We start from the raw sequence: 55,639 nt of genomic DNA on the forward strand, positions 1-55,639 counted from the left end.
AGCAAAAGCGTGACGGCATGTTCGTGCGCCAGACCTTCTGTCTTGGGCGCGAAGAGGCACGCGCCAAGGCGCGCGAATGGTTCGACAGCTTTCCCAAGGCCGCCTATTGGACGGAAGTGGAAAGCTGGCGGCAGCTGGAAGGCGACCGCATCGAATTCACCATGCGGCGTTTGCCTTCGGCCGATTGAATTTTAGAAATGCTCAGGCACGTGGTTCGGCGTAACGCAGGCGGCTTTCGATCAGCACGCCGCTTTCATCGAGAATGGGATGCGCCACCGTCACGATATGGGCGTTGATGCGTTTCAGGTCGCGCAGCATGTCGAGATGCAGCGAGCTGGTCTGCATGCTTTCCGTCAGCCCGTCACGCAGCCGCTCCAGATGGCGGTTGGACGATTGTTTTTCGAGGCGGCGTATATCCACCTTGCTTTCCATCAGCCGGCGGGCGAGCTCAAAATCGCCGGTGACGAGAATGCTCTGGGCAGCGCGCAGGTTCTCGATGGTCATGTCGAACAGGGTCTTCAGCTCCTCATAACCGTCATCGGAAAATTTGAAGCTGTTCAGCACCTTCTTGCGGATCTGCTCGCAGATGCCCTTTTCGATGATGTCGCCGATATGTTCGAGATTGATGGCATAATCGATGATGGCGATCGAACGGCGCGCTTCCTCGTCAGTCAACCCTCTGCGGCCCAGTTGGGAAAGATAGACCTTCACCTCCTGCTGGCGGCGATCGACCTTGCTTTCGAGCAGGGACACTTCCTGAAGCGGCGCCAGATCATTGTGCTTGAAGGCGTTTTCGGCGCGGATCAGCATCCGCTCGATGCTGTCGCCGACGCTCAGGACTTCGCGGGTGGCGTTGGCGAGTGCCACGACGGGCGTATCCAGCGCCTGCTGGTCGAGAAAATTCGGACCGTCTTCGGCTTTCGGATCGCCGGGTACCAGCTTCGCCATCAAATCGGATATCAGGCCGGAGAAGGGCCAGGCGAGTGTCGCCAGAATGACGTTGAAGATGAGGTGCGCATCTACAGGCAATTTGGCGGGTGAGAGCGGCAATTGCTGCAAATACGTTGCGCCATAGGAGGCGAGCGGCATCGCAATCAGGCAGCCGATGGTGCGCACGACAAGATTGCCAATGGTAATGCGACGTGCGGAGGCGGGGCCGGAGAGAGTGGCGACGACGGGCGGAATGGCGCCGCCTAAATTGGCGCCGAGGATGAGAACGATGATGAGGCCGGTGGATAGCGTGCCGGTGGCGGCCAATGATAGAATGAGCACCACGACGGCTAGGCTGGACGACGAGACGAAGGCCAGCACCGCGGAAAAGATCAGCGCAACGGGCCATGCGCCGTCGAGCAGGCCTATGAAAACGCCAAGCGCCGGCGAAGCGCGCATCGGTTCGGTCGCGCCGCTCAGAAGATGCAACGACAGAAGCATGAGGCCGATGCCGATCAGCGCCGTCCCGCCACCCTGTCTGGCGTTGGAACTGCCTTTTTTCAGCACGATGCCGGCAAGGATCAACAACGGCGACAGCCATTCGACGCCGGCGGCCACGATCCATGCGGTAACTGCGGTGCCGACATTGGCGCCGAGCAAAACCACCTGCGCCATGCGTGGCTTGATGAGGTCACGCTCTGCAAAGGAGGCCACGGTGAGTGCGGTCGCCGTCGAGCTTTGCAGCGCGACTGTGGCGAAGAAGCCGGAAAAGAAGGAGCGGGGACCACTCTGGGTACCGGTGGCCAGCACGCTTCGGAGTTTCATGCCGAAAGCACGGGTTACGCCGTCCTTCACCTGGGCAAGGCCGAAGAGCAGCAGCGCGACGGCGCCGAGAAGGTTGACGATGACAATGGTGGATTGCATGCGACGTCTCCTCACACCCGCCGGCGGATGGTTCCGGCGAGCACGATTTTTGTTGTCCGGCTAATCAGTATAGGAGAGTGAACGGCTTCGGTACAGGCCGGGTTGCGACAGTTTTGACGCGGAAATGGTCAAATGTTGTATTTGCACCAAAATATGGCGTTAAAAATGACGCTCACGCCCATACGGTTTGCCGCAAAGCCTCGCCGGTGACCATGGCCGCCGACATGGCGACGTTGATGGAGCGCTGGCCTTCGACCATCGGGATGATGATTCGCTCGTCCGCCCTCTCATGCACCTGGTCGGGTACGCCGGCGCTTTCACGGCCAAACAGCAGAATGTCATCCGCGCGATAGGTGATTTTCGTATACGGCACCGCAGCTTTGGTGGAGGCGAGAACCAGACGGCGGCCGGTTGTTGCTCGCCATTCCTCGAAGCGGTCCCAGCTGACATGGCGGGTCAAGGAGGCAGCCGCAATATAGTCCATGCCGGCCCGTTTCAGATTCCGATCCGAAATATCGAAACCTGCGGGCTCGATAATGTCGACGCCGAGACCGAGGCAGGCGGCGAGCCGCAGCATGGTTCCGGTATTGCCGGCAATATCGGGCTGGTAGAGGGCGATCCTGATTGTCTGCATGGTCTCCTGATCCATGTTTCGTGGGCGAACCCAGATGGCGCTGCTGCCCGTAAACCGGATGGGGAAATCCGTGCCTGTATGCGGTTGCACTTTTTTAAGGCAGGCGGCTGGCGTTTCGTCTTCTTTTGCGATAAAAGAGCGGCGTCTTCAACACCAGCCAAAGGAGGTTCCCATGCCAAATGACATTCGCATTCGCCTCCCGGCCCCAGTGGTTCGCCTGCTGGCTTAGGTGGTATTCCGCGGCGCTGCCGCGTCTCCCGTTTTTAAATTCACCATGTGGCTGTTGTGGCCATGTTAAAAGACTTTTCCGTTTCGTCGTGAGCCCTATTTGTGTCCGCTCACCATGCCACGATGGAGCGATTGATTGCCGGAGCTTGGCCTATGTTTGGCTGGTTTGAAAAACGCCTCGATCCTTTTCCTGCTTCGGCGCCATCAGTGGCGCCACAGAAGCTTTTGCCGTTCCTGTGGCACTATGTGAAGCCCGCCTGGCCGTGGCTGCTGCTGCTTGGCCTGATGTCCATGGGCATCGCCATTGCCGAAGCCATGCTTTACAAATTCCTCGGCAATATCGTCGACTGGCTGTCCACGGCCAATCGCGAGACGTTTTTTGCCGATGAGGGGTGGCATCTGATCGGCATGGCCGGGTTGGTGCTTATCGTGCTGCCGCTGATGGGCGCGGTCCACACCATGACGATGCACCAGACGTTGGCCGGCAATTTCGGCATGATCGCACGCTGGAAAATGCATCGTTTCCTGCTGCGCCATTCCATGAACTTCTTCGCCAACGAGTTTGCCGGCCGTGTTTCCACCAAGGTGATGCAGACGGCGCTGGCGATCCGCGAAGTGGCGCTGAAGGTGATCGACGTCTTCGTCTACGCGATCAGCTTCGTCATCTCGATGCTGTTCATGGTCGCGGCGGCGGACTGGCGGCTGGTCATTCCGCTGCTGGTCTGGCTCGGTATCTATATGACCATCCTTGCTTATTTCGTGCCGAAGCTCGGCCGGCTGGCGCAGGAACAGGCCGATGCCCGCTCGATGATGACGGGGCGGATCGTCGACAGCTACACCAATATCTCGACGATCAAGCTGTTTTCCCATGCGGGCCGCGAGGAAAGATATGCGCGCGAGGGCATGAACGTGTTTCTTGGCACGGTTCATCGCCAGATGCGCAAGATTTCCGGCTTCAACATTCTGATCGACCTCAACAATGCCGTGGTGCTGTTTTCCACGGCCGCCCTTGGTCTCTATTTCTGGATGCAGGGTTCGGTCACCGCCGGTTCGGTCGCTATTGCCATCAGCCTTGCCATGCGCGTCAACGGCATGTCGCAGTGGATCATGTGGGAAGTCACTTCGCTCTTCGAAAATATCGGCACGGTCTATGACGGCATGTCGATGATGACGAAGCCGCATGACATCGTAGACGTTCCAAAGGCGCCTGAGCTTGCCGCCCCGCAGGGCGCCATCCGTTATGACAACGTCCGCTTCCACTATGGCAAGAACAAGGGCGTGATCGACGGGCTGACGCTGGATATCAAGCCGGGCGAGAAGGTTGGTCTTGTCGGTCGTTCCGGTGCGGGCAAGACGACGCTGATGAACCTGCTTCTGCGCTTTTATGATCTGGAAGGCGGCCGGATCACCATTGACGGGCAGGACATTTCCAAGGTGTCCCAGGACAGCCTGCGCGAGTTGATCGGCGTGGTGACGCAGGATACGTCGCTGCTGCATCGCTCGATCCGCGACAACATCGCTTATGGCCATCCCGAAGCGACCGACGAGCAGGTGGTTGCGGCGGCGAAGCGGGCAAACGCCTGGGACTTCATTGAGACGCTTGTCGACATGCATGGTCGCCAGGGTCTCGATGCGCAGGTGGGTGAGCGGGGCGTCAAGCTCTCCGGTGGTCAGCGCCAGCGTATCGCGATCGCCCGGGTTTTCCTCAAGAACGCACCGATCCTGGTGCTTGACGAGGCAACCTCGGCGCTCGATTCGGAAGTGGAGGCCGCGATCCAGGAGAACCTGTTCGCGCTGATGGAGGGCAAGACGGTGATCGCAATCGCCCATCGCCTTTCGACTCTGACTGAAATGGACCGGCTCATCATTCTCGACAAGGGCCGGATCGTGGAAGCGGGCAGCCATGCGGAACTAGCGGCAATGGGCGGCATCTATGCCGACCTCTGGCGACGCCAGTCCGGCGGCTTCATTGCCGATCACGAGGCGGAAGTGGCCGCGGAGTAAGGAAAAGACGGAGGGCGGGGAACAGGTTTCCCGCCCTCAGGTTGACAACAAAGGCTGAAAACCTCACCTCCGTCATGCTCGGGCCTGTCCCTAGCATCTGCCACCGTTGAATATTGGACAGGTGGTTAGATCCTCGGGACAGGCCCGAGGATGACGCCCGGCGTGAAGGAAGGTTGTCATCAGTCTCAAGCCGGTGGAACATTCCCCGCCCTTTTTCATTTCCCGAACGTTACCGAAATATAATCTCTTCCCGAAGCCGCTGCGGCTGTTCCCGCCCCGGGAATCCGCCTATATCCGGATCATGGTCATTACCCGCATCTTCGAGTATTTCGAGAACTGGATAAAGCCCTTCGCCCGCAAGGACGATTTGCGGCCGCCTGAAAGCACGTTTGCCTTCATCTGGTTTTATATCTCGCAGGCGAAGGCGCCGTTTTTCGCCATGCTGGTGCTCGGCGGGCTGACGGCGGCAATCGAAGCGGCGCTGTTCTGGTTCGTCGGGCGGCTGGTGGATATTCTCTCGACGGTGAAACCGGAAGAGGGCTGGGCGGGGCTGCTTGCGGCCCATGGCGGTGAGCTCGTCGGCATGCTGGTGCTGATCGGCATTGTGCGTTTTATCGTCACCATGATCACGGCGCTGGTGGATCAGCAAATCATTACGCCGGGTTTCTACAATCTGGTACGCTGGCAATCCTATATGCATGTGGCGCGGCAATCGCTGACCTTCTTCCAGAACGATTTTTCCGGCCGCATCGTTACCAAGGTCTGGTCCGGTGGTCAGGCCGCTGGCGATCTTGTGACCTCGTTGATGGAAAGCGTCTGGTTCGTCGGCATCTATTCCGTCTCGATGCTGTTCCTGATCGGCGGGCTGGATTGGCGGCTGGCTGTCGTCGTCCTTGTCTGGGTGCTGATCTTTTCGGCGCTGGCGCGTTATTTCGTGCCGCGCATCCGTTACCATTCACGGGAGACGGCGGAGGCCGCTTCCATGCTCTCCGGCCGCATGGTGGATGCCTACAGCAATATCCAGACGCTCAGGTTGTTCGGGCGCGATGATGCCAATGACCGCTACATGCGGCAGGGCTTCGATATCTTCCAGAAGGCGACCATGACCTTCACCCGGTTCATCACCGGCGTTCGCGCCTCCATGGCGTTGCTATCAGGCGTGATGATCACCTCCATGGCGGCGCTCTGCATCGATCTGTGGCTGTCCGGCAGGATCAGTTCCGGTGCTGTGGCTTTCACGCTGGCGCTGGTGCTGCGGCTCAACTTTCTGCTTGGGCGGCTGATGACGCAGTTCAACGGCATCATGCGCAATTTCGGCACGGTGCAGAATGCCGCCGAATTGATCTCACAGCCGATCGGCCTCGTCGATGCGCCCGACGCGGCAGTGCTCGAGGTGAGAAAGCCAAGCATCCGCTTTGAGAATGTCAGCTTCCATTACGGTCGGGCGAATGGCGTCATCGACAATCTCAATCTCGAAATCAAGGCCGGGGAAAAGGTCGGAATCGTCGGGCGTTCCGGCGCCGGCAAATCCACGCTCGTCAACCTGCTCCTGCGGTTTTACGATGTCGAGAAAGGCCGCATCCTGATCGACGATCAGGATATAGCCAAAGTCACGCAGGAATCGCTGCGTGCCCATATCGGCATGGTCACGCAGGATACCTCGCTGCTGCATCGTTCTATCAGAGATAACATCATGTTTGGCCGCACGGACGCCACCGAAGCGCAATTGCAGGAGGCGACACGCCGGGCCAAGGCTGATGATTTCATCACAAGGCTGGAAGACCAGCGTGGCCGCACCGGTTTCGACGCGCATGTGGGCGAACGCGGCGTGAAGCTGTCGGGCGGCCAGCGCCAGCGCATCGCAATTGCCCGTGTAATGTTGAAGGACGCGCCGATACTCGTGCTCGATGAGGCGACGTCGGCGCTCGATTCGGAAGTGGAGGCGGCGATCCAGAGCAATTTGGATGAGCTGATGCAGGGCAAGACAGTTCTGGCCATCGCCCACCGCCTATCGACGATTGCCGCTCTTGACCGGCTGATCGTGATGGATCGGGGCCGTATCGTGGAACAGGGCACCCATACCGAGCTTGTCTCGCAGGGCGGGCTTTATGCGGAGCTGTGGGCGCGCCAATCGGGTGGCTTTCTCGCGGCAGATGATGTCGCGGCGCAGCTTTCCTCGAGTTGAGTGCCGTTTCGGAAGTTGTAATTGAAAGTTGTCAATTACCACGGATAAATTGTTAAAGACAATTATAATGCAATTGTTGATTTTATAATAAGCGGGTAATTTCTTGTTTAGCACCCTATGAGAGAAAAAACTATCAGCGGCAACCGCTGTGGGGTTTTTTGGGGTTGAGTCATGAATTTTCTAAGGATCCGCGTTTTGTTGCCGGCATTGTTCGGCATCACGGTGGTTTTTTCGCTCATCCAGGGCGTAGCCAGCATCTTATCGGTCGATGAGATGGAAAAGCAGGCCGACAATATTGTGCTTCGCATGGAGAGGTCTCTTGCGATTGCAGATCTCGGAGACAGGCTTGGCGATATCCGTCGCAATTATCTGACTGTCATGACGGCTACGACGCCGGAAGCACGCAACGCACTTTTTCAGCGTACACTCCAGGCACAAGAAGAGCGGGCCAAAGCCTTTGAGGCCTATGCAGCTGGGTTGAAGATTCCGCATATTCGGGAAAAATTCGAGCGGCTGAGCGCTGCCGTTACAAACTATGAATCGATGGGCGCCGAACTCAAGAAAATGATTGTTGCCGGTGATACGGATGGCGCCACCGCTCTCATCGGCCGGATGACTCCGGTTGGTAACAGCGCCGGCGCCCTGCTGAAGGACATGATTGAGGCTAACCGCCAACTCGGTCTGGATGACAAGCGGGCAGCGGAGGAGACGGGGCGGTTTGCCTTTACCCTGTCGCTTGCCGCGATGATTATCGCGTCTGCCGTTGCCGCTGCCGCCGCTGTCTTCAGTTTCATACATATTTCGCGACCAATCACCGATATCACCTTCGCCATGAACGGACTTGCCGCGGGTGATAAAGACAGCGCTATTCCGCACTCAGGCCGCAAGGACGAAATCGGCGAAATGGCTGCCGCCGTTGCCGTTTTTCGCGACAACGCCATTGAACGCGAGCGTCTGGAACAGGAGACCGAGGCCAATCGCAGCCTCAGCGAGCGCGAGCGACTGGAGCATGAAGCACAGAAGGCAAAGGAAGCGGACGAAATCCGCTTCGCCGTGGAAAGTCTAGGCGCCGGGCTGAAGCAGCTCTCCCAGGGTAATATGACCTGCCGTCTGAACGTTGCCTTTGCCGAGCGGCTTGACGGTCTGCGTGGCGATTTCAACGAATCCGTCGCCACGCTGCAGGCGGCGCTGCGTTCGGTCGGGGAAAACGCCCGGGTCATCGATGCCGGCGCCAGCGAGATTCTCGCAGCGGCCGGCGATCTGTCGCGGCGTACGGAACAGCAGGCCTCGTCCGTGGAAGAAACTGCGGCGGCGCTGGAGGAGGTAACCACGGCGGTGAAGGATTCGGCCCATCGTGCCGGGGAAGCCGGACGTCTGGTCGAGCGCGCGCGGGAAAGTGCCGAAATGTCCGGCCAGATCGTTACACGCACAGTGCTCGCTGTGCAGGACATTGAAAAATCTGCAAACGAGATCAGCAACATCATCAGCGTTATCGATGAAATTGCGTTTCAGACCAATCTTTTGGCACTGAATGCCGGCGTGGAGGCTGCGCGTGCGGGCGATGCCGGCAAGGGGTTTGCCGTGGTGGCGCAGGAGGTGCGTGAGTTGGCGCAGCGCTCGGCCACTGCCGCCAAGGAAATCAAGGTTCTGATCAACCGTTCCGGTGAACAGGTGCGCGAAGGCGTGACGCTGGTGGGCAAGACAGGGGAGGCGCTCGCGGGGATCGTGGACGAGGTGCGGGAGATCAACCGCCATGTCTCATCCATCGCCGTTTCCACGCGGGAGCAGTCGACCGGGCTTTCCGAAATCAACGCCGCGGTCAACCTGATGGACCAGGGCACCCAGAAAAATGCTGCCATGGTGGAGCAGACGACGGCGGCAAGCGACAGCCTTGCCTCGCAGGCAACCGCCCTCAACCGGTTGCTGACGCAGTTCACCCTTCAGGAGAAGGCCGAGAGCGTCGTTGCAGCAGGCCCTGCCTCGGTGCCGCAACCCTCACCGGCGCGCGCGATGGGTCAGAGAATCGCCGCTGCCTTTGGCGGGCGTCAGGCTGCTGTGGGTGACTGGACGGAGTTCTGAGTGACGTTTCCGTCTAGGGAGCAATAATCAGCGGCGGCCTACGGGCCGCCGTTTCGTATGGCGACGTATTGGCTGTCACGCATTACCGGCCGATCATGAAATCCGCCATCAGTCCATAATGATTGGAGCCGAGGCTATCCGGCAGCCGTGTGGTTTCCATCAGAGTTGCCGGCTCGCGGGCGAAGATGTGGTCGATGGCTATGCCGAAGCGGCCGGCTTCCGTTGGCCAAGTCGGGGGTTCGAAAGTCGCTTTCTTCAGGTCGTTGGCGGAAAGGAAGGCGCGCATATCGGGCGCTATGCTGGATGAGTTGAAATCTCCGGCCAGAATGAGCGGGCCGGTGACGCGGAACAGAATTTCGCTGACTTCGTCCAGCTCATCGCGGTGATAATCGTCGAAATAGGGCTTGGTGAGATGCCCGGCTGCGAGCGTCAGCTCCGTACCGTCGAGATCGACATGCGCAATGGCAAACCGGTCCCGTCTAAGATCGCTGAGACTGTGGAACCGGCCTTCCAGCAATGGTCTCTTGGACAGCATGACCAGATCGCAGCCCGGTGTACCCTCATAACAACCGAGCCTGTGCGGATAGGTTTGCTGCAAACGCGGCAGAACCGATTGCAAGGCTGCCGCTTCGAAGAGGTAGACGGCATCCGCCCCCGATTCGAGAATTTTGTCGGCGATCGCATCCGCATTGGCGGCATTGTCCATCAAGACGTTGAAGGTCAGCAGCCGAAACGGCTTTGCGCCGGGCGCTGCGGTGGCCGTGGTGGAAAATTCCATCAGCATCGCGACCGCATGGATCGCAAGCGCCAGTGACCACACCAGGAGCACGGCCGAAACGGCATCACGCGTCAGCCAGAAAATGAGGCCTGTCAACAGGATGCAGGCGATGGCGATATGAAGCTGGAAGCTGGTGACGAAGGCTAGAAGCCAGAAATCGGTGATGTATCGCAGGCTGGCGATGACAAGAACGGCAGCAACCGCCGTGGAGACCATGCACGAGAGCTTCGCCGTCATCCGAATCCCTGCTTTCAAAGCTCTCCCTTGAAGTCTCCTAACATGGCGCCATTGGGTGCACAATGTTGCCCGACTGCCAGAGGCGGCGAAAAAATGAGAAGCAAATCGGGCGCTTCGGGCAGAATTACGGCAGCTTTGTGTGCTTTGCTCTTGCCAAGTCGGTCAATATTTTGCGATCACACAGAGTGACGCGGTTTCTGAATGCCGCAGTTGTGTCCAGGACGGTGGGACGGAGATTGTCCTGGATCAAATCATAGCGGGAGGACTCATGCGATTTACGGCAAAAACAGCGCAGAGGATGGTGTAGCGGTGAGCGAGCACGTAACCAATCACGACGCTTCGGGTGAACCGACCCGTCGCGATTTTCTTTATCTAGTGACGGGAATGGCGGGCGCCGTCGGTGCCGCCGCAGTTGCATGGCCTTTCATTGACCAGATGCGTCCCGATGCATCGACGCTGGCGCTCGCCTCCATCGAGGTGGATGTCGCGGCCGTCGAGCCGGGCATGTCACTTACCGTCAAGTGGCGCGGCAAGCCGATTTTCATCCGCAACCGTACGGAAAAGGAAATCGAGGAAGCCAAGGCGGTCGCTCTCGGTGATCTCAAGGATCCGGTGGCGCGCAACGCCAACATCGCCGTTGATGCGCAGGCGACGGATATCGACCGCTCGGCCGGTCAGGGCAAGGAAAACTGGATCGTCATGATCGGCTCCTGCACCCATCTCGGTTGCGTTCCGCTCGGCCAGGCCGGCGATTTCGGCGGGTGGTTCTGTCCCTGCCATGGCTCGCACTACGATACGGCGGGCCGCATTCGTAAGGGTCCGGCGCCGCAGAACCTCGCCATCCCGACATTTGCATTCACATCCGATACCGTGATCAAGATCGGATAAGGGGACAGATATTCATGAGTGGCCATTCCAGTTATCAGCCGTCCACCGGCATCGAGAGGTGGATCGATTCGCGGCTTCCCTTGCCGCGGTTGGTCTATGACAGCTTCGTTGCCTACCCTGTCCCACGTAACCTGAACTACGCCTACACCTTCGGCGCGATGCTGGCCGTCATGCTGATCGTGCAGATTCTTACTGGCGTCGTGCTTGCCATGCATTACGCGGCCGAAACGACGGTTGCCTTCAACTCCGTCGAAAAGATCATGCGTGACGTCAACCATGGCTGGCTGCTGCGCTACATGCATGCCAACGGGGCGTCGTTCTTCTTCATCGCGGTTTATCTGCACATTGCCCGCGGTCTTTATTACGGCTCCTACAAGGCGCCGCGCGAAATCCTCTGGATTCTCGGCTGTGTCATCTATCTGCTGATGATGGCGACGGGCTTTATGGGCTACGTTCTGCCCTGGGGCCAGATGTCCTTCTGGGGCGCGACCGTTATCACCGGCTTCTTCACCGCTTTTCCGCTGGTGGGTGAGTGGATCCAGCAGTTCCTGCTCGGCGGTTTTGCGGTTGATAATCCGACGCTCAACCGCTTCTTTGCGCTTCACTACCTTCTGCCCTTCATGATCGCGGGTGTCGTCATCCTGCACATCTGGGCGCTGCATGTGACCGGCCAGACCAACCCGACCGGCGTTGAAGTGAAGAGCAAGACCGACACGGTTCCCTTCACGCCTTATGCGACGCTGAAGGATGCGCTTGGCGTTTCAGTGTTCCTGATCGCCTATGCATGGTTCGTCTTCTATATGCCTAACTTCCTCGGCCACCCTGACAACTACATCATGGCGGATCCGCTGAAGACGCCGGCGCATATCGTGCCGGAATGGTATTACCTGCCGTTCTACGCAATGCTGCGCGCCATCACCTTCAATATCGGGCCGATCGATTCCAAGCTCGGTGGCGTTCTCGTGATGTTCGGCGCGATCATCGTGCTGTTCTTCCTGCCCTGGCTTGATACGTCGAAGGTTCGCTCCGCCGTTTATCGTCCCTGGTACAAGATGTTCTTCTGGCTGTTCGTGGCCAACGCCATCCTGCTCGGCTGGCTGGGTTCGCGCCCTGCGGAAGGTCTCTATGTCGTGATGTCGCAGCTCGGCACTTTGTATTATTTCGGTTTCTTCCTCGTCATCATGCCGATCCTCGGTCTGGTCGAAACGCCGCGGCGTATTCCGAATTCGATTACCGAGGCCGTTCTCGAAAAGAACGCCGCCAAGACCGGTGCCGCGCCTGCGGCTGCCCAGGTCTGAGCGCGAAGGAAGGATGACGACAATGAAGAAGCTTGTAACAAGCATCGCGCTTTTCGCCGCCATCGGCTGTTCCTTCACCGTCGCTCTAGCGGCGGAGGAGAGCCATGATCTCGCCACCAAGACGGAGCACGCGATTGCTGGCGGTCACTTCCCGGTCATCAAGCCCGAGGAGCAGAGCTGGTCTTTCGCCGGACCCTTCGGCAAATATGACAAGGGCCAGCTGCAGCGCGGCCTGAAGGTCTATAAGGAAGTCTGCTCCGCCTGCCATTCGATGAGCTTGGTTTCCTTCCGTACACTGGGGGAGCTCGGTTATTCGGATGAGCAGGTGAAGGCTTTCGCTTCCGAATATGAAGTGCAGGATGGCCCGAACGCCGAAGGCGAAATGTATAATCGCAAGGCCGTGCCTTCAGATCATTTCCCATCGCCGTTCCCGAACCATGAAGCGGCTGCGGCTGCCAATGGTGGCGCCGCACCGCCCGACATGTCGCTGCTTGCAAAGGCGCGCGGCGTGGAACGTGGTTTCCCGCAATTCATCATCGACATGATCCCGATCGTCGGCGGTTATCAGGAAGGCGGCCCGGATTATATCCACGCGCTGCTGACCGGTTACCAGGAGCCGCCGGCTGGCGTTGAAGTGGCCGAAGGCACACATTTCAACCCCTATTTCGTCAGCGCGGTTGCGCTGAAGATGGCGCCGCCGATCAGCGCTGATCAGGTAACCTATGATGATGGTGCGCCGCAGACGGTGGATCAATATTCCAAGGACGTCGCTGCCTTCCTGATGTGGGCCGCAGAGCCGCATCTTGAGGCCCGCAAGCGTACCGGCTTCATGGTCATGGTGTTCCTGTTCATCTTCACGGCATTGATCTATCTCACCAAGAAATCGGTTTACGCCAACAAGGAACATTGATCGGTATTTCAGTGCTGGCAGTCATCGGCCCCCCATGGTTTCCATGGGGGGCCTTTTTCATTTGAAGTCTGGAAATTGGCCGGGTTGCCGTTCACATAATGCGGATTTACGAGGCTCCGTGCCGATCGGCGATGGCCGTCGATGGCGCCGGTCCTTTTTAGTTGGTCCGCCGCCGCCAAGTTGATAGGGTGGCCCGAACCTTGATCCATCTCCCATTTAACTGGAAATACCATGACCGTTATTGCTTCGGAGCTTGCCGCTGCCATCCGTTCCATTCCCGACTATCCGAAGCCGGGTATCATCTTCCGGGACATCACGACGCTGCTCGGCAACCCACGCGCTTTTCGCCGTGCCGTCGATGAACTCGTGCAACCCTATGCGGGAACGAAGATCGACAAGATCGCCGGCATGGAAGCGCGCGGCTTCATTCTGGGCGGGGCGGTCGCCCATCAACTGTCTGCCGGTTTCGTGCCGATCCGCAAGAAGGGCAAGCTGCCACATACCACGGTTCGGGTCGCCTACAGCCTGGAGTATGGCGTGGACGAAATGGAAATGCATGTTGATGCCGTGCAGCCGGGCGAGAAGGTCATTCTGGTTGATGATCTGATCGCCACCGGTGGCACTGCCGAAGGCGCGGTCAAGCTTTTGCGGCAGATGGGCGCGGATATCGTTTCCGCCTGTTTCGTCATCGATCTGCCTGATCTCGGAGGGCGCAAAAAGCTGGAGGACCTCGGCGTCGAGGTGCGGACGCTGGTGGAATTTTCCGGCCATTGAGGTGGTAGCCGGCGGGGCACGTTGCGACGATATGCCCCGGACCTGGCTTTATTCGAATTCCAGAACTCCGCTCTGGAAGGTCAGCACCGTTTCTCCCGACTGGTTGACGCCCTCATTGAAGGTGGTGTTCAACCAGACGCCGGGTCTCGATTCCAACGGACGGGCGTCGAGCAGGGTGACGAAATAGGTCACGTCGTCCCCGGCAAAAACCGGCTTCTTCCATTTGAGTTCGCGGAAGCCCGGGGAGGGGCCGAGTTTCGGAGGTTCGAGCCCCTGTAGCTTCAACCTCTTCACTTCTTTTGCCCAATGGGAAAGGAAGGATTTCATCCAGCCCGCGCCCGTGTGCCAGCCGGAGGCGCAGAGGCCACCGAAAACGCTGTTCCTGGCCGCCTCGGCATCGAGATGAAAGGGCTGCGGGTCGAAATCGCGGGCGAAGCGGATAATGTCTTCGGCGGAAAAATGCAGCGTATCAAGGGTGACGCGTTCGCCGATCGGGGAAAGTTCTGCCAGTCTCATGCCGCAACGCCTCCATTGCCGCGCATCAGGAACATGACGGTATTTTCACCCTGCGAGACCAGGACGCCGCGCTGGTTATAAAGCTCGTGGCGTAGTTTCACGAGGCCGATGCCGGGCCGTGAGGCGGAAGGGCGCTGCTCCAGCACGATGGATTTTCCCGAAAGCGTATCGCCAGCCAGAACCGGTTTCTTCCAGTCGACGTAGTCGATGCCGGGGCTGCCCTGCGAGGTGGAGTTGGCGATGTAGCTGTCCGCCATCATCCGCATCAGCAGGGCGCAGGTGTGCCAACCGGAAGCCGCCAGCCCGCCGAGAATGCTCTGGCGTCCGGCTTCTTCGGAAAGGTGCATGGGTTGGGGGTCGAATTCACTGGCAAAGACAATGATCTGCTCTGCCGAAATCGATTGCGGTCCAAGCGCAAATTCCTGCCCAACGGGAAAATCCTCATAGGCATAAGTCGCGACCGGCGTCATGGCGTCCTCCCTTCACGCAGTCAGTATAGCTGGCATCTAAAATGATTTTTCCCTTTACGTAAAGGTCAAATCGTGGGTGCGCTTGGTTCTACGGGGAGGTGTTAGGAAGCGGGCGGCTGCGTCTTGCTTCTTCTCCCCGCGGGGGGAGAAGTCCGCGGCAGCCGGATGAGGGGGCGAGGGTAGAGATATCAGGAGAGGTTTGCGTCCTCATCTGACCCTCCGGTCCACCTTCTCCCCGGTCGGGGAGGAAGCAAGCCCGTCCAAACCAGATCAGGTATTGAAGCGGAAGTGGATGACGTCGCCGTCCTGGACGACATATTCCTTGCCTTCGTCGCGACCCTTACCGGCTTCCTTGGCGCCAACTTCGCCCTTGTAGGCGATGTAGTCGTCAAAGGCGATGGTGAAGGCGCGGATGAAGCCGCGTTCGAAATCGGTATGGATGACGCCGGCGGCAGCGGGCGCTTTGGTGCCGCGCACGATTGTCCAGGCGCGCGTTTCCTTGGGGCCGACGGTGAAATAGGTGATGAGGTCGAGCAGGTGGTATCCCGCACGGATCAGCCGGTCGAGGCCGGCCTCGTTAAGGCCGAGGGCTGAGAGGAATTCCTCAGCTTCATCGGCAGGAAGCTGTGCGACTTCGGCCTCGATTGCTGCCGAGATGATCACGCATTCGGCGCCCTGTTGCTTTGCCATCTCCGCGACGGCTGCGGTGTGTTCGTTGCCGGAGGAGGCGTCGGCTTCCGAGACGTTGCAGACATAAAGCACCGGGTGCGAGGTCAGGAGGTTGAGCCCCTTGAGGATTTCGATTTCCTCGGCCGCCAGTGTCTTCAAAAGCAGACGTGCCGGCTTTCCGTCGTTGAGCAGCGTGATGACGGCTTCCATGACGGGCAGTTGGGCCAGGGATTCCTTATCCTTGCTGCTGGCGCGCTTGCGCGTCTGCTCTACGCGGCGTTCCAGGCTTTCGAGGTCGGCGAGCATCAGCTCCGTTTCGATCGTTTCGGCATCGCCGACCGGGTTGATGCGGCCCTCCACATGGGTGATATCGTCGTCTTCGAAACAGCGCAGCACGTGCACGACGGCATCGACTTCACGGATGTTGGCGAGGAACTTGTTGCCTAGACCTTCACCCTTCGATGCGCCGCGCACCAGGCCGGCAATGTCGACGAAGGAGATGCGGGTCGGAATGATTTCCTTGGAACCGGCAATGGCCGCGAGCTGCTGCATACGCGGGTCCGGCACCGCAACCTCGCCGGTATTCGGCTCGATGGTGCAGAAAGGATAGTTGGCTGCCTGGGCGGCGGCCGTTTTCGTCAGCGCGTTAAAGAGGGTGGACTTGCCGACATTTGGCAATCCAACGATACCGCATTTGAAGCCCATGGCTTGAAACCTGTCCGTTTGAAAGAATTCGTTGAGGAGCCTTTTGCGGAAACGGCAGGGCAAGGTCAAGCCCGCGGGTCGATTTGGGCAGGCAAAGCCATCTGAAAGGTGCGGAATTCCGGGCAGGGTTGCCGATGGCGCGGTTGCGGCGCAATATGAGCGCGTCAAACCAGCGATCTTTCGTCATCCGGGTATTTTGCCCCATGAACGACCATGATGAGCGACGATGATGAGTGACAGTCCTGTCGATCTCAAACCGAAACCAAGAGTAAAACCTAAGCTGGAGCGGCCTAAGCTCTACAAGGTCATCCTGTTGAATGATGATTACACGCCGCGCGAGTTCGTGACCGTCGTCCTGAAGGCCGTCTTCCGCATGAGCGAGGATACCGGCCACCGCGTGATGATGACGGCGCACCGCTTCGGCAGTGCGGTGGTGGTCGTCTGCGAGCGCGATATCGCCGAAACCAAGGCCAAGGAAGCGACCGACCTCGGCAAGGAGGCGGGCTTCCCGTTAATGTTCACCACCGAGCCGGAGGAGTGAGGGCTTTTTGTGGGGTGTAACGGGTCGCCGAAATGGACGCGTTGCTCCCTAATCGCGCCGGATCTGGAAACCGGTCTTGTTCTGCACGAAACCGCAGCTTTCGTAGAAGGCGTGAACTTCCGGGCGCTGGCGACCCGTCAGAAGCATCACCTTGTAGCAGTTCGCCGCAAAAGCCGCCTCGACGGCATGGCGCACCACCGCGCGGCCATATCCCCGGCCGCGAAGGGTTTCTAGCGTCACCACGTTTTCGATAAAAGCATAGGGGCGGGCGGCGCGGGTCAGGTTTGGAACAATCAGAAGCGTGGCAGTCGCAACGGCCTCTCCATTGTCCGTCGCCAGAAACACCGTCAGGCCGGGCTGGGCGAGCATGGTGGCGAAGGTCGCGCTTGCCTCTTGGGCCGTCAACACAGGATCGGACGGATTGAGTGCCCGATAGAGTTTCAGCAAATCGGGCAGATCGCTGGTTTGCGCCGCACGCAGGGTATCGGTGTCGGAAGACATGCGGGCTTAGTCCTTCTTGCCGAACATGCGCTTCAGCATCTCGGCCATCGGCCCGGTTTCCGGCAGCTTTTTCGGCTGGGCGCTGTTGCGCGCCTGATGGATGTGTGACTGCGCGGCGGGCTTGGCCGCCTTTGCCGGTTTTTCCGCGTCAGGTTTGCTGCTAGTCGCCAGTGCCAGCTTGTTCATCAATTGCGAATCTTCTGCCTTCACCAGCATGGCGGCGTTGTCGGCGATTGCGTCGAGGAGCGGATCGAGCCAGACGTGATCGGCCTTGGCGAAATCGCCGAGCACATGGCCATGCACCCGCTCCTTGTCGCCGGGATGGCCGATGCCGAGGCGCAGGCGCCGGTAGTCCTTGCCGCAATGGGCGTCGAGCGATTTGAGGCCGTTATGGCCGCCGTGGCCGCCACCCGTCTTGATGCGGGCGCGGCCTGCCGGCAAATCCAGTTCATCATGGATGGCGATGATGTCAGCAGGTGCGAGCTTGAAAAAGCGCATGGCTTCGCCGACGGATTCGCCGGACAGGTTCATGTAGGTAAGCGGTTTCATCAGCAGAACCTTCTCGCCGCCGATCTCGCCTTCGGAAATCTCCGCCTTGAACTTCTTCGACCAGGGCGCAAAGAAGGGCAGGCGCTGCAGCGCATCCACGGCCATGAAGCCGATATTGTGACGGTTTCCCGCATATTGCGCGCCGGGATTACCTAGTCCTGCGATGATCTTCATGGGGCATGTCCGCGTTTTGCCTGATGATGCTGTTGTCACCACCCCGAAAAGGGCCTGATGTCAATCTTTTTATGGGTTTGCGGTAAGATCGGCCGATTGGTCAGGGGCGGACGAGATCGTAGCGGTCGAATATCCGCTGTTGCGTTCCATCGGCGATCAGCCCGTCCAGCCGGGCCTGCAATTTCGCGATGAGCTCGTCAGGAACGCTTTTGTTGCAGGCAAGGCCGAGCTGTTGCCGGGCCAGCGTCACCACCTCCTTGAAGTTGTTCGCAGGCAGGCTCTTGAAGGTACTTTCCGACATGGGCATGAGGTCGATGCGGCCGAGCTTCAGCTTGTTGAGCGTGATCTCGAAATCCGCGCCGACGTCCACCTGCGGGAAACCGAGTTTTTCCAGGAGTGCTTCGGTATAGTCGCCCCGCTGGGTTCCCACCCGGTATTTTTTGGCCTCCTCAAGGCTGGAAGCCTCAATATTCGCCTCGCGGCGCGCCACGAGAATATTGCGGTCGATGTGGATCGGCGCGACCCATTTGAAAAGATTTTCCCGCTCGGGCGTTCTCGCCGTGGCGAAGACGCAGTGCATGGTCTGTGTTGTGGCCAGCGCAATGGCCCGTGCCCAGGGCATGACGGCGACTTCGTAGTCCGTGCCGGTGTCCTGAAGCACGATCTTTAGCTGGTCGAAATAGACGCCGTGCACGCTGCCGTCGCTGGCCTGCAGATTATAGGGCGGATAGACCTCGGTCGTCAGGAAAAGCTTGGCCGCGCTGGCCGGAGTGGCAAGAGCAAGAAAGATCAGACAAAAGCGGATCCATCGCATCGCTGCCTCCACCGGGTTCACGCTTGTCTTGCCGCTATGCGGCTTTGCCCTGGCGCCGCATCAAGTGCGGCGATCAGCTTTTGGACCGGCTGCGGCCGCGCAAAGTAATAACCCTGCCCGAAGTCCGCGCCCATATCGGTCAGGAGGTCCTTCTGCTCTTCCGTCTCCACGCCCTCGGCAATGACGGTGCAGTTCATCTTGTGCGAGATGGCGGCGATGCCTTCGACAAGCATACGGTTTCGCTGGCTGATTTCCACCGTGTCATCGCAGATCGAGCGGGTGAAGGATTGGTCGATCTTGACGATATCGACCGGAAAGCGGCTGAGATAGCTGAGCGAGGAATAACCCGTGCCGAAATCATCCAGCGCGATGCGGCAGCCCAGCTGGTGGATGGCGTTGAGGATCGCCCGGATTTGCGGATCATCCTTCATGATGACGGCTTCGGTGATCTCGAGCACCAGGCGTCCGGGTAGAATACCGTGCCGGTGCAGGACGCCGGCGATGCGTGTCGGCAATCCCGGTTCGAATTGCAGCGGCGAAAAATTCACCGCCACATAGGTCTGCTCCATGCCAGGCAGGCGCGATAGCCGGGCGAGATTGGCTATCGACTGATCGAGAATCACATTGCCGATGCGTTGAATGGTGCCGTTCTCTTCAGCAAGGCTGATGATTGCAGCCGGGGGAAGCAATCCCTTGTCGGGATGGTTGAGACGCAGCAGCGCTTCGAAACCCGCCGTCTGGCCGGTTGCGAGGTCTTGAATGGGTTGGAAATAGGCTTCGAACCAGTCCTCGGAAAGCGCCTGCGCGATATCCCGCTCAAGCTCCGCATGTTCGCGGGCGCGGTCCATGATCGAGCTGTCAAAGACCTGTGAGCCGTTTTTGCCAGTTCTCTTGCGACTATACATGGCCATGTCGGCATTCTGTAAAAGCTCGGACGCGCTGGACGCGTGCAGAGGATAGACCGCCATGCCGATGCTGGCGCTGAGACGGATGCTGTTGTTCTCGATCTCGAAGGGCGTGTCCAGCATGGTGCAGACGCGCTCGCAGAATTCCAGGGCGCGCTCCTCCACCTTGTCGCCGGCCAGGAGAATGGCGAATTCGTCGCCGCCAAGCCGCGATGCGCTGTCGAGGGGCGTCAGCAGGGGTTCGAGTTTCAGCGTGAATTGCTTGAGAACGGCGTCACCCGCGGCATGGCCGAGATTGTCGTTGATGGCCTTGAAACGATCGAGGTCGATGAACAGGCACGCCAGTTCGCTGCCGTTCCTGTCCGCATCGCGGATCTGCAGGTCGAGGATGGCCTCGAAACCCTGACGGTTGAAGAGGCCGGTCAGATGGTCGGAGATGGCCTGCTGGCGGTTGCGTTTCTCCGACTGGCTCAGTTCGGTTACATCGGTCATGACGCACAGGGATGTGCTTTGCTGCGCGGCACCGCCGGAATCGAGCGGCTTTTCGAGGATGAGCGCGTCCATGATGCCGCCATCCATGCAATGGAAACGCACGGTGATGCCGTTCTGCGAAACGTCGGGCGAGGGCTGTGCCGCCTTGCGCTGCTGGAAGAGGGACCTGTCCTCGGGATGGATTAGATCGGCGAAGTTCAGGCCGAGTATCCGCGTGCGATCGTAACCGGTCGCCTGCACCCAATAGTCGCTGACGGCGGCAATCCGGTCGTGCCTGTCGAGCGAGAACAGCATGGCGGGGGTGCGGTTGTAGATCTCCGTCTTGCGTTGGTGGGCATTCTTGATTTCCAGCTCTTCTTTTTCAAGCTGGATCTGCATTTCGTTGAAGCTTTTTGCCAGCCGGCCGATTTCATCCTTGGAGCGCCAGTCGACATGGTGGCGTGAGCCGAGGCGGCGTGTAGCCTCTATTGCCGCCGCCAGTCGCATTAGTGGACGGATGACCATGAAGCGGTTGCCGATGATGGCGGCAAGAACGACCGTGACAACGGCGAGGATGAAAATCGTGATAAAGGCCAGTTCGGTACGACTAAGCGAGGTCAGAAGGCCGACATCATCGTAATAGACCGTCAGCTGGCCAACGGTGACGGGGCCCTTGGTGGTCTTGTAGATTACCTCGCGTGTCGTCGAGGCGGCATCCTGAATGATGTCGCTGCCGGCAGTCTGGACGACATCCAGCTGGCCGGATGTATCCTTGACTTCGACCATGCGGATCATGGGATCGGAAACGAGGGTTCCGGTAATCTGGTTTATGGTGTCGTCATCAAGGTCCCACAGAGGGCGGGCGAGCGCCTGCGTATTGGTCGACAGCAGAATTTCGATGTGGTTGCGCTGGCTGCGGATTGCCTCGTTATAGGAAAGCGTCAGCAACAGCGTGAAAAGCGGGGCGACCACTGTAAGAAGTGCACCGGAAACAATCGCGATAAAGCGACTTTCGACGGAATGAGCCATGTTCGATTGCAGCTACCCTTTACCCCAGACTTGCTGCGCCGCGTTTTGTCCTTCCACGGAGGTGTGGCGAAGGTTTTCGGCAAAAGCCTGTTTTCCCATCCATTTCCCCAGCTGGCCGGTGTTCCACGACAGCGCAAGAGTATCGTTTCATGGAAGTGTTAATCGACACTGAAACCGCTTCCGTCTCAGTTGCGGCCGGTAAGCTTTCTGGTTTTAAAGTTCATAAAAACTAAAAAGCCCGTTCCGAAAACGGAACGGGCTTCGTTCTTCAAAGCTATCAGGCCTTGCGGCCGCCGATTATTCCTCGGAAGCTTCTTCAGCTGCGGCTTCTTCTTCTTCAACGCCTGCTGCCGGAGCAACGATGGTTGCGATCGTGAAGTCACGGTCGGCGATGACGGGCGTGATGTTCTTCGGCAGCTTCACGTTCGAGATGTGAACGCTGTCGCCGATCTTCAGGCCGGAGAGGTCGACCGTGATGGCTTCCGGAATGTCGTTGGCCGGGCAGTGGAATTCCACCGTGTGGCGAACGATGTTCAGAACGCCGCCGATCTTGATGTCCGACTTTTCTTCGTTTTCGAAGTGAACCGGAATTTCGACGTTGACGAGCGTGTTGCCCGAAACGCGCAGGAAGTCGACATGCATGGTGAAGTCGCGGACCGGATCAAGCTGGTAATCCTTCGGGAGAACCTTGATCTTCTTGCCGTCGACGTCGATCGTCGCAACCGTCGTCATGAAACCGCCAGCGTGGATACGCTTGGTGACTTCATTGGTGGACAGGGCGATAGAAATGGGGGCCTGCTTGTCACCATAGATGACAGCGGGAATCAAACCGTTGCGGCGAAGTTCACGAGAGGACCCCTTACCAACTCGTTCGCGCGCCTCGGCCTTGAGCTCATACGATTCTTTGCTCATGGCAGTTCCTTTCGAGGTTATATGGAGAGTTCATGCCGAACAAAGCGGCCTGAACTGGAGAGGCCGTCAAAGCCATCCCGCCCGCGTTGCCTCCAAGGGTGTCTACACGGGTGCGGGCGCTATAATACAAACGGGACATAAAGACAAGAGAGGACCGCTTCTCGTCTGCGTACCTCTACGGTTTCATTAGGTCGTACTAATTCACTCGCGTGTTGCAACTTTTAATATGTGCTTATCCATTCATATAAACCTGGTGAAAACTTGGCGAATGGTAAGTCTGGGCAAAATTTCAACCGCGTAGATGACAATGCTCAAAGTTCTCCAGTGCCTCACCATCGATCACGACTATCGATACACCATCGCGGCGGTCTTCGTCTGCATGCTCGGAAGCTTCGTTTCGATGCGCCTTTTTTCGAAAGCGCGTCTGGCGACGGGAGTGCAGAAGGTCAATTGGCTGTTTCTGGCGGGCGTCAATGGTGGTGCTGCGATATGGACCACCCATTTCGTGGCGATGCTGGGCTATGTCGCGGCGGGTGATGTGGGTTACGATCCGTACCTTACCGGGCTGTCACTTCTTATCGCCATTACGACGACGACTGCCGGTTTCGGCATTTCCGCCTATGGCGGGCGCAGCGTTCTGGTGGAAGCCGGCGGAGTCATCCTCGGCCTCGGCATTGCCGCCATGCATTACACCGGCATGGCGGCCTATAATGTTCAGGGCATGATCTTCTGGAATCAGGCCTATGTCATCGCCTCACTGATATTGGGGGCGGTGCTGGGCGCCATTGCGGTCAATCGCATTGCCCGGCCTCTCAACCGCTTCTGCCAGTATGGTGCGGTGGCGTTTCTCATCCTGGCCATTGCCTCGATGCACTATACCGGCATGGCCTCCATGTCCTTCGTCTTCGATCCGCGCATCGTCATCCCGGAAAATCTGCTGCCGCCGGCCATCATGGGCGGGGGCGCAATCGCCGTGACGCTGCTGCTTCTGGCGCTCGGGCTTTCCACCTATGTCATCGACGCCCAGTCAACCCAGCAGGCGGTCGCGCGTTATCGCCATCTTTCATTGCATGATCCGCTGACGGGTATTCCCAACCGCGCGGCATTCATCGAGCATCTCAACCGCCGCACGCGCCATATCTCGCTGGGCGCACATACCGCGCTTCTGTCGATCGATCTCGACCGTTTCAAGGAAATCAATGACGTGCATGGTCATGCGGCCGGTGACGCCGTACTACGCGCCATCGCCGACCGCGCGAGTTCGGTGCTGAAGACCGGTGAGTTCCTGGCGCGCATGGGCGGCGACGAGTTCGTGGCGATGACCCATTCCTACTATACCCGCGCCGATGGTGCGGAGTTTGCCCAGCGTTTGATCGAGCAGATCAGCAAGCCGGTGGAATGGAACGGGCAGACATTTTCTGTCGGCGCCAGCGTCGGTATATCGGTGCGCAATACCAGCTCCATCGATGCGGATACGCTGATGGCCCAGGCTGATGTCGCCATGTACCGGGCAAAAAGCGGCACGTCGGACACGATCTGCTTCTATGACAAATCCATGGACGAGGCCGCGCGTGAGCGCAACGTGCTTGCCGTCGCCATGCGCAGCGGCCTCGCCAATAAAGAGTTCGAGCTTTATTACCAGCAGCAGAACGACACCAAGAGTGGCAGCATCGTCGGTTTCGAGGCGCTTCTGCGCTGGAAACATCCGGAACGCGGCATGATCTCGCCCGTCGAATTCATTCCGATTGCCGAACAGACCGGCTTCATCGTCGAACTGGGCGAATGGGTATTGAGAGAAGCATGTGCACAGGCTGCGCAGTGGAAAAAGTCACTCGCCATTGCCGTCAACGTCGCGCCGCAGCAGCTTGCGGATAATGATTTCCCCGACAAGGTTGAGAGAATTCTTGCCGAAACGGGACTTGCGCCGGAAAGGCTCGAGCTTGAAATCACCGAAGGTAGCATTATCGCCGACCACCGCCACGCGCTCGTCACCATCCGCAAGCTCAAGGCGCTCGGCGTCAAGATCGCGATGGATGACTACGGCACGGGTTACTCCTCGCTTTCGACCCTGCAGAGTTTTCCTTTCGACAAGATCAAGATCGACCGTGCCTTCATCGATGGCCTGTCCACCAATGTGCAGTCTGAGGCGATCGTTCGCTCGACGCTCATTCTGGCGCATAGCCTCAATATTCCGGTACTCGCGGAAGGTGTGGAAACGAAGGCCCATATCGAGTTCCTGCGGCGTGAAGGCTGCCTGCAGGTGCAGGGCTTCTTTTTCGGCAAGCCCGGACCGCTGACCTCCATTGCCAATCTTGTCGATGACACGTTTCTTTCAACGGAGGATGAAACGGAAGAGGCCTCCGGCCGGCGTTATATCAAGGCAGTTCGCTAGTCCGCTGCAGCCGATGGCTGTTCCCGGCGGGCCGGTCGCGAAATTTTTTGTTGAAACATGAACGCTTCCAGCGCACCATCGCCGAAAAGCTTTGGGAGGAGCGTATGCCGACAGACATCGCCCATGCGGAACGCGTGTATGAAACCGCGCGTCATCGTTCCGCCGCCGCAAGTTCTCCGATTGTCGCCTCGTGGCAGCGGTGCATGGTCAAGCACCGTCTTGCGCCGGAGGAAAATCGCAAGCCGATCTTTCTCAGCGAGGTCGAATTTCGACGCGCGCGCGAAAGTGCCGCCGGCCTGATCGCCGAAAGCACGGATGAGCTCGACCGCATTTTCCAAAGTGTCGGCAAATCCGGTTGCTGCCTGCTTTTGACCGATGCACAGGGCGTTGCGCTGGAAAGACGCGGTGCGGCTGGCGATGACCGAGAATTCCGGGCGCTTGGTCTCTGGTCCGGCGCGGTCTGGAGCGAGGCGAGTGTCGGCACCAACGGCATCGGCACGGCGCTCGTCGATGAGCGCTCGGTGGTGGTCTATCGCGACCAGCATTTCTTCACGTCGAATACCGAACTCTGCTGCACGACAGCGCCCATCCGTGACCATACCGGTCGGGTGACGGGTGCACTCGATATTTCCACCTGCCGCGACGATATCAATGAGATGACCTTCTCCTTCGTCACCCAGGCGGTGAAGGACGCGGCGCAACGCATTGAGGGCAATCTTTTCCGACGGGCTTTTCCGGGTGCGCGCATTGTTGTTGTGCCGAGCGGTTTCGGGGCGGCGCTTTCGCTGCTTGCCGTGGATCAGGATGATCTCGTTCTGGGTGCAACCCGCGCGGCGCGCCTTGCGCTGAAGCTTGATGATGCCCGCATTGCGCAGGGCCTGCCAGCCGCCGATATTCTGCAGGAACAGCGCCATGATGGCGGCTCCGACCTCGCCGAAGCGGAACGCTCAGCACTTCGCCGCGTATTGTCGCGCACCAACGGCAACGTGACGCAGGCCGCTTCGCTGCTCGGCATCAGCCGCGCCACGCTTCACCGCAAGATGAAGAAATTTGACGTGCATTGAGGGCGTGCGGGGCAAGATCCGGCCGATCGTGCCGGATAAAAGCGTCTTTGTCGCAGATGTGAGACAATGTGCGCTGCGGAACCGCGGCGCCCCTCTACCGAACCGCGCCATCTAGGCCCACCTTCCTCCCATGCGATCCGCTGCGGATCGTTTTCATCAGGGAGGATGAAATCATGAACATTCAGGTTCAGCAGAAAGCGGGCGAAGCGCCCTTCAAGCTGAAATACGGCAATTACATTGGCGGCAAGTGGGTGGAGCCGAAATCTGGCCGCTACATGGACAATCTCTCACCGGTGACCGGGCACAAGATTTGCGAAGTACCGCGTTCGGATGCAGCCGACATCGAGTTCGCGCTCGACGCTGCCCACAAGGCCCGCGACAAATGGGGCAAGACGAGCATAACCGAGCGCTCCAACATCCTGCTCAAGATCGCCCAGCGCATTGAAGACAATCTAGACCTCATCGCCCGGGCCGAGACCTGGGACAATGGCAAGCCGCTGCGCGAGACCACCAATGCGGATATTCCGCTCGCCATCGACCATTTCCGCTATTTCGCAGGCTGCATCCGCGCCCAGGAAGGCACGATCGGCGAGATCGATAACGATACCGTGGCCTATCACTTCCATGAACCGCTCGGTGTTGTTGGCCAGATCATTCCGTGGAACTTCCCGATCCTCATGGCCGCGTGGAAGCTTGCACCGGCGCTTGCCGCGGGCAATTGCGTTGTGCTGAAGCCGGCCGAGCAGACACCGGCCTCCATTCTCATCGTGATGGAGCTTATCGAGGACCTGCTGCCGCCCGGCGTCCTCAACATCGTCAACGGCACGGGTCTCGAGGCCGGCAAGCCACTGGCCCAGAGCAACCGTATCGCCAAGATCGCCTTCACCGGATCGACTTCGGTCGGCAAGGAAATCATGCGTTATGCGGCCGACAACGTGACCAACATCACGCTGGAGCTAGGCGGCAAGTCGCCGAACATCTTCTTTGCCGACGTGATGAACGAGGACGATGCCTTCCTTGATAAGGCTTTGGAAGGTTTCGCTTTCTTCGCGCTGAACCAGGGCGAGGTATGCACCTGCCCTTCGCGTGCGCTGGTCCACGAATCGATCTATGACCGCTTCATGGAAAAGGCGATCAAGCGCGTGCAGGCCATCAGCCAGGACGATCCGCTCAACCCGTCGACCATGCTGGGCGCGCAGGCCTCGCAGGAACAGTTTGACAAGATCATGAGCTATCTGGAGATCGGCAAGAAGGAAGGCGCCAAGGTTCTGACCGGCGGTGATCGCAAGACGCTGTCGGGTGATCTGAAAGACGGTTACTACATCCAGCCGACCGTCTTTGAAGGAAACAACAAGATGCGGATTTTCCAGGAGGAAATCTTCGGTCCCGTTGTTTCCGTCACCACCTTCAAGACGGTGGAAGAAGCGCTCGAAATCGCCAATGACACGGTTTACGGTCTCGGCGCAGGCGTCTGGAGCCGTGACACGAACATCTCCTATCGCGCCGGGCGTGGCATTGAAGCGGGTCGTGTATGGACGAACTGCTACCACGTCTATCCGGCTGGCGCTGCCTTTGGCGGCTACAAGCAGTCGGGCATCGGTCGCGAGACCCACAAGATGATGCTCGATCACTACCAGCAGACCAAGAACCTGCTGGTTTCCTACAGCCCCAACAAGGTTGGCTTCTTCTGAGTTCCTCCCCGGAAGCCGGCGAGGGCAAGGGTGCCGGGCTCGCCGGCGCATTCCCAGGGGCTTCGGCCCCTGGGAGCCCGGATCGGAATTTAGGTGAAATTAAAGGCCGGAGGTTTCGCCTCCGGCCTTTTTGATGTGTTTACGCGGCGTAACGTTGGTCGTGATGCCGGGCGTCACCTACCGAGAACTGCCCCACCTGTTCGGTCAGGCCATCCGCCTCGCTGGCCAGCGAGAAGGCGGCGGCCGTCGTTTGCTCCACCATGGCCGCATTCTGCTGCGTCACATGGTCGAGTTCGTTGACAGAGGCGTTTATTTCGCTGAGGCGGCCTGACTGTTCGCGCGAGGCGGTGGCGATGTCGCCGATCTGGTCGTTGACCGATTGGATGCGCTTCTGGATTTGCTCCAGGCTTTCACCGGTCTTCAGAACCAGCGCCACGCCGCTTTCCACATCGCCCGCAGAGGTGGCGATGAGCTGCGTGATGTCGCGGGCGGCGGCTGCCGATTTCTGGGCCAGTTCGCGAACCTCCTGCGCCACGACGGCAAAGCCCTTTCCGGCCTCACCGGCGCGCGCAGCTTCCACACCGGCATTAAGCGCCAGAAGATTGGTCTGGAAGGCGATCTGGTCGATGACGTCGATGATCTGACGGATCTTCGCCGACGATGTCTCGATGCGCTCCATGGCGACGATCGCTTCTTTCACGACCGCCGTGGACTTGTGAGCATCCTGCATCGTGCCCGCCGTTGCCTCGACGGCGACATTGCAGCGCGACAGTGAGAGATTGACGGCCTGCGTCATGTCTCCGAGCGCTGCGGCCGCCTCTTCAAGGGCTGCGGCCTGGCGTTCGGTGCGCCGTGAAAGGTCTTCCGATGCGCTCTTCAGTTCGCCGGAGCCGGAGCGGATGGCATTGGCGCTTTCGCCGATATTGGAGATCGTCGCTTCCAACCCCGCCATGGAGTTGTTGAAGTCGACGCGCAGATGATCGAGTGAGGGCACAAAGGATTTTTCGATGCGAAGATCGAGCCTGCCGGCGGCCAGATTGGCAAGGCCCGTGGCGAGTGCATCGACAGCTTCTTCCAGCTCCTTGGCGCTTCTTGCCTTCTCCATTTCGCGCTGGGCGCGCTCTTCGTCCAGTTCTTCGCCCTTGCGATGGGCTTCGGTTTCCATGCGCTGCTTGTCCAGAATACCTTGGCGGAAGGATTCCAGCGCGCGTGCCATGGTGCCAATCTCATCGCCGCGGGAAACCGCCTTGATTTCGATATCGTTCTCACCGCCGTTGAGGCGCTCCATCAATCCGGCAAGGCCGGTCAACGGCTTGGTGAGACTGGCGGACACAAAAATACCGATCAGCGTCATGATCGCAAGCACGGCCAGCGTTGCGACGGTTGCCCAGAAGGCGAGATCGTTTGCGGCGGCCAGCACCTTGCTCTCCTGCTGCCCGATGGCCAGAAGATGCTTCTGCCCAAACACGGTGACCGGGCGATAGGCATAGAAGATGTTGCCGGCAGGCGTCTCTGCCATCACCATTCCAGCATCACTTGCACCCGAAAGGGCCGCAAGATTTTCGGAAATGGCGGCTTCAGCGCCACCCGAGAGAACGCCGGTGCGACGTTTGCCCTCCGCGCTTAGAAGAACGGCGTCGTCGATGGTCTTGCCGGTTTCTTCGGGAGTGACCACAGCCCCGATGCGATCGGCGGCAATACGCATGATGACGGCGCCCTTGCGCTGAATCTGACCCCAGTTTGAGACCGCGAGCGGCATGCCGATCATGGCCGAATCATTGTCGCCGCCGGTGAAGCCGGTCGTGCTGATGACGCCGTCCTTGCCGGCTTCGATGCGCTGGAAGAGGTCGTTGATCGCGGCGTTCTGCGGTTCCGTCACGTTGGTGAGGAAGTTCTTTGCCTTGGTCACGGAATAGATAATGAGGCCGTTCTTGTCGATCACGTAAATGTCGCTGACGCGGGTATTGCGCCAGACGCTGGCGATCGCGGCGTTGATGGTCGCGTGGCGAATGGCATAAAGCAGTCGTAACCCTTCACCATTGAAGGAGGCACGCTCCTCTTCGGAAACACCTTCGCGGCGGAAAGCCTGGATGATGGCGTCCTTTTCCGTCGGCACGACGGCGGTCATCGCGTCCAGCGACTGGGCGATCGCGGCATTCTGCGACAGTTCGGTGATGCTTTGTTCGACACGCAACGTATAGGCGTCAAGCTGCTTGGACTGGTTGCTTGCAACCGTTTCGAGCCTGATTTCGCTGGCGTCGATAAGGCCCGATTTGCCCATCTCGTAGGATAACAGTCCCACGGACAGGCAGGAAACCAGTGTTGCGCCCGTGACGAGCGCCGCAAATTTGGCCTTGATCGACAATGATTTAGCTTTGACAGCAGTCGGATTTGCACCCGGCATCCTGTTTCCTCCCCCCAAAAAAAACGTGACCGCACGGTGGCAAAAATTGCTTACGGTCGCGTTAAAGGGTTGCGAATTGTACGATTATTTCCCGCATGCCGTGAAATAACTTCAACAGCCACCGACACACCTGCGTTATAAAACTGCAATAGAGCAGGCGCATATGCAGCGAAGATCAACGGCTGTTCATATTCATGCAAGCTTTTCGCGCTCCTTCTCTCGCCACTATCGATGATGTCTGCGGAACCCGAGCAGATGGATATGACGGAGCCCCTTTGCGATCGATCCCGGATTTTGCGGTTATCGTGCCGATGCATAATGAAGAAGCGAGTGTTGAAACGCTCGTGGCCGAGATCGTGGCTGCCTGCCAGCCGGTCGGCACCTTCGAGATCGTGGTGGTGGACGACGCATCCTCTGACCGCACGGTGGATGCGGTGCTTTCACTCGGTGATCGTTACCCCATGCTGCGGCTTGTCAGGCATGACCGTCAGGGTGGGCAATCGGCGGCAATCCATAGCGGCGTGCAGGCGGCGCACGCGCCCATCATCTGCATGCTTGACGGCGACGGCCAGAACCCGCCGGACAATCTGCCGGCACTTCTTGCGCCGCTTCTCGCCGCCACTGCGCCCAGCCGGCTCGGTCTCGTGGCCGGCCAGCGCGTCGGCCGGCGTGATACGCTCGGAAAACGCCTTTCCTCGCGTTTCGCCAACGGATTGCGCGCACGCATCCTGAAGGACGGCACGCGCGATACCGGTTGCGGGCTCAAGGCCTTTCGTCGCGACGCCTATCTTGCCTTGCCCTATTTCGATCACCACCACCGCTATTTCCCGGCGCTTTTTAATCGCGACGGCTGGCAGGTGGCCCATGTCGACGTCACGCACCGGGCGCGGCAGCACGGCAATTCCCACTACACCAATATCGGCCGCGCGCTTGTTGGGATCCACGACCTGATCGGCGTCGCCTGGCTTTTGCGCCGGCGCAAGCGGTCAAGCTGGGCTGAAACTTTCATAACGGAGACATTGCCGTGAACGTACCGGCTTTATGGTCCATGCTGCATGTGAACAGCTGGGAAGAATTTGTATGGGTCCTGACCGGTTTCATGGGCCAGATGCTGTTCACCATGCGTTTTCTGGTTCAATGGATTTCCTCTGAACGGGCGAACCGTTCGGTCATGCCGGTCGCCTTCTGGTATTTTTCCATTCTTGGCGGTCTGGTGCTGCTTTCCTATGCGCTGTGGCGGCGCGACCCGGTCTTCGTTCTCGGACAGGCTTCCGGCCTACTCATCTATGCTCGAAATCTTTGGCTGATCCATGCAGAACGCCGCCAGCATGCATGATGGAGTGGCCCTGCCGAATGCGCAGGTAGGCGAAGAGCGCCGTTGGCTGACATTTGCGGTCACAGCGATCATTGTCGTGACGGCGCTGCGGATTCTTGCGCTGGCCTTCAACCGTACTGATCTTTTCCTCGACGAGGCGCAATATTGGCTGTGGGGCCGGGAGATGGCGCTGGGAGCCTATTCCAAGCCGCCGCTGATTGGCTGGCTCATTCGCGCTGCAACGATTCTGGGCGGCGGCGAGGGTACGTTCCAGGTGCGGTTGGCCGCCCCTGTCGTGCATGGCGTTGCGGCGGCGGCGATTCTTGTGCTCGGCCGTATGATCTATGATGTCAGGCTCGCCTCGCTGGCCGCCCTTGTCTATCTGACGCTGCCCGCCGTGACACTCGGCAGCCTACTGATCTCGACTGATACACCGATGATGCTGTTCATCGTGCTGTCGATGATTTCGGTCAGGAAGCTTGCGCAGGCACGGGCTGAAAGCAGGGGTGCGCTTGGCTGGAGCATCGCTCTCGGCCTCTGTTTCGGCCTCGGCCTGATGTCGAAATATGCGATGATCTATTTTCTGCCCTGCTTCATCGCGGCCGGGTGGCTTTGCGAGGCATGGCGTATCCGGCTGCGCGACGCGGCGATTGCCGCGCTGATCTGCCTTGCTGTCGTCGCGCCCAATCTGTGGTGGAACGCCGCGCATGATTTCATGACCGCGCGCCACACGGCTGACAATGCGAACTGGCACGGCGTACAGCTGAAGATCGGCTCGGCGCTCGAATTTTTCTTCTCGCAAGCGGGTGTGGTCGGACCATACGTTTTTGTCGGCATGATCGTTGCGACATTCCGCGCAAAAACCGGCGAAGCCCGGGCGCTTGTCGCTCTTTCCGTGCCGATCGTGCTTTTGATCACGGCACAGGGCCTGATGTCGCGTGCCCTCGCCAACTGGGCGGTCGGGGCTTATGCGGCAGGCGTGCTTCTGGCCACGCCGGTCCTGGCATCACGACGTTGGCTCATCGTATCCACGCTGGTCCTCGGAGGCATCGTCGCCATCGCGCTGCCGCTGATGACGATTGCGGGAACAGGCTTGCGCCTGCCGAACGGTAAACTGGCGATGGCACGTTATCTTGGAAGCTCCGAGTTGGTGTCGACCGGCCTCTCGCGGGCGCGTGAGGTAGGGGCGGACGCTATCGTCGCCAATGATCGTTCGATATTGGCCGAGCTTTTTTACCAGTTGCGGGACGAGAAGCAGGTGTTGACGCGCGCACTTCCCGAAACCGGTGTGCCCTCCAGCCACTATGCCCTTCTTTATCCGCTGAAGCCGGGCGAAGCGAAAAATCCGCTGTTTCTGGCAAGTGCGGATGGCTTGCCGGCATGCCTTGCCGGCGCGGCGCCGGTGGCGCATTGGACCGCCGGCCCGGGCTATGTCGAGGGTAAGGAAATCGGGCTGTGGCGCCTGCCGCCACAGTGCATTCCGGAGCGCGCCAATGGACAATGATCTCTCGCATATGCGGATCACCATCTGGGTGACGCTCGCCGCGCTCGCGCTGGTGATCCTGTTTGCGACCTTTCCTTCAATTGATCTTCGCTTCTCCGCCCTGTTCTTTTCGCCTGTAGGACAGCCATGGCCTGGCCGGGAGCCGTTTCCCGAATGGCTGCGCGACACGTTGCGGGAAGGTGTCGAGCTCGCCGCGCTTCTGGCTTTCCTCGCCCTCGTCGGTAATCTCCGGTTGGGCGCTCTGCAGCGAACCGGCTGGCGGGTCTGGGCGTTCCTGTGTGGTCCCGTGATCCTCTGCGCCGGGCTCCTCGTCAATGGCGTGCTGAAGGCCATGATCGGCCGCGCGCGTCCGTTCAGCGTTACCGAATTTGGCGGGCATCAGCTGTTCACGCCGCCTTTCCAGTTCAGCACGCAATGTTATTCGAACTGTTCGTTCTCTTCGGGCGAAACCGCGCTGATCGCGAGCTTTTTCCTGCCGTTCTGCGTGCTTGTCTGGCCGCGCCTGCGTCCCTATGGCCGATGGGTGGTTGGCGGCCTTTCCGCCGGGGCAATCATCCTCATGTCCGGTCTTCGCATCGCAGCCGGCGGGCATTTCCTCAGCGATGTGGTGATGTCCACCCTGTTCTCTGCCCTCACGACACTGTTTCTGTACCGGGTGCTGGCGATAAGCCGCCACCGCCACCTCTTCACGGGTGATGCCGTCTCCGCCGATACGATGAGCCTTTGGCGCAATGGACGCCATGCCGTTCTTGCCCGTGTTCGGCGCTGGTGGCCGAAAATCAAGGCCGCAGCCACGCGTTTGCAACGGCCCCCGGATACAGGTGCGGCGTCGTCTTAAGGGGAAGTTCCGGGTGGGGCCTCACTGAGGTGAAGGGGGCAGCGGCTATACATTTCCGCCTTGAACTGGACACGAAAAAATCAGCGCTCCTTGACTGGCTGTAAACCTGCCAATTACGCGGACGTCATGCTCGGGCTTATCCCCGTTATCTGCAACGTCTTGATTTTATTGATATGGTTAGATCCTCGGCACAAGGCTGAGGATGACGTTGAGTGAATGTGGACCCACTTCAGCTCAAGCGCAGGCCGCAAAAAATCGGAGCGAATTTGGCAGCCCTCGGGGCGATTGCTGAATTTATTCAGTCAAACAGACCGGATACAGACTGTTCCTGCGCGGTGCGGTTGATCGCCTCGCCGAGCAGGCCGGCGGTGCTGACCACGCGGATATTGTGCGCGGATTGCACACCGGTGGTCGGCTGGATGCTGTCGGTGATGACGAGTTCGCGCAGCTTCGAGGAGGCCACGCGGGCAACCGCGCCGCCCGAGAGTACACCGTGGGTGATATAGGCGGTAACGCTGGTCGCGCCCTTTTTCAGCAGCGCTTCGGCGGCGTTACAGAGCGTGCCGCCGGAATCGATGATATCGTCGATCAGGATGCAATCCTTACCCGAGACATCGCCGATGACGTTCATGACCTCGGATTCGCCCGGACGGTCACGACGCTTGTCAACGATTGCCAGAAGACAGTCGAGACGCTTCGACAGGGCACGGGCGCGAACCACGCCGCCGACATCAGGCGAAACGACCATGACATTGTTGGTGTCGTAATGGTCCTTCACGTCGCGGGCGAGAATGGGCGCTGCGAAGAGATTGTCGGTGGGGATGTCGAAGAAGCCCTGGATCTGGCCGGCATGAAGATCGAGGGTGAGAACGCGGTCGGCGCCGGCTTCGGTAATCAGATTGGCAACGAGCTTGGCGGAAATCGGGGTGCGGGGGCCTGCCTTGCGATCCTGGCGGGCGTAACCGAAATAGGGCAGCACCGCGGTAATTCGTTTGGCCGAGGAGCGGCGCATGGCATCGATCATGATGAGCAGTTCCATCAGATGATCATTTGCCGGGAAGGAGGTGGACTGGACGATAAAGACGTCTTCGCCGCGAACGTTCTCGCTGATTTCTACGAATATTTCCTGGTCAGCAAACCGCTTTACAGTGGCATTTCCGAGAGGAACGTTCAGATACTTGCAGATCGCTTCGGCAAGGTGCCGGTTCGAATTGCCTGCGAAAACCTTCATTGCGGCCGCCTGTTTCCATGCCATCGCCTTGCGCCACGGGGCTCAATCCACCGTAACCAAAGCGTCGTTCAAGGGGAGGAACATCCGGCTGAAAAGCCTTTGCCGGATACGCCTTGTTGCCATGCGCGCCTTAATAGCGCTGTTGCTTCCGATTGCAAGAGGACTCCGCGCTTTCGCAATGATTTTCGTGAAATCTCTGTGACTTCTCCCGTCGTTTCACCTCATCCGCGTTGAGATTGCTTCCATGACGCATACTCGCCCAGCGTTTTTGCGGCGATATCCTGCATGACCCTGTCGGTTGCTGCTGCCCAAGGATCGCTGCCTTTTGCCGCGACGCTTTCCTGTCCCTGCAGGCGGTGCAGCCGAACGCCATTGGCGTCGAGAATGTCCCAGACGTAAACGATATTGACCTTGCCGCCATCGGCAAATGCCGAGAAATACCCTTTCAGGATGTTTTCGGCCGAATTGTCGTTTGAGGCGCGGATGGTCAGCCCTTTCGCCCGTGCTTCGGCCCCGAGCTGGCGCGACAGCGGGGTGACGGCCTGAACGGGCGCACCGATGATGGGCAGGAAGCGGATGGAGTTTGCCGAAGAGGCAGGTGCAAGCGACGCCGACTGCTGCGAGGGGGCAGATTGCGCGACGGCGGGCGGGGCCGCAGCCGGGTTCTGGCGGAGCGGCTCGCCATACTGGTTGCCGTTGGACAGCGCCTGTGCCTGCGCCTGCAACGAGTTTTGCGGGGCGTAGGCGGGAACGGATGTCGCGGTTGCCGGGGCGCCGGTGGGCGCACGGTCGGCGGCGGCCGCCATCTGGTCGAGGTCGCCCTGCGTTACCGGCGTCGATTGCGAGCTATTATGGCCGACATCCACCTGCGGTGTCAGCGCTTCCGTCGTGTTGCAGCCTGACAGGGTCAGGACAAGCGCTGGAACAATGATGGCCTGACAAAGGGGGGTGAACCCCGTCCGGCTCATGCGATTTTCCCTCTCATGTTCCGCTCCTTCGTGCCCAAGGTGGCGCAATGTAAGGGCGGTTTTCCCGGTCTGTCAAACCCGGTGGCGATTTAAGCTGTGAGAAGATCGAGGTTATGGCGCGAGAGCGGTTCCGGGGCGCCGTCGGTGGTGAGATAGGTCTGGCCGAGCGTCATGGCCGTGCCGGAATCGGAATCCATCACGATCATGTGCACAAAGAGCGTCATGTCGGCGGTGATCTCCTGCGGATTGCCGGAATGGAACATCTGATGCTCCATCCAGGAGGGCGAAAAACGCGCGCCCAGTGAATAACCGCAGGAATTCAGGCGGTGCCGGGTGAGGCCACGCTCGTCCATCACGCGGGCATGCACGTCGAAGACGTCGCCGAATGTCTGCCCGGGGCGCAATACCTCCTCGATCGCTGTCAGATTTTGCAGGCAGGCGCTGTAAAGCTCCTTCTGGCGGAAATCCTGTTCGCCGATCACCACAGTGCGCATCATGGCGGCATGGTAATGGGCGCTGACGCCGGCCCATTCCAGCGTCAGCTGATCCTTGCTGTCGAGGACACGACGGCCTGCCTTGTAGCGGCAGAGAAGCGCATCCGCGCCTGAGCCGATGATGAATTCATTGGCAGGGTAGTCGCCGCCGCCCGCGAGCACCGCACCCTGCATCGCCGCGAGAATGGCGGCTTCGTCCGCGCCGGGCTTGATGAGGGGCAGTGCCGCATCCAGAGCCTCATCGGCCAGCTGGCCAGCCTTGCGGGCATAGGCGATTTCAGCGGGACTTTTGACGAGCCTGAGGGTGCTGACGAGATAGGAGGCGTCAACCATCTGGCCGAAGCTGGCAAGCTGGTTGTCCAGCAGGCGGGCGACACGACCGGTCATGCCGTGGGTGTCATATTCCACGCCGATCTTTGCGCCCAGCAGGTCGAGATCGCTCAGCAGGTTTTTGAGATCAAGAGTCGGGTCGGCATTGGGTCGATCGACCCAGAGGAGGACGTTCTCGATGATGGAAGTATTGCGGGCCTGACGCAGATCGGCCGAGCGTGTCAGCAGGTTCAGGGAGCCGTCCGATTTCACCACCAGCGTCTGGAAGAAGCAGTAGCCGAAAGTATCGTAACCGGTCAGCCAGTACATGCTTTCCTGCGCGAAAAGCAGCAGCGCGTCCAGCTTCTCCTCGGCCATTTTCGCGAGCAGCCGCTCGCGGCGGGCATCGAATTCCGAAAGCTCGAAATGCAGGGCCATGTCAGTCCTCCAGAATTGCGATTGCAGAAATCTGCCGGCCGTAATCGGGTTCGGCGCGGTGGGTGGTGCGGCGATAGGAATAAAACCGCTCTTCGTCCGGATAAGTGCAGAGGCCGAGATTTTCCGCCTTCACGCCGGCTGCGGTCAGGCGATCTATGGTGAATTGCTTGAGATCGAACAGGGCATGGCCCTGCTTCTCCGTCTCGCCGAAATACGCCGCATAGGCTGGATCGATATCGGTGAAGCGCGCCACATATTCCGGCCCGACCTCGTAATTGTTCTGGCTGATGGAGGGGCCGAGCGAGGCGACGATGCGCTCGCGTCTGGCGCCGAGCTTCGTCATGGTCTCGATGGTGTTTTCAAGCACGCCGAAGAGCGCGCCCTTCCAGCCGGCATGGGCGGCACCCACGACACCCGCTTCCGCATCCGCAAACAGAATAGGCCCGCAATCGGCGCTCAAGACGCCCAGCACGAAACCCGGCGTCGCCGTCACCAGGGCGTCCGCCTGCGGGCGACTGCCGTCATAGGTGTCATCGACCACGAGGACATCGGGGGAATGGACCTGGTGAACGGTGGCGAGGCGGCCCGAGGGCAGGCCGAACCATTCTGTCACGCGACGGCGGTTCTCCTGCACCTTTTCGGGCTCGTCATGGGAGCCGAGGCCGACATTGAGGCCCTGATAAAGCCCTTCCGAGACGCCGCCCTGCCGGGTGAAGAAACCGTGGCGGACGCGGTTTTCACCTGATGCGGTCAGCAGGGGTGACTGGAGCGGGAGCGGGAGCGTTGCGTTCTGCATAGTGTGGGAATTCCTTGGAGAATATCGCTGTTGGCCCGTGGAAGTGGGTTAAGCGAGATGTTTCCTGTTGCCGCGGCATTGCGCGGCGGTGTGATGCAGTGTGCCTGCTTCGTGTGTCGTGGCGATGTTGGCCCAGAGCTTGTCGCGCTGTCAATCCACTGCGCGAAACGGCAGAAGATGAAGCGCGGGACTTGAAACGGCGATGACCTTGAAAAGTTCCCCCATCTTGCCGGCGCCTTCGCCGGCGAGACGGTTCACCGCTTCGGCAATTTCAAGCGTCTGGTCGGGCGTTGCCTTGGCGGCGAGCGCGCCGGCTCTTTCCTTAAGGCCCAGGCCATATAGGAAGTCGCCCTGTCGCAGCGTGCCGTTGACGTGAACGCCGGTTGCCTCGGCCGTTTTTACAAGACTTTCGAAATCGACATGGCTGGTCAAATCTGCTTCGCCGGGATGCGCCAGCGCGGGGTCGAAGGCATGGTTGCGCATGGCCTGCAGCGTATCGCCATAACCGGCGACCAGGTGGCCGTAATCAATGGCGAGCGCGGTGCCGCCATGGGCGGAGAGGCGCTGGCAGATTGCGGTCATGACGGCTTCACGGGCAGGGGAAATCTCGAATATGGCGCCAAGCGGCTGCCGTTCGGGTTGCGGCGGCAGCAGGGCCGGGTCTATGCTGGCAAGACCCGTCGAAAAGACAAGGTTGTCATTGGCATCGAGGCTAACCACGCGTTCGCGGAAACCCTGCGGCGTCCTGACGAATTGCCGGATCGGAATGGCGTCGAAAAGTTCGTTGGCGACAAGCAGCAGGAAACCTTCAGGCACGTCGTCGAAACTGTCATGCCATGCCAGCCGACCCGCATGTTCGTCCAGCGTTTCCTTCTGGATGGCGGAAAGGCGGGGGCTGGTCTCGACAAGATGGACCCGCATCGTCTCATAAAGCGGTGGCGCGATGCGGCGGATCACCCGCAGCATGTCCGACATCATGGTGCCGCGGCCGGGGCCGATTTCGACCAGCTGCGTTTGCCCGGGTGCGCCATGCCGTTGCCAGGCGTGGACGACGAAAACACCAAGCATTTCCCCAAAAAGCTGGCTGACTTCAGGTGCGGTGATGAAGTCACCCGAACGGCCGAAGGGTTCGCGGCTCCTGTAATAACCGTGTTCAGGGTCGGCGAGGCACAGCGAGAAATAGTCCGTGACGCTGAGCGGTCCGTTAAGCCGAATAAGGGATTTGATGCGTTGCGCGAGCGGTGTGGTCATGGCGGGCCATACCGCTTAGGCGGTTTTTGTCGCGCGATGCGCGCGCAGGACGGCCCAAAGGCCCAACAGGAACATGGGTGTGGACAGAACCATGCCCATGGTCAGCCAGTTGCCGGCGAGATAACCGATCTGCGCGTCCGGTTCACGGAAGAATTCCACGAAAATACGTGACAGCGCATAACCGCAGACAAATATGCCGGTGACGGTGCCGGGCCGCTTCAGAGCCTTGAAGGCATAAATGGTGATGGCGAGAAGGATGACGAGGACGAGGCCTTCGAGGCCGGCTTCATAAAGCTGGCTCGGGTGGCGTGCAAAGGGGCCACCCGTCGGGAAAACGACCGCCCATGGGACATCGGCGATGCGGCCCCACAATTCGCCATTGATGAAATTGGCGATGCGGCCGAACAAAAGGCCTATGGGTGCTACGGCCGCGACGATATCGAACATGCTCCACACCGGAATGCCGTTCTTGCGGGCGAAGAGGATCATGGCGATCGTCGTGCCCATCAGGCCGCCATGGAACGACATGCCGCCATTCCAGATCTCGATGGCCCTGATGGGATTGGCGGCGACGGCTGCCATATCGTAAAACAGGATGTAGCCAAGACGTCCGCCGAGCACGATGCCGCCCGCTGCCCAGAGAATGAAATCATCAAGGTGCTGGGCAGAGATTGGCGACACGTTGTTTGGCCACAGCCGATCCGTGCGGGCGAGGCGACGGGCGTAAAGCCAGCCGAGCATAATGCCGGCGACATAGGCAATGCCGTACCAGTGGATCGCCAGGGGACCGATGGACAGCGCTATCGGGTCGATATTCGGGAAGGGCATGATGGCGAGTGAAGTGGGAGCGGCTATCAATCCGTATATATTCCGTCATCGTTGCTGGGCGGACAACGGATCACCCATTGTCTCAAAGGACCGGGCGATGATGCTCACCGGTTCTTTGACGCCAAGGAAAATGGCGATTGCAGTGACGGCGGTCAAGGTGATTCTTTAAGCTGTGGCTTAACATGCCGAAGGTGACGCAAGCTCTTGGGATTTTTCGATTTCGCTTGCAAGGCGACAGTGGAGTGCCTACCTGAATGGTATCAACAGCGGGCAAGACGATGCCCCTGAACCGACGAAGGATGAGCGCCATGAGCACGACAGGCACCAATCGTTTTCTGGATGAATTTGCCAAGCTGATGACCGATGCGGCAGGTGCCGCGCAGGGTGTGCGCAAGGAAGCCGAAGCGGCGTTTCACGCGCAGGCGGATCGCTGGCTCAACAGTCTGGATGTCGTCCGCCGTGAGGAATTCGACGCAGTGCGCGAAATGGCCATTCAGGCGCGGGATGAAAATGACGCGTTGCGCGCGCGGATCGAGGCTCTCGAAGCAAAGCTTTCAGCCACGAAGGACTGATTCTTCATCACTTTTCCAAGAAGCCCCGGATCGCAGGCGATTCCGGGGCTTTTGTTTTTTGGCTCCCTCTGGCCCACTTGACCTTCGGTTGCCGAAAGTCGTGCTCGGACGCGAATTTTTTGGGCCTGTGGACACTTCCAAAAAACGCAATCGGCAGAGTCGCTTAAGACTCTCGCCTGAGGTGATGGGGGAGGAGATATCCACTGCTCAAAAGGCAAAAATGGCGGGGAAGGGGTGGCAGCAGGACTCGGCCATTATACACTGATTTTAAATGATGATTCGAAAAGACCGGTAAGCTCCAGACAGGGTGAATGCGTTATTCTGGTGGTGTCGGGCAATCGTCTCAAATGTTTATCCCGGTTTGTATGTGCGTTTTGTGCCCGGCGTTCAAAACACGACATTCTGACCGGCTGAGAAGGTGCCGCATGAGTCTGATAGAATTTGAAATTGAGCGTCAGTCCAATCCCGTCGATATGATCGAGATTGTCGCCGCCTCGAATGACTGGTCGTTCGAGCGTTCGGGCGAAGACGAGATCGCCATGACTGTGGCCGGCCACTGGGCCGATTATCACGTTTCCTTTGCATGGATGGAAGATTTCGAAGCGCTGCATCTTGCCTGCGCCTTTGACATCAAGGTGCCGGACCACCGTGTCAACGAAGTCATTTGCCTGCTGTCGCAGGTCAACGGTCAGGTGCTGATGGGGCATTTCGATCTGTGGCGACAGGAAGACGTCGTGATCTTCCGCCAGTCGCTGCTTCTGTCCGGGGGTGCCGAGCCGAACAACCAACAGGTCGAAGTGCTGCTCTCCAGCGCGCTGGAGGCTTGCGAGCAATATTATCAGGCATTCCAGTTCGTCGTCTGGTCGGGACTTGATGCTAAAAGTGCAATCGAAGCGGTCATGTTCGAGACCGTGGGAGAAGCGTAAAATGGTATACAAGGCTTCCGGGCCGCTCGTCCTCGTGGGCGCCGGCAATATGGGCGGCGCAATGCTGTCTGGCTGGCTGAAGAAAGGCGTGCCGGGATCGCAGGTCATCGTCATTGACCCGCGCCCCTCCGAAGCCATGCGCACGACGATTGCGGAAGCCGGTGCGACCCATGGTGAAAACGCGCCTGACGGCGTCAAGGCCGGCATTCTTTTCGTGGCGGTGAAGCCGCAGATGATGGAAGCTGTGCTGCCCTCGCTAAAGCCTCTGCTGGGCCCGGAAACGGTTGTGGTCTCCATCGCGGCGGGCACCACCATTGCCACCTTCGTTTCGTATTTCGGTGCGGTTGCCGCGGTGCGCGCCATGCCCAATACGCCAGCTATGGTGGGCCGTGGCGTTACCGGCGCATATGCAAATGAACTTGTGACGCCCGAGCTTAAAGCCGTGGTGGATGGATTGCTGAAGGTCAGCGGTCCGGTCGAATGGGTGGATGCCGAAAGCGATATCGATGCCGTCACCGCGGTTTCGGGTAGCGGGCCTGCCTATGTCTTTTATCTCGTGGAATGCATGGCTGAAGCGGGCCGCAAAGCCGGTCTGCCGGCGGATGTGGCCATGCGTCTGGCGCGTGAAACCGTGGCCGGCGCCGGCGAGCTTCTGCACCAGTCCACTGACGAGGCGGCGCGCCTGCGTCAAAATGTGACTTCGCCGGGCGGCACCACGGCTGCGGCGCTCGCCGTGCTGATGGCCGAAGACGGCATGCAGCCGCTGTTCGACAGGGCGGTTGCTGCCGCGAAAACGCGCGCCAAAGAGCTGGCGGGCTGAAGGGACGGGTCATGAGCGGCGAAATCTCCTATGCCGAATTCGAGAAGGTCGATATTCGCGTTGGCACGATCGTGGAGGCAGAGCCGTTTCCGGAGGCTCGCAAACCGGCGATCAAGGTGAAGATAGATTTCGGACCCGAGATCGGCATCAAGAAATCCTCGGCGCAGATCACGGTACATTATACGCCGGAAAGTCTGGTCGGTCGGCAGGTGCTGGGCGTGGTGAATTTTCCGCCGCGCCAGATCGGCCCTTTTCGATCTGAAGTTCTGACGCTTGGGTTTGCCGATGCAAACGGCGACATCGTACTGGCCGCGGTCGAACGGCCGGTGCCGAACGGTGAGAAGATGTGCTGACGGCCGTTTGCCGTTAAGCCGGAAGCTTGACGATTACCCGCAATCCGCCCATCGGGCTTGCATCGAGCGATACGTCGCCGCCATGACTGCGAGCGATATCGCGAACGATGGAGAGACCGAGGCCGGTGCCAGAGGCATTGAGGTTACGTGCCTCGTCCAGCCGGAAGAATGGCTTGAACACATCCTCGCGTGAGATTTCCGGAATGCCGGGGCCGTCATCGTCAAAGGTCATGATGATGGAGCGTGGCGCCTTGCGGATATCGACGTGGAGATTGCTGGCGTAACGTCTGGCATTTTCGGCCAGGTTGGCGACGAGGCGCGAAAGCGCATTCGGCCGCGCGATGATCCTCTCGATATTATAGAGCTCGTAGCTGAATTTCTTGCCGTGCAGTTCGAAATCGTGGCCGATTTTTTCGAGAAGATCAGGAAGCTCCAGCGTGCCGACATCCTCTTCGACATCGGTGCGGGCAAAGGTCAGATAGGCCTCCAGCATTGACTGCATGTCCTCGACATCCTTATCAAGCCCCTCGAGATCGGGATTGTCGCCGGCGAGCGCCAGTTGCAGCTTGAAGCGGGTGAGGATGGTGCGCAGGTCGTGGCTGACGCCATTCAACATGGCGGTGCGTTGTTCCATCTGCCGCTCGATGCGCTCGCGCATCAGGATGAAGGCGAGGCCGGCGCGCCGCACCTCGTCCGCGCCGCGGGGCGAATAACCGCTGATCTTCTGGCCCTTGCCGAAGTTTTCAGCCGCTTTTGCAAGCGCTTCTATTGGCTTGATCTGCCCACGCAGGAACAGGATGGAGATGGCGATCAGCACCAGCGATGCGCCGACCATCCAGACGAGGAAGATGTGCGTGTTTGAGGCATAGGCCGAACTGCGGCTGGTAAAGACACGCAGCGTCTTGTTTTCCAGCTGGATGCGGATTTCGACCAGTGAGCCATTGCCGTAAGTGTCGATCCAGAACGGTCTGCCGATCTGCTGCGTCAACTGATCCGCGAGAATTCTGTCGAGGATTGAAAACAGTGGCTCGGGTCTGGGCGCCGGCAGATCGGTCTTCGGCTCGATATAGACGCTGAGATCGAGCTTTTCGCGCGCGATGCGGATGACGCGCTGATAGTCGTCTTCTTCCGGGTCCGTCTGCAGCAGTTCGATGACCGCAGCGATATCACGCGTCACGGCGGAAGAGAGGCGTTCCGTCACCAATTGCCAGTGACGTTCCATGAAGACGGCGGCGACAACGGCCTGAAGCAGGATCATCGGCAGAATGATGATGAGCAGCGAGCGGGTATAAAGGCCTGTCGGAAGCCAGTGGCGCAGCCATCTGCCAGAGGAGCGCCAGGCCTTGGCCACGGCGCTTTTTTTGAACGTGTCGAGAAAATCGAGGCTCGCCATGGTCGTGCGTTCGCCCTTCGTTGGGTGCTCGTCAGTCTACGCTCAGGCGGTAACCGATGCCGCGCACCGTTTGCAGATAGACAGGATTGGCAGGGTCGTCCTCAATCTTGCGGCGAAGACGATTGATCTGCACGTCGATGGTTCTTTCGCCCACTTCCGATTCCGCTTCCACCAACTCGTGGCGGGGAATCGTATCGCCGGCGCGCAGGGCAAAAAGCAGCATGATCTCCTGTTCGCGATCCGTGAGGCGGATCGTTTCGGGACCGCGCCGCAATTCTTTCTTCGGAATGGAGAAACTGTAGGGGCCGAACATGATCTGTTCGATCTTGGGCGTGTCCGGTGAGGTGTTGCGCCGCAGAATGTTATTGATGCGCAGCACGAGTTCGCGCGGATCGAATGGTTTGGCGAGGTAATCGTCCGCGCCTGCTTCCAGACCTGCAATGCGCGAATCCGCTTCCGAGCGGGCGGTCAGGAGGATGACCGGAACGGATTTGTCCTCATTCAGCGAACGGGTCAGCGACAGTCCGTTTTCGCCCGGCATCATCACGTCGAGGATGAGCAGATCGAAGCGAATGCCCACCATCTTGCGACGGGCCTCGGCCGCATCGGCAGCCACCGAGATGCGGTAGCCCTTGTCGCCAAGAAAACGCTGCAGCAGATCGCGGATGCGGGCGTCATCATCAACGATCAGAAGATGGGCCGCATCATCATCTGCCGGTGGACGTTTTGTCGGAGCCTGTGCCATCGTCACTCGTCCTCTACGGTGGTCGACGTTGTCGGGCTGCGCATCTGCGCCAGGAATTTGCGCACGCAGGCGCGGGCGTCCGGCCCGAGCCCTTCCAGCGCCCGGTCGATGCGGCGGGATTGCGGTTCGCTGAGCGCCAGCGCCAGTTCGCGGCCGGTCAGAGTTGGGTAAAGCCTGCGCTGGCGGCGGTCTTCCGGGCCGGCCATCTGGCGGATGTAACCATCGTCGATCAATTGTTTAAGCACGCGGGCGAGGCTCTGCTTGGTAATCTGCAGCGTGTCGAGCAGATCCGCCACGGTCATGCCGGGCTGCCGGCTGACGAAATAGACCACCCTGTGATGCGCCCTGCCATAGTCCAGCTTCGACAGAATGACATCGGGGTCGGAGACAAAATCGCGATAGGCGAAAAACAGCGCCTCGATCGTGTCGAAGTCGATCTTGCCGTCGTCAACCTTCGGGAGTGCCGGTGTCTGCCTTGCGGCGGCGGTTTTGAGCGATTGCGGTGGCACTGCGGTTCCTTCATATCCTGCGCTGTCTGATCATAGGCTGACAGGCGTCGATACGCCAATATTCTGTAAACATAGCCGAAAATGCGTCCGCTCGGGAGAATGCCGCCGATCATTTTCTGTTGCGGTGGATAATATGGCGCGGGTGCGGGCGCAACTGGAATCCTGAGTGGCCTTTACCGGAAATAGAAAAGAGCGCGGGAAGGCCGCGCTCTTCTTCATTTTTCGCTATGATAGTGGTGTTACTGGTAAACGTAGACGATACGACGTGTCGAAGGTTCTACGAGAACCGGTACGTCATTCACCCGGACATAGCGATACTGATAGTCGGGGACCTCAACCAAACGGGTATCCGCGGGGAGAACGCTGCCGATGGCGATATCGCCGTCGTAGGTGACGGTGTCCGCAGGATGCTCGTCCATATAGGTGATGACCGACTGCGGCGGATCTACTTCACCGACGCGACCAAGGTTCGGGTCACCGGGGTTCGGCTCTGCCTGTACGCTTGAGGTCTTTTCGTAGGTCACGACCGGCACGCTCAGTTCCGTGCGGCGTTCCTTGAGAATGACGGGCGAACCTTCATACATCACGTTCAGGTACTCGGCGTGGGCCCAGCCGCGCAAGCCGTTCACCTCAACGCGGCACCAGCTGCTGCCTTCCATGCAACCATCCAGAACCGCATTGCTGCCACGTGTGGCGAGGCCAACTTCGGGATAATCCTCACCGGGGCCGGAACGGACGGAAAGATCCGAGGCGGTAGTTGCGACCATGGCGGCATTTGCATAACCCGCCATCAAAGTAAAGGCGCCGCCAGCGATCAGCATTTTAAGCGTCTTGTCCATGTGTCTCACTCCTTTTAAGACTGGTGCTACAACGTCGAAACCATCTTGGCGTTCCACATTTTTCGCAGGCAATTCGCGCCGCCCGCCCAAAATTTCTGGTTATCTTACTGGATTTAATGACTATTTTTGGGGTGGCCAAGCCGATGAAATCTGGAGGCTTTTTCGGCGCCATTGTGCCGCAACGGGTCGCGGGCTATAGGAGGCGGAACAGTTCAGACAGGAGATACAGGACATGGGAAAGTTGCAGGCGGGCATTATTCCGGTCACGCCATTCGAGCAGAACTGCACCATCCTGTTCGATCAGGATACCAAGGAGGGCGTCGTCGTCGATCCCGGCGGTGATGTGGACGTCATTTTGCAGGTCGTTGCCGAAAACGGCATCAAGCTCAAGGAAATCTGGTTGACGCATGGTCATCTCGACCACGCCGGCGGTGCCGACGAACTGCGCGCGAAACTTTCCCTGTCGGTGGTCGGTCCCCATGAGGATGACCGCCCTCTGCTGGAGAGGATCGAGGTGCAGGCGGAGAAATACGGGATCAGCGGCCTGAAAAATGTCGTGCCGGACACTTGGCTGAAGGATGGCGACAAGGTTTCCTTTGGCGACCACGTCTTCGAGGTCTATCATTGCCCGGGGCACGCGCCCGGCCATGTCATCTATTACAACCGCGACCAGAACTTCGCCCATGTCGGCGATGTGCTGTTTTCGGGATCCGTCGGACGCACGGACCTGCCGGGCGGAAACCACGAGCAATTGATGGCGTCCATTCGCGACAAGCTTTTGCCGCTGGGAGATGATGTCGGTTTCATCTGCGGCCATGGCCCCGGTGGGCGGCTGGGCGAGGAAAGGCTCAATAACCCCTATCTGAAGGGGCTCTGAATTCCGGCCCTTAAAGGCCTGCAGCACGCATAAAAAAACCCGGCATTCCTGCCGGGCTTCAACTAGAAAAGAAAGCCGTTTTAGGGTCAGCCAGCAATCTGCAGATTGACTGCCTTCGGGCCCTTGCCGCGACGATCCGGTTCCGTGTCGAAGCTCACTTTCTGATTTTCTGAAAGCCCGGACAGGCCGGAAGCCTGTACGGCAGAGATGTGAACAAAGATATCAGCGCCACCATTGTCTGGCTTAATGAAGCCGAAGCCTTTGTCGGTATTGAAGAATTTTACGGTGCCAGTTTCGGCCATGCATCAGGTCCTTTTCGCTCTGCCCGCGTTCAGCTACAGGCAGCATTACAGTTTTGCCCCGCGTGGGCGTTGGCAGGCAGTTTTTGACTATTGAGAAAATGGACCTTCGCAGCGGGAAGTAATGGCGTTCTCATCCAACGTTTTTCGTCCCACCGCCCGAGGTTTATAGCGTCCCCAGTGCGCAAATTTATAGGCCTTCCCATGCTCGCAAATTGCCCGAACCGCAGTAGATTGCTGCGTTTATCGAAAATTGGCAAGCAAAAGTTTTCACGGGCTTTTTGTCAGATAAAAACCTGCGGTAGAATAACGCCTGGTAACCGCACATTTTTTCCGCATAAGCGATAATTGCTGAAATAATTGCCGTTCGCGCCGGACTTTCCCGGCAAAAATTTAAACGCACAGCGGCAATTTTCTGGGAAAACAGAAAAATAAGTTCTTTTCGCGTCAGGCTGCTCCGGCCATGGGTTTTTGTCGTTTGCGCGTCAGTTCCGGCACCAGTTCGACGATCAGGATCGCAACGAATATGATCAGGCAACCGACATAGCCGGCGGTGGAAATGGTTTCCTTGAGGAAGATCGAGGCCAGCAGGGCGCCGAAGAGCGCTTCCGACGACAGGAAAATCGCCGCCTGCGGCGCAGTCGTATAGCGCTGTGCAATGACCTGCAACACGAAGGCGAGGCCCGAGGAGACGAGGCCGACGTAGAGAATTTCCACCATCGACCCTTCGATGGCCGCCATGCTGATCGGTTCGAAAACGGCACCGATCATGCAACTAAGAAGGGAGCAAACCGCGAACTGGGTGCAGGAGAGCGCCAGCGGCCGGCCACTTTCGGAGACGAAGCGCCCCGCCAGCGTAATCTGGATCGCCCAGAAGAAGGCGCAGATGATGCTAAGAATATCCCCTTTCGTCAGCGTCTCAAAGGCACCGCCGGAAAGGAGAAATATGCCGCCGAGCATCATCAATGCGCAGGGCCAGACGACCCAATGGGGATGACGGCGGTAAAGGAGGACGGCGATGACAGGCACGAAGATGACATAGAGCCCGGTCAGGAAGCTGGAATTGGTGACGGTCGTGGTCAGAAGACCGACCTGCTGCGTGGTGGCGCCGCCGAACAAGGCTAGCCCTACGAGGATAAAGCTGCCGATTTCACGGCGGCGCGGCGGCGATTTCAGCGACCGTGTTTCCATGAGTGCGAAGGGCAATACGGCGATTGCGGCGATGGCGAAACGCAGGCCGACGAACCAGAACGGGCCGATCGAGGCCATGGCGGAGGATTGCGCGACAAAGCCGCCTCCCCAGATTGCTGCTGCGAGGAGAAGCAGCATATTGGCCTGAACACGCGTCATTATGGGCACCAGCACAGCAGGGGCCGGGAAGATCGTTCAGTCGCGGCCGTGGCAAACAGGGAATTTTTTTGAAATGCCGATCCAAAGTTGCGGATGGCTCTTTCCCTGGTGCTTTAGCAGCAACGTGCCGATGCCGCAAGTCGAGGCGGCGGCGGGTTATTTGTAGCGGCGGGCCTCGTCCTTCAGGCTGCGCCGGGTCAGCGTCAGGCCGCCAACGCCAAGGCCGATAAAGGCAGCGGCTGAGAGAAGGATGAGCAGCAGGTGAGGGCCAGCCCCGGTGGTGGCCGCCACATGCGGAATGGCTGACGTGTGCAGGGTGTCGAGTGCCTCGGTGGCCGCATTGGCCGAGGTTGCGATGCCGGCGGCCATGGTGACGATGACAAGAAAAGCCGCCACGGCCATCCAGAGGGAAAACAGCGTTCTCTGCGCCCTTAACCTTTCAACGGAAGTCCGATCGTTGGTAAACATGGCTGTTGCCTCTTGTCCCTGTTCTTAAAGGATAAAAGAGGCTTCGAAATGGACGGCTTGGAGACCGAATTCTGGCGTTCCGCGGCATTTATTGCGGCCATATTGTGGCAGGGCGGCCCGTAGAGGCTATTTCGCCGCAAATGGCGTCACAGGCCGCGTTTTCCGAAAGTCCTGGTTTGGCGCAGCGGATGCGGATCGGTAGCGCGGTCTTCCCGGGAGAATGCCGGCGCCGCAGCGTTTCTCTCCACCCTTGAAGGGGAGAAATTTGCACTGCCGAGCTCCGGGAAGCGTGTATCGAAACTTGTCGGTGCGAGTTCGGGCTTTGCCAGCACATAACCCTGCATCAGCAGGACGCCGAGGTCTTCGCACAGATCTACCTGCCAGCCGGTTTCCAGCCCCTCGAAGACCGGCTCTATTCCGTCCTCGCGGAACTGGCGGACGATGACGCGCAAAAGGGCGGCGCCGGCCGAATTCTGCATGAAATCGCGCACCCACCCCGCTTCGAATTTCACGTAGTCCGGTTTGATGAGCTTCACGCGTTCTATGTCAGAATCGCCCGCACCGTAATCGTCGAGTGCCACGCGGAAACCCATATCATGCATATGGTATGCGAAGTCGGCGACCATCTGGGTGTCGGAGGCCTTTTTCTCCGAGATTTCGCAAACGATGCGATCCGCCGTCATGCCGGCCTCGTGGGCGGTCAGCCGCATGCGCTCCACTTCCTGCCGCATTTTGGCCGGGGTCTGGAAAAGGCCCGGATGGAAGTTGACGAAGATGCGGGCGCGGGAACGGTCGAGCTTGCCGGTATTGAGAATATGGATCGTGCGCAGGATGCTGTCGATGTTTTCGATGTCTTCTGCTGCCACAAGCGAGAAGAATTCGCCCGGCGTCACCGGCTCGCCGTTGCGGTAGGGTCGCACCAGACCTTCGAAAGAATCGATGTCCAGCATGCCGCTTGCCGTGCGACGGAAAATCGGCTGCAGAGCCGATTTCAAGTTGAAGGTGCCATAGGCCGTGGACCATGTGCCATCGACCTCGCGAACAAGACTGGAAAAGATGCTTTTGGGCGCCATTTTTCAACCAGCTATAGAGACACGACCCCTAGGCTCGCCAATGTAGCGTATCAAGCGTTACTTCCGGGTTAAGGAAGGTTTAAATTCCCCGATGCAGCAGATAAGCCGGCTTTTGACCTTGAAACTATGCCCGTCTTTCGACATAGAAATTGCCGCAGCAGATAGGATTTTCCGCCTCTGCCGATGTCAACCTCAATAGGACCGATTAAAAATGGCCTTCCTTGCCGACATTCTCTCCCGCGTAAAGCCATCCGCCACCATCGCCGTTACCCAGAAAGCCCGTGAGCTGAAAGCGCAGGGCCGCGATGTGATTAGCCTTGGCGCCGGCGAGCCGGATTTCGATACGCCCGAAAATATCAAGGAAGCGGCCATTGACGCGATCAAACGCGGCGAGACCAAATACACGCCCATTTCCGGTATTCCGGAACTGCGCAAGGCGATTGCCGACAAGTTCAAGCGTGAAAACGGCCTCGACTACAAGCCGGAGCAGACGATCGTCGGTACCGGCGGCAAGCAGATTCTCTTCAACGCCTTCATGGCCACGCTGAACCCGGGTGATGAAGTCGTCATCCCGGCACCTTACTGGGTCAGCTATCCGGAAATGGTGGCGATCTGCGGCGGCACGCCGGTTTTCGTCGACGCCACGCTCGAAGACAATTTCAAGCTGAAGCCGGAAGCGCTGGAAAAGGCGATCACCCCGAAGACCAAGTGGTTCGTGTTCAACTCGCCCTCCAACCCGTCGGGTGCGGCCTATTCGCATGACGAGCTGAAGGCGCTGACGGACGTGCTGGTCAAGCATCCGCATGTCTGGGTGCTGACGGATGACATGTATGAGCACCTGACCTATGGCGATTTCAAATTCGTCACTCCGGTCGAAGTGGAGCCTTTGCTCTATGACCGCACGCTGACGATGAACGGTGTCTCCAAGGCCTATGCCATGACCGGCTGGCGTATCGGTTACGCTGCCGGCCCGCTGCCCCTGATCAAGGCCATGGACATGATCCAGGGCCAGCAGACCTCGGGCGCAAGCTCGATTGCACAATGGGCAGCTGTCGAAGCTCTGAACGGTACGCAGGATTTCATTCCGGAAAACAAGAAGATCTTCGAAGGCCGTCGTGACCTTGTCGTTTCCATGCTCAACCAGGCCAAGGGCATCAGCTGCCCGGCGCCTGAAGGCGCGTTCTACGTTTACCCCTCCTGCGCCGGCCTGATCGGCAAGACCGCTCCCTCGGGCAAGGTCATCGAGACGGATACGGATTTCGTTTCCGAGCTTCTGGAAGCCGAAGGCGTAGCCGTTGTGCAGGGATCGGCTTTCGGCCTCGGCCCGAACTTCCGCATTTCCTACGCCACGTCGGAAGCGCTGCTGGAAGAAGCCTGCAAGCGCATTCAGCGCTTCTGCGCCGATTGCCGCTGATCGGTTTTGATCTCATATGAAGAAGCCCGGCAGCGATGCCGGGCTTTTTTGTTTTCAAAGTGCCGCAAGCTCTCTGCCGTCACGCTCAACGATGCCGGGCTTTTTTCGGCTAAAGCCCCAGAAAAAGCAGCATGATGAAGGTGGCGAAGAGAATGAAGTGCGTCATGCCCTCGATCGCATTGGTTTCTCCGTCATTGAGGTTGATGGCGGCGGCGATGAGGGTGATGAACACCATGACGGTCTGAACGGGTGTCATCGCCATGATGAAGGGCTGGCCGGTGTAAAGCGCGATGCCCTCCATGACGGGCACGGTCAGGATCACTGTCGAGAGCGATGCGCCCATGGCGATATTGACCACCGCCTGCATGCGGTTGCGCAGGGCGGAGCGGAGCGCGGTGAGGATTTCCGGTGATGCGGAGATCGTCGCGACCACCACGGCCATCAGGGCGGGCGGTGCGCTGGTTCCTTCGAGGCTTTCACTCACGAAGGCCGCCATGAATTCCGCCAGCACGCCGATCAGCACCACGCCGGCGATGATGAGGCCGATGGAGAGCGGCACGCTGTCCTCATCTTCTTCCTCCGCATGGCTGCCTGAAGCCTGTCCGGGCTGGCCAGCGGGACGAGGCTTTTTGGGGTAGGCGTAGCTGAAGAAATAGCTGTGTGGTCCGACCTGCATTTTGAGGAAGAGTGCATAGAGCGCAACCATCGCAAATATCGTGAATATCGAATAGATGTGCCAGCTTTGTTCCGGAATGAACTCCGGGACGATCATCGAAATACCCATTGCGGTGAGGATCATCACACCATAGGTCTTGCCGGAATCGTCGTTATAGGGCTGTTCGCCGTGGCGAAGACCGCCGAGCAGGGCGGCGAGGCCCAGAATGCCGTTGATGTCGATCATGACGGCGGAATAGATCGTATCGCGTACCAGGGTTGGCGAACTGGATTCACTCATGATGATGGCGAGGATCAGCACTTCGACAGCAACCGCCGAAAGCGTCAGGATCATCGTGCCATAGGGGTCGCCGACTTTGGCAGCGAGTATTTCGGCGTGATGGGCGACCCGCATCGAGACCAGAACGATGAGCCCGATCAGGACGATTGCGGCAATCAGTGCCGCCGTCCGTCCCGCTTCGAATATCGTATGCTCGGCCATATAGGCGAGGATTGCCGCCGGTATTGCGAGCAGCAGCATCCGCTCCTGTTTCAGAATAGAACCCACCATTGATTTTTCTTCCCCTTGTCGTCGCAGGCTGTGACGTATCGTCCCTCAGATCAAGCAGGATTTGCGCTTGAATGCTTTTGGTAGGATAGTGGTGTCGCAGGACATGCTGCTCATGCCGCGCTGTCCCATCGGGTGCAATGCTTGAAACGCGGTTGTGGTTGCCATGTCGCCTACCGAGACAGGAGGACAATGCATGACCAAAGTGGTGTATGAGATCGTCGAACATGACGGAGGTTTTGCCTACCGCATGAACGGCGCCTATTCCGAAACGTTTCCCACCTATGCCGATGCCCGTGAGGCTGCGCGTATTGTCGCCGCCGAACAGCAGGTGGGCGGCGATGACGAGGAAATCAGCTATCAGGATGAAAGCGGCCACTGGCATGAGGAATACAGCCAAGGCGGCGACCGGCCTGAGGCCGAGGTAATCGACAAGACCTTACCGCCGGCCTGACGATTTTGTTGATGCCCGGGCCTTTCCGGTGAAAAACCCGGCATCTTCCATGGTTCGCCGGCCGATAATCATCGCGGATCGAGGCTCGGCGGCGACCATTCATGAGGGGTGCTAGCGCCGTTTGGGCGGAGCACTCGCGTCAGTCTCCTTAAGATGACCCTTGAGGCCTTCCACGAGGGCGCTGAAGACGGCACGGCATCGCGGCGAGGTCTTGAGATTTTCGTGCATCGCAACCCAGGTGTGGAGCGGGATGTCGATTTTCGGAAGCACCTGAACAAGCCGGGGGTCCTTGCGTGCAAGGCCGATCTGGCAGACGCCTATGCCCGCGCTGGCGCGGATCATGGCAAGCTGGGCGAGATTGCTATCGGCGCGGATTTCGAAGGAAATTTCCTCAATATCGGGTATTTCAGGATCGAGCGTGCGCATCCGTTGGATGGCCGCCCGGATAAAAGGAGTCTTTCGATCGAAACCGACCATGCGGTGATGGTTCAGATCTTCCATGCTCTTCGGTGTGCCGGCTCTTGCCAGATAGTCGCGTGTCGCGTGAAATCCCAGCCGGAAATTGCCGATGTAACGCATGACGATTGCGTCCTGTAGCGGCTCGGTCATGCGGATGGCGATATCGGCTTCACGTCTCAAAAGATCTTCAAGCGTATCGGATAGCGAAAGCTCGATTTCAAGCCGGGGGTGAACCTCCTGCATGGCTGCTATGATTGGTGGCAGCATTTCCACGCCGATGATGTCAGAGGCGCTGATGCGCACCGTGCCCTCGATCTTGCCGACTTCGCCCGAGGCCGCGCGCATCAGGGCGGCGGTCGTCGCGGCCAGGTTTTCCGCATAGGGGCGGAGCGCAAGTGCTGCTTCCGTCGGCATCAGCCCATGGGGCGAGCGGATGAACAGCGGAAAACCAACGGCCTCTTCCAGTGCACCGATATGGCGTCCCGCCGTCGGTTGCGTGATGCCAAGCTCGCGGGCGGCGGCAGACAATGAACCGTCGCTCAGCACGCTGAGGAAGGTGCGGTAGAAATCCCAGCTGATATCGCGGTTCTTCGTCATAATATTTTGTATAGCCGCTCCACTGATTTCGACAATTTCGTATATCGCACATCGGGTCGATACTCCAGACACACAAAGGAGTATGGCAATGTCAATCGAGAACGATGCAAGTGCAGTGCAGGATGGGCAGCCTCTGGCTCTCGTCTTGGGAGTGAACGGCGGTGTCGGTGGCCAGGTTTCGCGAATGCTGCTGCAAAGGGGCTGGCGGCTGAGGGCGATGACTCGCCGAAAGCCAGCGTCAGAAGTCGCTGGCGACATCGAATTCGTGACAGGCGATGCGATGGACCGGCAGGACGTTCTGAAGGCGGCGCAGGGCGCGCAGCTCATCGTCCACGCGGTTAATCCTCCCGGCTATAGCGATTGGGAGAAGCAGGTCGTGCCGATGCTGGACAACACGATCGCCGCTGCCGAAAGCTGCGGCGCCAGGATAGTCTTTCCCGGTACCGTCTATAATTTCGGTTCGGACGCCTTTCCGCTGCTGACCGAAGAGAGCCCGCAAACGCCGTTTACGCGCAAGGGCGCGTTGCGTGCGGAGATGGAGCGCCGGTTGAAAATGGCATCCATGCGTGGCGTGCCGGTGCTGATTGTTCGGGCGGGGGATTTTTTTGGGCCCGACGCCAGAAACAACTGGTTTTCGCAGATGCTGGTGAAGCCCGGAAAGCCGGTTCGCAGCGTCCAGAATCCGGCCGCCCCTCGTGCGGGACACCAATGGGCCTATCTGCCTGACGTGGCGGAGACGATCGGTCGGCTGCTGGACCGGGCAGATGAGCTTCCGGCTTTCGCCGTCTATCACATGGAGGGTTTTTGGGATTTCGACGGGCTGCAACTGGTTGAAGCCATCGAGCGGGTTGTCGGTCATCCGGTCAAGCGGCGGCGGCTGTTCTGGGCGGGCATCAAATTGGCCGCGCCCTTCGTTCCCCTGTTCCGGGAAGTGGTGGAAATGCAATATCTCTGGCATATGCCGATCCGGATGAGCAATCGCAAGCTGACGGATTTCCTCGGAACGGAGCCCAGGACACCGATCGATGTCGCGATATCGACGACATTGGCGAGCCTCGGCTGCCTCGAGCAAAGGCAGGGTACGGCGAGCCTTGCTCAACCGGTCGATGCCGGGGGCAGGGTGTGATGGCGAGGGTCGTGACTGGGGTGTCGGTTTGGCGTCGCGTGTTTGTCGTGATCTCGGCAAGTGTGCCGTTACTGATTTTCGCGCAGGTGCTGCTGGCCGGGTTATCTATCTATTATGACGGATCGCTGATTTCGCTGCACAAGGGGCTCGGTCTCCTGATCTCGGTTCCGATCCTGTCACTGGTAATCCTTGCGCTGCGATACGACGAGTTGCGGCCACATCTTGGCCGCGCGCTGGTCCTGCTCGGTCTCTATTGTCTTCAGGTGGCGGTGATGAGCATTGGCAGGGAAACGGGCAATGGTTTTCTGCAGGCGCTGCATGTGCCCAACGCTTTTATCATGGGCGCGTTTTCCGACTTCGCCGCCCGGCAGGCGCGACGCCTGCACTGAGAGAAAAACGCCGCATCGCTTTCAGGCAATGCGGCGTCTTTGTTTTATTCTTTATCAGGCGAGCGCCGGATAGTCGGTGTAACCCTCGGCCCCGCCGCCATAGAAG

54 protein-coding genes (2 of these 54 running past the window's edge) are annotated in these 55,639 nt (G+C 59.2%); 25 read left to right on the top strand and 29 right to left on the bottom strand.

Annotation, left to right across the window (positions count from 1 at the left end; all coding sequences use genetic code 11):
* On the top strand, positions 1-188 hold the 3' portion of the coding sequence (locus tag ACFVTJ_RS01675; protein WP_080790104.1) for a hypothetical protein. The gene continues 88 nt to the left of window position 1, outside the view; 188 of the gene's 276 nt are visible here — the last part of the coding sequence; its start codon lies beyond the left edge, outside the window; it ends in the stop codon at positions 186-188.
* A 13-nt stretch (positions 189-201) separates the two neighbouring features.
* Here ACFVTJ_RS01675 and ACFVTJ_RS01680 read toward each other — a convergent pair whose 3' ends face one another.
* The gene (locus ACFVTJ_RS01680; RefSeq protein WP_386904079.1) at positions 202-1,854 is read right to left on the bottom strand and encodes a Na/Pi cotransporter family protein; all 1,653 of its coding nucleotides are present in this window, start codon (positions 1,852-1,854) and stop codon (positions 202-204) included.
* Between the two features lie 172 nt (positions 1,855-2,026).
* Positions 2,027-2,488 carry a tRNA (cytidine(34)-2'-O)-methyltransferase gene (locus tag ACFVTJ_RS01685; protein ID WP_386904081.1) on the bottom strand — a complete coding sequence of 154 codons (462 nt, stop codon included), beginning with the start codon at positions 2,486-2,488 and terminating at the stop codon, positions 2,027-2,029.
* Between the two features lie 381 nt (positions 2,489-2,869).
* Between ACFVTJ_RS01685 and ACFVTJ_RS01690 the strand changes: the two genes are divergently transcribed.
* From ACFVTJ_RS01690 to ACFVTJ_RS01700, 3 genes are all read left to right on the top strand, one after another.
* Positions 2,870-4,720, top strand: coding sequence for an ABC transporter ATP-binding protein (locus ACFVTJ_RS01690; protein ID WP_386904083.1), 1,851 nt, complete (start codon positions 2,870-2,872; stop codon positions 4,718-4,720).
* A gap of 193 nt (positions 4,721-4,913) precedes the next feature.
* Positions 4,914-6,905, top strand: coding sequence for an ABC transporter ATP-binding protein (locus ACFVTJ_RS01695; RefSeq protein WP_386904085.1), 1,992 nt, complete (start codon positions 4,914-4,916; stop codon positions 6,903-6,905).
* 171 nt (positions 6,906-7,076) lie between these two features.
* Positions 7,077-8,984, top strand: coding sequence for a methyl-accepting chemotaxis protein (locus ACFVTJ_RS01700; RefSeq protein ID WP_386904087.1), 1,908 nt, complete (start codon positions 7,077-7,079; stop codon positions 8,982-8,984).
* Positions 8,985-9,066: 82 nt separating this feature from the next.
* Here ACFVTJ_RS01700 and ACFVTJ_RS01705 read toward each other — a convergent pair whose 3' ends face one another.
* Positions 9,067-9,999, bottom strand: coding sequence for an endonuclease/exonuclease/phosphatase family protein (locus ACFVTJ_RS01705; protein ID WP_386904089.1), 933 nt, complete (start codon positions 9,997-9,999; stop codon positions 9,067-9,069).
* Positions 10,000-10,308: 309 nt separating this feature from the next.
* Between ACFVTJ_RS01705 and petA the strand changes: the two genes are divergently transcribed.
* From petA to ACFVTJ_RS01725, 4 genes are all read left to right on the top strand, one after another.
* Positions 10,309-10,887 (top strand): ubiquinol-cytochrome c reductase iron-sulfur subunit, encoded by a 579-nt coding sequence (gene petA / locus ACFVTJ_RS01710; protein ID WP_386904090.1) that lies wholly within the window; start codon positions 10,309-10,311, stop codon positions 10,885-10,887.
* A gap of 14 nt (positions 10,888-10,901) precedes the next feature.
* Entirely contained in the window at positions 10,902-12,185 is a 1,284-nt protein-coding gene (locus ACFVTJ_RS01715; protein WP_386904092.1) for a cytochrome bc complex cytochrome b subunit, read from the top strand.
* A gap of 22 nt (positions 12,186-12,207) precedes the next feature.
* Complete coding sequence (locus tag ACFVTJ_RS01720; protein ID WP_386904094.1) at positions 12,208-13,095, top strand: cytochrome c1; 888 nt, start codon at positions 12,208-12,210, stop codon at positions 13,093-13,095.
* A gap of 231 nt (positions 13,096-13,326) precedes the next feature.
* Complete coding sequence (locus ACFVTJ_RS01725; RefSeq protein ID WP_077106284.1) at positions 13,327-13,869, top strand: adenine phosphoribosyltransferase; 543 nt, start codon at positions 13,327-13,329, stop codon at positions 13,867-13,869.
* Between the two features lie 48 nt (positions 13,870-13,917).
* Here ACFVTJ_RS01725 and ACFVTJ_RS01730 read toward each other — a convergent pair whose 3' ends face one another.
* The 3 genes from ACFVTJ_RS01730 to ychF form a co-directional block, all read right to left on the bottom strand.
* The gene (locus ACFVTJ_RS01730) at positions 13,918-14,385 is read right to left on the bottom strand and encodes a MaoC family dehydratase (RefSeq protein WP_386904096.1); all 468 of its coding nucleotides are present in this window, start codon (positions 14,383-14,385) and stop codon (positions 13,918-13,920) included.
* Positions 14,382-14,855 carry a MaoC family dehydratase gene (locus ACFVTJ_RS01735; RefSeq protein ID WP_386904098.1) on the bottom strand — a complete coding sequence of 158 codons (474 nt, stop codon included), beginning with the start codon at positions 14,853-14,855 and terminating at the stop codon, positions 14,382-14,384. The genes ACFVTJ_RS01730 and ACFVTJ_RS01735 overlap by 4 nt, the downstream gene beginning before the upstream one ends.
* A gap of 270 nt (positions 14,856-15,125) precedes the next feature.
* Positions 15,126-16,229, bottom strand: a complete 1,104-nt coding sequence (ychF, locus tag ACFVTJ_RS01740; RefSeq protein ID WP_386904100.1) for a redox-regulated ATPase YchF — start codon at positions 16,227-16,229, stop codon at positions 15,126-15,128.
* Between the two features lie 229 nt (positions 16,230-16,458).
* Here ychF and clpS point away from each other — a divergent pair, with 229 nt between their 5' ends.
* Positions 16,459-16,770 carry an ATP-dependent Clp protease adapter ClpS gene (clpS, locus tag ACFVTJ_RS01745; protein WP_386904102.1) on the top strand — a complete coding sequence of 104 codons (312 nt, stop codon included), beginning with the start codon at positions 16,459-16,461 and terminating at the stop codon, positions 16,768-16,770.
* 48 nt (positions 16,771-16,818) lie between these two features.
* On the opposite strand, the gene ACFVTJ_RS01750 is transcribed toward clpS, so the two are convergent.
* From ACFVTJ_RS01750 to ACFVTJ_RS01770, 5 genes are all read right to left on the bottom strand, one after another.
* On the bottom strand, positions 16,819-17,271 hold the full coding sequence (locus tag ACFVTJ_RS01750) for a GNAT family N-acetyltransferase (RefSeq protein WP_386904104.1): 453 nt from the start codon (positions 17,269-17,271) through the stop codon (positions 16,819-16,821).
* 6 nt (positions 17,272-17,277) lie between these two features.
* Positions 17,278-17,994, bottom strand: a complete 717-nt coding sequence (gene pth, locus ACFVTJ_RS01755; protein WP_386904106.1) for an aminoacyl-tRNA hydrolase — start codon at positions 17,992-17,994, stop codon at positions 17,278-17,280.
* A gap of 100 nt (positions 17,995-18,094) precedes the next feature.
* On the bottom strand, positions 18,095-18,808 hold the full coding sequence (locus tag ACFVTJ_RS01760; RefSeq protein ID WP_386904108.1) for a substrate-binding periplasmic protein: 714 nt from the start codon (positions 18,806-18,808) through the stop codon (positions 18,095-18,097).
* A gap of 17 nt (positions 18,809-18,825) precedes the next feature.
* Positions 18,826-21,213, bottom strand: a complete 2,388-nt coding sequence (locus tag ACFVTJ_RS01765; RefSeq protein ID WP_386904110.1) for an EAL domain-containing protein — start codon at positions 21,211-21,213, stop codon at positions 18,826-18,828.
* A gap of 297 nt (positions 21,214-21,510) precedes the next feature.
* Positions 21,511-22,125 carry a 50S ribosomal protein L25/general stress protein Ctc gene (locus tag ACFVTJ_RS01770; RefSeq protein WP_386904112.1) on the bottom strand — a complete coding sequence of 205 codons (615 nt, stop codon included), beginning with the start codon at positions 22,123-22,125 and terminating at the stop codon, positions 21,511-21,513.
* Between the two features lie 307 nt (positions 22,126-22,432).
* On the opposite strand from ACFVTJ_RS01770, the gene ACFVTJ_RS01775 reads away from it, so the two are divergent.
* From ACFVTJ_RS01775 to adh, 3 genes are all read left to right on the top strand, one after another.
* The gene (locus ACFVTJ_RS01775) at positions 22,433-24,517 is read left to right on the top strand and encodes a putative bifunctional diguanylate cyclase/phosphodiesterase (RefSeq protein ID WP_386904114.1); all 2,085 of its coding nucleotides are present in this window, start codon (positions 22,433-22,435) and stop codon (positions 24,515-24,517) included.
* Between the two features lie 104 nt (positions 24,518-24,621).
* Positions 24,622-25,581 (top strand): helix-turn-helix domain-containing protein, encoded by a 960-nt coding sequence (locus tag ACFVTJ_RS01780; protein WP_386905237.1) that lies wholly within the window; start codon positions 24,622-24,624, stop codon positions 25,579-25,581.
* Positions 25,582-25,754: 173 nt separating this feature from the next.
* Entirely contained in the window at positions 25,755-27,272 is a 1,518-nt protein-coding gene (adh, locus tag ACFVTJ_RS01785; RefSeq protein WP_386904116.1) for an aldehyde dehydrogenase, read from the top strand.
* A 139-nt stretch (positions 27,273-27,411) separates the two neighbouring features.
* Here the strand turns inward: adh and ACFVTJ_RS01790 are convergent, their stop codons facing one another.
* Positions 27,412-29,676, bottom strand: coding sequence for a methyl-accepting chemotaxis protein (locus ACFVTJ_RS01790; RefSeq protein ID WP_386904118.1), 2,265 nt, complete (start codon positions 29,674-29,676; stop codon positions 27,412-27,414).
* A 188-nt stretch (positions 29,677-29,864) separates the two neighbouring features.
* Between ACFVTJ_RS01790 and ACFVTJ_RS01795 the strand changes: the two genes are divergently transcribed.
* From ACFVTJ_RS01795 to ACFVTJ_RS01810, 4 genes are read left to right on the top strand one after another with little or no spacing between them, the layout of a single operon-like run.
* The gene (locus ACFVTJ_RS01795) at positions 29,865-30,704 is read left to right on the top strand and encodes a glycosyltransferase family 2 protein (protein ID WP_386905239.1); all 840 of its coding nucleotides are present in this window, start codon (positions 29,865-29,867) and stop codon (positions 30,702-30,704) included.
* A gap of 20 nt (positions 30,705-30,724) precedes the next feature.
* Positions 30,725-31,012 carry a lipid-A-disaccharide synthase N-terminal domain-containing protein gene (locus tag ACFVTJ_RS01800; protein WP_386905241.1) on the top strand — a complete coding sequence of 96 codons (288 nt, stop codon included), beginning with the start codon at positions 30,725-30,727 and terminating at the stop codon, positions 31,010-31,012.
* A complete protein-coding gene (locus tag ACFVTJ_RS01805; protein ID WP_386904120.1) occupies positions 30,987-32,495 on the top strand; it encodes an ArnT family glycosyltransferase in 1,509 nt (502 codons plus the stop codon). The genes ACFVTJ_RS01800 and ACFVTJ_RS01805 overlap by 26 nt, the downstream gene beginning before the upstream one ends.
* Positions 32,485-33,333 carry a phosphatase PAP2 family protein gene (locus ACFVTJ_RS01810; protein ID WP_386904122.1) on the top strand — a complete coding sequence of 283 codons (849 nt, stop codon included), beginning with the start codon at positions 32,485-32,487 and terminating at the stop codon, positions 33,331-33,333. The genes ACFVTJ_RS01805 and ACFVTJ_RS01810 overlap by 11 nt, the downstream gene beginning before the upstream one ends.
* Positions 33,334-33,631: 298 nt before the next feature.
* Here ACFVTJ_RS01810 and ACFVTJ_RS01815 read toward each other — a convergent pair whose 3' ends face one another.
* The 6 genes from ACFVTJ_RS01815 to lgt form a co-directional block, all read right to left on the bottom strand.
* The gene (locus tag ACFVTJ_RS01815; protein ID WP_010972147.1) at positions 33,632-34,564 is read right to left on the bottom strand and encodes a ribose-phosphate pyrophosphokinase; all 933 of its coding nucleotides are present in this window, start codon (positions 34,562-34,564) and stop codon (positions 33,632-33,634) included.
* A 221-nt stretch (positions 34,565-34,785) separates the two neighbouring features.
* Positions 34,786-35,532 (bottom strand): hypothetical protein, encoded by a 747-nt coding sequence (locus ACFVTJ_RS01820; RefSeq protein WP_386904125.1) that lies wholly within the window; start codon positions 35,530-35,532, stop codon positions 34,786-34,788.
* An 89-nt stretch (positions 35,533-35,621) separates the two neighbouring features.
* Complete coding sequence (locus ACFVTJ_RS01825; RefSeq protein ID WP_386904127.1) at positions 35,622-36,773, bottom strand: M24 family metallopeptidase; 1,152 nt, start codon at positions 36,771-36,773, stop codon at positions 35,622-35,624.
* Position 36,774: 1 nt separating this feature from the next.
* Positions 36,775-37,569, bottom strand: a complete 795-nt coding sequence (gene pgeF, locus ACFVTJ_RS01830) for a peptidoglycan editing factor PgeF (protein ID WP_386904129.1) — start codon at positions 37,567-37,569, stop codon at positions 36,775-36,777.
* Between the two features lie 150 nt (positions 37,570-37,719).
* A complete protein-coding gene (locus ACFVTJ_RS01835; protein WP_386904131.1) occupies positions 37,720-38,820 on the bottom strand; it encodes a class I SAM-dependent methyltransferase in 1,101 nt (366 codons plus the stop codon).
* A 15-nt stretch (positions 38,821-38,835) separates the two neighbouring features.
* Entirely contained in the window at positions 38,836-39,648 is an 813-nt protein-coding gene (gene lgt / locus ACFVTJ_RS01840; RefSeq protein WP_386905243.1) for a prolipoprotein diacylglyceryl transferase, read from the bottom strand.
* A gap of 308 nt (positions 39,649-39,956) precedes the next feature.
* Here lgt and ACFVTJ_RS01845 point away from each other — a divergent pair, with 308 nt between their 5' ends.
* The 4 genes from ACFVTJ_RS01845 (at position 39,957) to ACFVTJ_RS01860 (ending at position 42,319) form a co-directional block, all read left to right on the top strand.
* On the top strand, positions 39,957-40,220 hold the full coding sequence (locus tag ACFVTJ_RS01845; protein WP_065113851.1) for an accessory factor UbiK family protein: 264 nt from the start codon (positions 39,957-39,959) through the stop codon (positions 40,218-40,220).
* A 425-nt stretch (positions 40,221-40,645) separates the two neighbouring features.
* Positions 40,646-41,146, top strand: coding sequence for a YbjN domain-containing protein (locus ACFVTJ_RS01850; RefSeq protein WP_004442934.1), 501 nt, complete (start codon positions 40,646-40,648; stop codon positions 41,144-41,146).
* 1 nt (position 41,147) lies between these two features.
* Positions 41,148-41,966 (top strand): pyrroline-5-carboxylate reductase, encoded by an 819-nt coding sequence (gene proC, locus ACFVTJ_RS01855; protein WP_386904134.1) that lies wholly within the window; start codon positions 41,148-41,150, stop codon positions 41,964-41,966.
* 11 nt (positions 41,967-41,977) lie between these two features.
* Positions 41,978-42,319 (top strand): tRNA-binding protein, encoded by a 342-nt coding sequence (locus ACFVTJ_RS01860; RefSeq protein WP_386904136.1) that lies wholly within the window; start codon positions 41,978-41,980, stop codon positions 42,317-42,319.
* A 13-nt stretch (positions 42,320-42,332) separates the two neighbouring features.
* On the opposite strand, the gene ACFVTJ_RS01865 is transcribed toward ACFVTJ_RS01860, so the two are convergent.
* The 4 genes from ACFVTJ_RS01865 to ACFVTJ_RS01880 all read right to left on the bottom strand — a co-directional run bounded on the left by ACFVTJ_RS01865 (position 42,333) and on the right by ACFVTJ_RS01880 (position 45,805).
* Positions 42,333-43,712, bottom strand: a complete 1,380-nt coding sequence (locus ACFVTJ_RS01865) for an ATP-binding protein (protein WP_386904138.1) — start codon at positions 43,710-43,712, stop codon at positions 42,333-42,335.
* 31 nt (positions 43,713-43,743) lie between these two features.
* The gene (locus ACFVTJ_RS01870; protein ID WP_386904140.1) at positions 43,744-44,457 is read right to left on the bottom strand and encodes a response regulator; all 714 of its coding nucleotides are present in this window, start codon (positions 44,455-44,457) and stop codon (positions 43,744-43,746) included.
* 2 nt (positions 44,458-44,459) lie between these two features.
* Positions 44,460-44,966 (bottom strand): MarR family winged helix-turn-helix transcriptional regulator, encoded by a 507-nt coding sequence (locus ACFVTJ_RS01875; protein WP_386904142.1) that lies wholly within the window; start codon positions 44,964-44,966, stop codon positions 44,460-44,462.
* A 239-nt stretch (positions 44,967-45,205) separates the two neighbouring features.
* Complete coding sequence (locus ACFVTJ_RS01880) at positions 45,206-45,805, bottom strand: DUF1236 domain-containing protein (protein ID WP_386904144.1); 600 nt, start codon at positions 45,803-45,805, stop codon at positions 45,206-45,208.
* Between the two features lie 232 nt (positions 45,806-46,037).
* On the opposite strand from ACFVTJ_RS01880, the gene ACFVTJ_RS01885 reads away from it, so the two are divergent.
* A complete protein-coding gene (locus ACFVTJ_RS01885) occupies positions 46,038-46,682 on the top strand; it encodes an MBL fold metallo-hydrolase (protein WP_386904146.1) in 645 nt (214 codons plus the stop codon).
* Between the two features lie 86 nt (positions 46,683-46,768).
* Here the strand turns inward: ACFVTJ_RS01885 and ACFVTJ_RS01890 are convergent, their stop codons facing one another.
* The 4 genes from ACFVTJ_RS01890 to ACFVTJ_RS01905 all read right to left on the bottom strand — a co-directional run bounded on the left by ACFVTJ_RS01890 (position 46,769) and on the right by ACFVTJ_RS01905 (position 49,872).
* On the bottom strand, positions 46,769-46,984 hold the full coding sequence (locus tag ACFVTJ_RS01890; protein ID WP_003494703.1) for a cold-shock protein: 216 nt from the start codon (positions 46,982-46,984) through the stop codon (positions 46,769-46,771).
* Positions 46,985-47,428: 444 nt separating this feature from the next.
* Positions 47,429-48,331 (bottom strand): DMT family transporter, encoded by a 903-nt coding sequence (locus ACFVTJ_RS01895; protein WP_386904150.1) that lies wholly within the window; start codon positions 48,329-48,331, stop codon positions 47,429-47,431.
* Between the two features lie 156 nt (positions 48,332-48,487).
* Complete coding sequence (locus ACFVTJ_RS01900; RefSeq protein ID WP_386904152.1) at positions 48,488-48,799, bottom strand: hypothetical protein; 312 nt, start codon at positions 48,797-48,799, stop codon at positions 48,488-48,490.
* 146 nt (positions 48,800-48,945) lie between these two features.
* Positions 48,946-49,872, bottom strand: a complete 927-nt coding sequence (locus ACFVTJ_RS01905; RefSeq protein WP_386904154.1) for an EAL domain-containing protein — start codon at positions 49,870-49,872, stop codon at positions 48,946-48,948.
* Positions 49,873-50,083: 211 nt separating this feature from the next.
* Here ACFVTJ_RS01905 and ACFVTJ_RS01910 point away from each other — a divergent pair, with 211 nt between their 5' ends.
* Positions 50,084-51,286 (top strand): pyridoxal phosphate-dependent aminotransferase, encoded by a 1,203-nt coding sequence (locus ACFVTJ_RS01910; protein ID WP_386904156.1) that lies wholly within the window; start codon positions 50,084-50,086, stop codon positions 51,284-51,286.
* 109 nt (positions 51,287-51,395) lie between these two features.
* Here the strand turns inward: ACFVTJ_RS01910 and ACFVTJ_RS01915 are convergent, their stop codons facing one another.
* Positions 51,396-52,511, bottom strand: coding sequence for a calcium:proton antiporter (locus ACFVTJ_RS01915; RefSeq protein WP_386904158.1), 1,116 nt, complete (start codon positions 52,509-52,511; stop codon positions 51,396-51,398).
* A gap of 193 nt (positions 52,512-52,704) precedes the next feature.
* On the opposite strand from ACFVTJ_RS01915, the gene ACFVTJ_RS01920 reads away from it, so the two are divergent.
* Entirely contained in the window at positions 52,705-52,962 is a 258-nt protein-coding gene (locus tag ACFVTJ_RS01920) for a DUF2188 domain-containing protein (RefSeq protein WP_386904160.1), read from the top strand.
* A 111-nt stretch (positions 52,963-53,073) separates the two neighbouring features.
* Here the strand turns inward: ACFVTJ_RS01920 and ACFVTJ_RS01925 are convergent, their stop codons facing one another.
* The gene (locus ACFVTJ_RS01925; RefSeq protein WP_386904162.1) at positions 53,074-54,018 is read right to left on the bottom strand and encodes a LysR family transcriptional regulator; all 945 of its coding nucleotides are present in this window, start codon (positions 54,016-54,018) and stop codon (positions 53,074-53,076) included.
* An 88-nt stretch (positions 54,019-54,106) separates the two neighbouring features.
* Between ACFVTJ_RS01925 and ACFVTJ_RS01930 the strand changes: the two genes are divergently transcribed.
* Positions 54,107-55,144: an NAD-dependent epimerase/dehydratase family protein gene (locus ACFVTJ_RS01930; protein ID WP_386904164.1), complete on the top strand. Its 1,038-nt coding sequence runs from the start codon at positions 54,107-54,109 to the stop codon at positions 55,142-55,144.
* Positions 55,144-55,533: a DUF6220 domain-containing protein gene (locus ACFVTJ_RS01935; protein ID WP_386904166.1), complete on the top strand. Its 390-nt coding sequence runs from the start codon at positions 55,144-55,146 to the stop codon at positions 55,531-55,533. The genes ACFVTJ_RS01930 and ACFVTJ_RS01935 overlap by 1 nt, the downstream gene beginning before the upstream one ends.
* Before the next feature lie 54 nt (positions 55,534-55,587).
* On the opposite strand, the gene ACFVTJ_RS01940 is transcribed toward ACFVTJ_RS01935, so the two are convergent.
* Positions 55,588-55,639: the 3' end of an alkene reductase gene (locus ACFVTJ_RS01940; protein ID WP_386904168.1), read on the bottom strand. The gene runs 1,061 nt beyond the window's last position; the window shows 52 of its 1,113 coding nt (coding positions 1,062-1,113); its start codon lies off the right edge, out of view; its stop codon occupies positions 55,588-55,590.

Source organism: Agrobacterium sp. NPDC058088, from assembly GCF_042885035.1.
Classification (GTDB): Bacteria; Pseudomonadota; Alphaproteobacteria; order Rhizobiales; family Rhizobiaceae; genus Agrobacterium.

Bases quoted from the DNA above. Each gene is read 5' to 3' on its own strand.
- ACFVTJ_RS01680 (WP_386904079.1), bottom strand. From the start codon at position 1,854: ATGCAATCCACCATTGTCATCGTCAACCTTCTCGGCGCCGTCGCGCTG.
- ACFVTJ_RS01685 (WP_386904081.1), bottom strand. From the start codon at position 2,488: ATGCAGACAATCAGGATCGCCCTCTACCAGCCCGATATTGCCGGCAAT.
- ACFVTJ_RS01690 (WP_386904083.1), top strand. From the start codon at position 2,870: ATGTTTGGCTGGTTTGAAAAACGCCTCGATCCTTTTCCTGCTTCGGCG.
- ACFVTJ_RS01700 (WP_386904087.1), top strand. From the start codon at position 7,077: ATGAATTTTCTAAGGATCCGCGTTTTGTTGCCGGCATTGTTCGGCATC.
- ACFVTJ_RS01705 (WP_386904089.1), bottom strand. From the start codon at position 9,999: ATGACGGCGAAGCTCTCGTGCATGGTCTCCACGGCGGTTGCTGCCGTT.
- ACFVTJ_RS01715 (WP_386904092.1), top strand. From the start codon at position 10,902: ATGAGTGGCCATTCCAGTTATCAGCCGTCCACCGGCATCGAGAGGTGG.
- ACFVTJ_RS01720 (WP_386904094.1), top strand. From the start codon at position 12,208: ATGAAGAAGCTTGTAACAAGCATCGCGCTTTTCGCCGCCATCGGCTGT.
- ACFVTJ_RS01725 (WP_077106284.1), top strand. From the start codon at position 13,327: ATGACCGTTATTGCTTCGGAGCTTGCCGCTGCCATCCGTTCCATTCCC.
- ACFVTJ_RS01730 (WP_386904096.1), bottom strand. From the start codon at position 14,385: ATGAGACTGGCAGAACTTTCCCCGATCGGCGAACGCGTCACCCTTGAT.
- ACFVTJ_RS01735 (WP_386904098.1), bottom strand. From the start codon at position 14,855: ATGACGCCGGTCGCGACTTATGCCTATGAGGATTTTCCCGTTGGGCAG.
- ychF (WP_386904100.1), bottom strand. From the start codon at position 16,229: ATGGGCTTCAAATGCGGTATCGTTGGATTGCCAAATGTCGGCAAGTCC.
- clpS (WP_386904102.1), top strand. From the start codon at position 16,459: ATGAGTGACAGTCCTGTCGATCTCAAACCGAAACCAAGAGTAAAACCT.
- ACFVTJ_RS01750 (WP_386904104.1), bottom strand. From the start codon at position 17,271: ATGTCTTCCGACACCGATACCCTGCGTGCGGCGCAAACCAGCGATCTG.
- pth (WP_386904106.1), bottom strand. From the start codon at position 17,994: ATGAAGATCATCGCAGGACTAGGTAATCCCGGCGCGCAATATGCGGGA.
- ACFVTJ_RS01760 (WP_386904108.1), bottom strand. From the start codon at position 18,808: ATGCGATGGATCCGCTTTTGTCTGATCTTTCTTGCTCTTGCCACTCCG.
- ACFVTJ_RS01765 (WP_386904110.1), bottom strand. From the start codon at position 21,213: ATGGCTCATTCCGTCGAAAGTCGCTTTATCGCGATTGTTTCCGGTGCA.
- ACFVTJ_RS01770 (WP_386904112.1), bottom strand. From the start codon at position 22,125: ATGAGCAAAGAATCGTATGAGCTCAAGGCCGAGGCGCGCGAACGAGTT.
- ACFVTJ_RS01775 (WP_386904114.1), top strand. From the start codon at position 22,433: ATGCTCAAAGTTCTCCAGTGCCTCACCATCGATCACGACTATCGATAC.
- ACFVTJ_RS01780 (WP_386905237.1), top strand. From the start codon at position 24,622: ATGCCGACAGACATCGCCCATGCGGAACGCGTGTATGAAACCGCGCGT.
- adh (WP_386904116.1), top strand. From the start codon at position 25,755: ATGAACATTCAGGTTCAGCAGAAAGCGGGCGAAGCGCCCTTCAAGCTG.
- ACFVTJ_RS01790 (WP_386904118.1), bottom strand. From the start codon at position 29,676: ATGCCGGGTGCAAATCCGACTGCTGTCAAAGCTAAATCATTGTCGATC.
- ACFVTJ_RS01800 (WP_386905241.1), top strand. From the start codon at position 30,725: ATGCTGCATGTGAACAGCTGGGAAGAATTTGTATGGGTCCTGACCGGT.
- ACFVTJ_RS01805 (WP_386904120.1), top strand. From the start codon at position 30,987: ATGCAGAACGCCGCCAGCATGCATGATGGAGTGGCCCTGCCGAATGCG.
- ACFVTJ_RS01810 (WP_386904122.1), top strand. From the start codon at position 32,485: ATGGACAATGATCTCTCGCATATGCGGATCACCATCTGGGTGACGCTC.
- ACFVTJ_RS01815 (WP_010972147.1), bottom strand. From the start codon at position 34,564: ATGAAGGTTTTCGCAGGCAATTCGAACCGGCACCTTGCCGAAGCGATC.
- ACFVTJ_RS01820 (WP_386904125.1), bottom strand. From the start codon at position 35,532: ATGAGCCGGACGGGGTTCACCCCCCTTTGTCAGGCCATCATTGTTCCA.
- ACFVTJ_RS01825 (WP_386904127.1), bottom strand. From the start codon at position 36,773: ATGGCCCTGCATTTCGAGCTTTCGGAATTCGATGCCCGCCGCGAGCGG.
- pgeF (WP_386904129.1), bottom strand. From the start codon at position 37,569: ATGCAGAACGCAACGCTCCCGCTCCCGCTCCAGTCACCCCTGCTGACC.
- ACFVTJ_RS01835 (WP_386904131.1), bottom strand. From the start codon at position 38,820: ATGACCACACCGCTCGCGCAACGCATCAAATCCCTTATTCGGCTTAAC.
- lgt (WP_386905243.1), bottom strand. From the start codon at position 39,648: ATGCCCTTCCCGAATATCGACCCGATAGCGCTGTCCATCGGTCCCCTG.
- ACFVTJ_RS01845 (WP_065113851.1), top strand. From the start codon at position 39,957: ATGAGCACGACAGGCACCAATCGTTTTCTGGATGAATTTGCCAAGCTG.
- ACFVTJ_RS01850 (WP_004442934.1), top strand. From the start codon at position 40,646: ATGAGTCTGATAGAATTTGAAATTGAGCGTCAGTCCAATCCCGTCGAT.
- proC (WP_386904134.1), top strand. From the start codon at position 41,148: ATGGTATACAAGGCTTCCGGGCCGCTCGTCCTCGTGGGCGCCGGCAAT.
- ACFVTJ_RS01860 (WP_386904136.1), top strand. From the start codon at position 41,978: ATGAGCGGCGAAATCTCCTATGCCGAATTCGAGAAGGTCGATATTCGC.
- ACFVTJ_RS01865 (WP_386904138.1), bottom strand. From the start codon at position 43,712: ATGGCGAGCCTCGATTTTCTCGACACGTTCAAAAAAAGCGCCGTGGCC.
- ACFVTJ_RS01870 (WP_386904140.1), bottom strand. From the start codon at position 44,457: ATGGCACAGGCTCCGACAAAACGTCCACCGGCAGATGATGATGCGGCC.
- ACFVTJ_RS01880 (WP_386904144.1), bottom strand. From the start codon at position 45,805: ATGGACAAGACGCTTAAAATGCTGATCGCTGGCGGCGCCTTTACTTTG.
- ACFVTJ_RS01885 (WP_386904146.1), top strand. From the start codon at position 46,038: ATGGGAAAGTTGCAGGCGGGCATTATTCCGGTCACGCCATTCGAGCAG.
- ACFVTJ_RS01890 (WP_003494703.1), bottom strand. From the start codon at position 46,984: ATGGCCGAAACTGGCACCGTAAAATTCTTCAATACCGACAAAGGCTTC.
- ACFVTJ_RS01895 (WP_386904150.1), bottom strand. From the start codon at position 48,331: ATGACGCGTGTTCAGGCCAATATGCTGCTTCTCCTCGCAGCAGCAATC.
- ACFVTJ_RS01900 (WP_386904152.1), bottom strand. From the start codon at position 48,799: ATGTTTACCAACGATCGGACTTCCGTTGAAAGGTTAAGGGCGCAGAGA.
- ACFVTJ_RS01905 (WP_386904154.1), bottom strand. From the start codon at position 49,872: ATGGCGCCCAAAAGCATCTTTTCCAGTCTTGTTCGCGAGGTCGATGGC.
- ACFVTJ_RS01910 (WP_386904156.1), top strand. From the start codon at position 50,084: ATGGCCTTCCTTGCCGACATTCTCTCCCGCGTAAAGCCATCCGCCACC.
- ACFVTJ_RS01915 (WP_386904158.1), bottom strand. From the start codon at position 52,511: ATGGTGGGTTCTATTCTGAAACAGGAGCGGATGCTGCTGCTCGCAATA.
- ACFVTJ_RS01920 (WP_386904160.1), top strand. From the start codon at position 52,705: ATGACCAAAGTGGTGTATGAGATCGTCGAACATGACGGAGGTTTTGCC.
- ACFVTJ_RS01925 (WP_386904162.1), bottom strand. From the start codon at position 54,018: ATGACGAAGAACCGCGATATCAGCTGGGATTTCTACCGCACCTTCCTC.
- ACFVTJ_RS01930 (WP_386904164.1), top strand. From the start codon at position 54,107: ATGTCAATCGAGAACGATGCAAGTGCAGTGCAGGATGGGCAGCCTCTG.
- ACFVTJ_RS01935 (WP_386904166.1), top strand. From the start codon at position 55,144: ATGGCGAGGGTCGTGACTGGGGTGTCGGTTTGGCGTCGCGTGTTTGTC.